Consider the following 55426-nt stretch of genomic DNA (forward strand, 5'->3'; position numbering starts at 1 on the left):
AAAAACGCCTGCATCTGCGTGTCGGAAACGAAGCCGCGGTTGCGCACCATCTGCACGGTGAAGGTCCGCAGCGCTTCGAGTTTGGGCGTCGGCAGGGCCGTTTCATTGCGCAGCGCGTCACTGATCTCGTCCGAGACCTTCATCATCTTGGCGATGCCGGTGTGGGCGGGCACGCAGTAATGGCACTCGTTCTCGACGTTGATCGACTGCCAAACAACGGTCAGCTCTTCGGCGTCGAACTCGGTCTCGGTGAAGAGCTTGTGCAGCACCTGATAGCCTTCATAGGCCTGCGGGCTTTCGGCCAGCACCTTGTGCAGACCCGGCAGGCGGCCAAAGGCCTTTTGCGATTCTTCCAGCAGCGGCTTGGAGGCTTCGGGCGCGGTGTTTTGGTCGTGGGACGGGAATGTCATGGTTTCTACCTTTGTAAATCGTCGATATCCGTCATTTAGGCTTTCTTGAGCGATCACTCAAGTATATATTTGAGTGATCGTTCAACATATGGTGATCAAATGCCCCGCAAACCGAACCACGACCGAGCCGAGTTGATCGACCGCGCCCGCGATCTGTTCTGGCGTCAGGGCTGGGCGGGCACGTCGCTGAAAGACCTCGAAGCGGTGCTGAAGATGAAGCCCGGCAGTTTCTACGCGGCCTTCGGGTCAAAAGAGGCGCTGTTTGAAATCGCTTTGGACAAATATGCCGAGGATGGGGCCGGGCGCTTGGCCGAATTGGTCGCGGAACATGGTCCGATGGCGGCGCTGAAACGCTATCCCGAATTGGCGATCTGCCGCGAGGAGGCTCCGGCCAAAGCCTGCATGCTGTCCAAAACCTTGCTGGAGCTACAGGCCCATGGCCACCCGCTGGCCAAACGGGCCAGCGCGCATCTTATGGGAATGGAAGAGCAATTCGCGGCGCTTTTCGCGCAGATGCAGCGAGACGGGGAAATCGGCGCCACGCATGATCCAAAGGCGCTAGCCCGGCGTTATCAGAGCGATCTTTTGGGCCTGCGCGTCTCGGCCGAGCGGGAGGGGATCGACGCCCATGCCATCGCCCGCGAAATCGCCGAAGGGCTGGAGCGGCTGTAGCGCCAGCGGGCGCTATTCGATCTGCTCTTCCAGCATCGTGGTGATCTTGCGCCGTTGAAAGACATTGCGGATCTGATGCGCCATGATCCGTTCCGGCACGAAATAGGGTTTGCCGTCTTTCCATTCCGCCCGGAACTCATGGCGCGCGGCGATCAGCCTTGTGGTATGCCCATCCGCGGCAGCGACCGTGAGGTCCATCTGCCGGACCTTGTCAAAAAGCCCCTCGGTCCCGATCCGCGTCTCGGCCCGGCGCAACAGGTCGAGGAAACTGCCGATGTCGATGAAATCGCCGCTTTTGATCGGCCCTTGATTGGTGCGGGTCAGGGGGTTTTCCACATCGTTCAGTGCTACCTCTTCGCGTTCGGTGACCTTGACGTGGTAGGTTTTGTCATCCGTCACCACCCGTGCCATGACCTCCAGCAGGTAAATCGGCTCGGCCCCCATATTGGTCACGAAACAATGGGCATTCTCATCCCGCGCGATGGAGCGGTTGATCAAGATCACCGGCTGTCGCTGCCGCCTGAAGTTGAGCCATAGGATATGCAGATAGGCCAGCCAGACCACTGCCGTAAAAAGGCTCACCGCCACTTGCAACGTGCCGGAGTTCTCTGCGATCCAATCGAGCATCCTATCTCTTCCTTACCAAGCCTGCGGGGGTCGCGAAATTAACGCGCAGGGCGGCGCTTCGTTGCACAGAGATTGGCGGGGCGGGGTTGACCGGGCGAGTTTATATCAATAGTTCTCGATATATGGATAATGACAACGCTCTCCAAGCCTTCGCCGCCTTAGGTCAGCCGACCCGGCTGGATGTCTTTCGCCTGCTAATCAAAGCGGGCGGTAAAGGCATGTCAGCGGGCGAGATCGGCACCGCGCTTGATGTGCGGCAAAATACGATGTCGGCCAACCTCTCGGTGCTGGCCCGCGCGGGGCTGATCCGCAGCAAGCGCGAAGGGCGCAGCATCCGATATTTCGCCGATATGAACGGGCTGCGCGCGCTGCTGGGCTTTCTCTTGGAAGACTGCTGCGGCGGCCAGCCTGAACTGTGCCAACCGCTGCTGGATGAGTTGACCTGCTGCTAACCCCATAGGAACAAACGAAAGACCGTCATGACCGATACCGCTGATCCCGCAACCGCTGGCCTTGGGGCTTTTGAACGCTGGCTCTCGCTCTGGGTGGCGCTGGCCATCGGGGCGGGGCTTTTGCTGGGCAATCTCTTTCCCGACCTCTTTGGCGCGCTGGCGGCGCTCGAAGTCGCCTCGGTCAACCTGCCGGTGGCGGTGCTGATCTGGGCCATGGTCTTTCCAATGATGGTCGGCGTCGATTTCGGCGCGTTGCGGCAGGTGGGGGACAAGCCCAAAGGGCTGGTGGTGACGCTGGTGGTCAACTGGCTGATCAAACCCTTCACCATGGCTGCGCTTGGGGTGCTGTTCTTCAATCATGTCTTTGCCGGGCTGATCCCACCCGATGATGCGCAGGCCTATCTGGCGGGGGTGATCCTCTTGGGGGCCGCGCCCTGTACCGCTATGGTCTTTGTTTGGTCCAACCTCACCCGCGGCGATGCCACCTATACGCTGGTGCAGGTAAGCGTGAACGATGTGATCATGGTCTTCGCCTTCGCGCCGATCGTGGCATTCCTCTTGGGCGTGACCGACATCACCGTGCCTTGGGACACGCTGCTGATCTCGGTCGGCCTCTACGTCATGCTGCCGCTACTGGCGGGCTACCTCACCCGCGGGCGGTTGGTGGCCAAGGGCGGTGAGGCGGCGGTCGACGCTTTCAAGGCTCGGGTGCAGCCCTTTGCCATCATGGGGCTTCTGCTGACGGTCGTGCTGCTCTTTGGCTTTCAGGGCGAGGTGATCCTCGACCGTCCGCTTGTGATCGCGCTGATTGCCGTGCCGCTGTTGCTGCAATCCTACGGCATCTTCTTCATCGCCTATGGCGCCGCGCGGGCCTGGGGCATTCCCTTCAACGTGGCCGCCCCCTGCGCCTTGATCGGCACGTCGAACTTCTTTGAACTGGCCGTCGCCGTGGCGATCAGCCTCTTCGGGCTGGGGTCGGGCGCGGCCTTGGCCACCGTCGTGGGTGTCTTGGTCGAAGTGCCGGTCATGCTCTCTCTCGTGGGCTTTGCCAACCGCACGCAGCATTGGTTCCCCGCCGCCAAATGAACCACGCCCGATAACCCTTTGACGCTTAAGGAAATTCCCGTGACCGATACGCCGAACATCGAAGAAGATCACTTTAACCCCATCGACGAGAGCCGCCTCCTGTCGCCTCAGCGTGCCACCCACCGCCCACGCATCCTGCTGCTCTACGGCTCGCTTCGCCCGCGGTCCTTCAGCCGCCTGATGACCGAAGAGGCCGCCCGCATCCTCACCCGCCTCGGGGCCGAGACGCGGACTTTCAACCCCACGGGCCTGCCGCTGCCCGACGATGCCGCGCCTGAGCATCCCAAGGTGCAGGAACTGCGCGATCTGGTGTCATGGTCCGAAGGCATGGTCTGGTGTTCGCCCGAACGCCACGGCGCGATGACGGGGATCATGAAAACCCAGATCGACTGGATCCCCCTGTCGCTCGGCGGAGTGCGTCCGACCCAAGGCAAGACCTTGGCCGTGATGCAGGTCAGCGGCGGGTCGCAAAGTTTCAACGCGGTGAACCAACTCCGCATTTTGGGCCGCTGGATGCGGCTGCTGACCATCCCCAACCAATCCTCGACCCCCAAGGCTTTCTTGGAGTTTGACGAGGATGACCGGATGAAACCCTCACCCTTCTATGACCGCGTGGTCGATGTGATGGAGGAGTTGGTGAAATTCACCCTGCTGACCCGCGACAATAAGGATTATCTGCTCGACCGTTATAGCGAGCGGAAGGAAAGCGCCGAGGAACTGTCGAAGCGGGTCAATCAAAAGGCGATCTGACCGCCAAAACGCAAACAGCAGGGCCAATCTTGGCCCTGCCGCATTGCGAGACTGAAGAGCGATCAGTCGTTGGACCAGCCGGACACCGCTTTGACTTCGCAGAAATCCTCGATCCCCCAAACGCCGCCTTCGCGCCCGTTGCCCGAACGTTTCATGCCGCCGAAGGGCGCACCTGCGCCACGGCTTTCGCCGTTCATCTCAACCATGCCGGAACGCAGCTTTGTCGCCAGACGGTTGCGGCGGGTGCCATCGCTGGATTGAACATAGTTGGTCAGGCCATAGACCGTGTCATTGGCCATCTCGACGGCCTGTTCTTCGCTCTCGAACTTCATGATCGACAGCACGGGGCCAAAGATCTCTTCGCGGGCGATGGTCATATCGGGCGTCACATCGGCGAAAACGGTGGGTTTGACATAAAAACCCCGGTTCAGATGCTCGGGCCGACCGGTGCCACCGGCCACCAGCCGCGCGCCTTCGTCAATGCCTTTCTGGATCAGGTCTTGGATCTTGCCCCATTGCGCTTCGTTCACGACCGGGCCGATGTGGCGGCCCTCTTCGCTGGCGGGGCCGACTTCGACCTTATTGGCCACTTCGGCTGCCGTCTCGACCGCTTGGTCATAGACGCTGGCCTCGACCATCATCCGGCTGGGGGCGTTACAGCTTTGGCCGGTGTTGTTCATCATATGCAGCACGCCGCGTTTGACGGCCTTGTCATCGGCATCGGCGAAGACAAGGTTCGCGCCCTTGCCGCCAAGCTCCAGATGGACCTTCTTCAGCGTATCCGCCGCGTTCTTGGAAATCGCGATGCCGGCGCGGGTAGAGCCGGTGAAACTCACCATATCCACATCCTCATGGCCGGTCAGGGCGGTGCCCACGGTCGCGCCGTCGCCGTTCACAAGGTTGAAGACACCGGCGGGGAAGCCTGCCTCATCCATCATCTCGGCAAAGATCACCGCGCTCAGCGGGCTTTCCTCAGACGGTTTCAGCACCATGGTGCAGCCCGCGGCAACAGCCGCGCCGACTTTCAGCATCACTTGGTTCATCGGCCAGTTCCACGGCGTGATCATCGCCACAACGCCAACCGCCTCGTGAATGATCCGGTCGTTCGGCGCGTGATCCCCCAAGGGCTTTACGAATTTGAAATCTTTCGCCGCTTTGATGAAGTTCTTCAGGTGGCTGTAACCTGCCCCCCATTGGGAGCTGCGCGCCATCTCGATGGGCGCGCCCATCTCGGTGCTGATCGCTTGGGCCATATCCTCGGTCCGGGATTTATAGACCTCGGCCAGTTTCTCCATCAGCGCGATGCGCTCTTCGGGGGCGGTGGCCATCCACGCGGGCAGGGCGGCCTTGGCCGCGGCCACGGCGGCGTCCACGTCCTTTGGCCCGCCGAGCGAGATCACGGTGCAGGGTTCTTCGGTCGACGGGTTGATGACCTTATGTTCACTGCCCTCAAGCGGGGCGACCCATTTGCCGTCGATATAGAAATCACGTTTTTCGATCATGCTCTGTCTCCGTTATTGGCCAGGCGGGCGATGTTTTTGCCGCCTAGAAGTGTCCGGGAATCGCCGGCTCCCGATATGCCTAGGACAATTTTACGGGGCGGAAAAGTTCAGAGGTGGCTTTTGATCAAAAAGACGGGCGCGGCGGCCCGAAACCCGTGGGCGGGCAGGGCGCGCGCTCAGCCCTGCGCCGGGAAGCTGATTTCGACACAAAGCCCGTCTTGGCCTTCGACCTTCAACGTCGCTTCGTGCTGGAAGGTCAGCGTGCGGATCATGCGCCAGCCCAGCGAATCCGACCTCTCGGGCCGTTTGGCGTCCTCGGGCAGGCCGACGCCATCGTCATAGACCTTAAGCGTAAGCCCTTCGTCATCCTCTTGCGTGACTTCGATGGTGATCACCCCTTTGTCGCGCCCCTTGAAGGCGTGTTTATAGGCGTTGGTGATCAACTCCCCCACGATCAGCCCGATGTCGACCGCCAGTTTGTTGTCCATCTTGAGGCTGGGGCAAATTAGCTTGATCGCGATGCTCTGGCGATCCCCGGTAAAGGCGCGTTCGGCGTTTTTCGCGACTTCATCCAGCATATCCGCCAGATCAAGGTCGGTGCTGTCGGTCGAGCGTTGCATCAGCTCATGCGCCTTGGAGAGCGAACCCACGCGGGTCTCCAACTCGCGCAACACTTGGCGGGTCTCATCCTCTTTGGCTTGGGTCTTGCTCATCCGGATCAGCGCCACGATCAGGGCAAGGTTGTTGCCCGTCCGGTGGTGGAGTTCCTGCATCAAGAGATCGCGGTCGGCTATGCCTTCGCTGAGTTCGCGGTTCTGTTCGGTCAATGCCGCGGTCGGGTCTTTGGCGTTATAGGCCTCCAAAGCCGCCATGGCGTCGGCCTTGATCTGTTCGACGGCGGATTGGGGTTCGGGCAGCAGGAATTCCGCATGAATCCGCGTGCCTTCTTGCCCGGTGTCCACATCGAAACGCGCCGCGATCCGCTGCACGCCCCGCAGGCCCAGCCCCATGCCCGTCTCCGACACGATGGCGCGGTTGGGGTCGAGCTTATCTTCTTCGATCCCACGGCCCTGATCAATCACCGTCAGCCCAAGGGCGGGCTTGCCGTTGACGTCGGTCAGCGAAAAGCGCGCGCGGCCCTTCTGCCCGTGCTCAATGGCATTGCGGCCCAGCTCCACGGCGGCGGTGACGGTGCGCGTCCGCTCGAATGAGGTAAAGCGCATGGCTTCGGTCAGGGTCAGGGCGATCTGGCGCAGGGCCGCGATATCGCCGCCTTTTTCAAGGTTCACCGAGGTGAGGTTGGTTGCTTTCATCAGTCCGCGTCCCGTGCAATGCGTATGACCACGATGGAGGCGTCGTCACGCCCGCGAAATGCCCGGTCGAGCAGGTAGCCAGCGATCAAAAGCGGAGACTTCCACAATAGACCCTGTGGAAGATAGCTGTCGCGCAAGGTTTTCAAGCCGTCGCTGTGCAGGATCATCAGATCCCCCGGCTGAAGGTCAAAGCTTTCTTCATAGCCCCGCGTGGCGCGGGCGCCGATCCGCCCGTCGCGCACCGGCAGGCGTTTGACCTCACCGTCGCGGACCCGCAGTGTGGCGATATTGCCCAAAGCGGCATAGCGCAGCACCATCTGCGGCTGCGCGATATGCACAAGCGCTGCCACCGCGCCGCGTTTGCCGATCAATTGCTCGGTCACCTCATGCATCACCGCGCCCGGCTCGCTGTTGAAACTGCGCGTGGCTTTGACGGCGTCAGTCACCTCAAGCGATGCGGCTGCGGCCTCGGGGCCGTGGCCCAGACCATCGCAGAGCAGGATATCGGTGGCTTTGGGCGTCTTGCGCAGCAGGTAATCGTCGCCGCATTCCGTTTCGTTCGGGTGACAGATCCGCAGGCCCACAGCCTCGACCCCATGGGTCGGGCAGGGGGTGCTGTTTTTGACAAAGGTGCAAACGATGGTGGTGCCCACCTCTGGCCCGCTAAAAATGTCGAAATCATTCGACAGGCGGCGGATCGCACCAAGTCCCAGCCCGGCAGAGCCGCCGCTGCTCATACCGTCTTGAAACATGTGATCCATATCGCTGATGCCGGGGCCGCGGTCGGTGAAGATCAGCACGATCCTATCGCCCTTGCCCTCCGGCGGGGCGGTGATCAGGGCGCGGCCTTTTTCGGCGTAGCGCAGGATGTTGGTCGTGGCCTCGGTGGCGACGATGGCCAATTCATCGGTCCGGTGTTTGGGCCAGCCGTGTTCCGCCGCCAGACGGCGGGCGGCGCGGCGCACCACGGCGATGGCGCTTTGGTCCTGCACTTCGACCCATTGTATCATAGGTTCACACTCATCAACACGCTGGTGCCCCCGCCAACGGCGGTGCGAATTTCAAACTTCTGGGCCAGCCGCTGCGCGCCGCCCAAGCCCCGGCCAAGCCCGCCGCCCGAGGTATAGCCGTCCGTGAGGGCCAGTGCCACGTCCTCGATCCCCGGTCCCTTGTCCCAACAGACCACGCTCAGCCGCTTGGCCCTTGGATCGACATAGATGGAAAATTCGCCGCCGCCAGCGTGAACGATCGCATTGCGGGCGATTTCACTGACGGCGGTGGCGAAGCGTGTGACATTCAGCGCCGAAGCGCCGTGTTCTTTCATGTAGCGCGCCACGGCTTGGCGGACCGTTACCGCGTCGCCGCTGGTCTTCAACTTGAACTGAGAGAGAAGAACCTGCGCCCCAAGGTCCTTTTCATCAAAGGCGACGTAGCTGGGTGAGGGCATGGGTCAGGCTCAAGGCGGTGCGAATTTCCGGCAGATACATGCCAAGCTCGACCAGCGTGACGGCGACCGTAGGGCGCATGCCGACGACATAGGTATCCGCGGCCAGCAGTCGCGAGATCCCGGCCAATTGCGCGATCACACGGCCGACGAAAGTGTCCACGATCTCAAGCGCCGAGATATCGAGGATCACCCCGTCGATGCGGTTTTCGGATATCTTGTTCGACAGCCGATCCTGAAGCTCCAAAATCTCCGTGTCCGTGATGTCATCCTGTATCGAAACGAGGAGCGCATGTTCGACCAGATTAATCGACGTGACACCGGCCACCTTATTGGCCCTCGGTCTTCTTGATCACATAGCCGACGGTCATCAGCGCATCCGACAGGGCGGTGCGGATGCTGGACCGGGTAGAGACGGTGCCCACGTCGATGCCAAGCTGTACCATGGTCTGGGCGATCATCGGGCTGATGCCGCTGATGATACATTCGGCCCCCATCAGGCGCACGGCGGCGGCGGCGCGCAGCAGGTGTTGCGCGACCTGCGTATCGACGGTGCCAACCCCGGTGATGTCCATGATGACCACTTCGGCCTGACGCTCCAGAATGGTTTGCAGCAGGTTCTCCATCACCTCTTGGGCGCGGGCGGAATCCAGTGTGCCGATCAGCGGCAGGGTCAAAACGCGGTCCCAAAGTTCGACGACCGGCGTTGAAAGCTCCAACATCTCTTGGCGCTGGCGGTCTATGATCTGCTCGCGCTCGAGAATGAAAATCTCATTCGTGTAGATGGCAAAGGCATCGACCAGACGGGTGACCAGCATCACGTCGCGGATCAGCATCCCATGGTCGCTGTCCAGCATGGTTTCAAGCCGTTTGAACAGCGGCGTCTTCAACGCCAGCACGAAGGTCGCCATCTCTGTCGGGGTCACGCCCCGGTTGACCCGCTCGCGGCTGACATCGGTCAGGACAGCGCGCAGATCGTCCCATTGGGTGTCGTCAAAGTCGAAATCCTCACCGGTGACGCCATCGCGCACACCTTTGGAGAAGGCTTTGAGCAATTCGCTATTCTGCTTCCGGCTTTCCGCATCAGAGAACAGGTCAGAACGTTTCACGCCCTCTTTGACCTGCGTGCCCAGCCACTCTTCGATGATGCCTTTGAAATCGGTGTCGAGAACAGTCAGAATATTGGCCGTAGCAGATTGCGGCATCTTAAACCCCAGTATTAATTTCACCCCCTCATAGGCCAATCGTGGGGGTGAGTGTCAATAGGACGCAAGGATTTTGATCGGCGGCAAAGCGCCGTTTTACATAATGAAACGCCGTGTAAGTCGCTGTTTTGTGATGGGTTTTGCGGCGAAAATGCGCGGATCGCTTGCAAATAGGGCAGCATCGGCGCTGTGACCGGATGCTGCCCTTCTTGTTGCCCACGGCGTGGGTGCCGCGACGTTATTCTGCCGCTTTGCCGGGATGGCGCGGCACCAGTGCCCGCACCAGATCGCGCATGTGCAGCACGCCGACCTGTTTGCCCGCCCGCATGACGCGGTAGTTGTTGGTGGTGTCCCCGCCGGAGACCGCGATGATGCTTTCCAGCGTGTCGTCGAAATCAACCTCACCGGCCACATCCGTGGGCGGCACATCGGTCTTTTCCATGACCGAACGCACGCGCAGCACGCGGGCACGGTTAATGTCGCTGACGAAGGCTTCGATATAGGGATCGTTGGGGTTCAGCAGGATATGCTGCGGCTCGCCCTGTTGGACGATGAACCCGTCTTTGAGGATCACCAGATGGTCCGCCAGTTTCAGCGCCTCGTCCAGATCGTGGGTGATGAAGATCACCGTTTTATGCAGTTCTTCCTGCAATTCGATCAGCAGGTCCTGCATGTCGGTGCGGATCAACGGGTCGAGCGCGGAGAAGGCTTCGTCCATCAGCATCACATCGGAGTTCGAGGTCAGCGCCCGGGCGATGCCCACACGTTGCTGCATCCCGCCCGAAAGCTGCGCGGGATACTGCTCTCCTTGGCCTTCCAGCCCGACGCGGTTCAGCCATTTGGTGGCCTCATCCGCGTATTTGCTGCGGCTTTTGCCTTCGATCTCCCAGCTTAGCCCGGTGTTTTCCAGCACCGTGCGGTGGGGCAGCAGGGCGAACTTCTGGAACACCATCGACATGTCGTGCTTGCGCAACTGGCGCAGGCGACGCTCGTTATAGTTGAGGATGTTCTCGCCGTTCACGATGACCTCGCCCGCCGTGGGGTCGATCAGCCGGTTGAGGTGGCGGATCAGCGTCGATTTGCCCGAGCCCGACAGGCCCATGATCACCGTGGTCTTGCCTGCGGGCATGTCCACGTTGATGTCATTGAGGCCCAGCACATGGCCGGTCTCGGCCTGAAGCTCGGCCTTGGACATGCCACCGCGGACTTTCTCCAGCGCCATTTTGGGGTCGTCGCCGAAGATCTTATAGAGGTTGCGGACGGAAATCTTGATGTCGTCTGTCATGTCTGGCCTCACTTCTGCGCCGCGTTGATCCGCGCAAGCGCGGCTTTGGTGACCCGGTCGAGGATGATCGCAAGAAGCACGATCCCCAGACCCGACAGGAGGCCCACGCCCAACTCAAGGCTGCGAATGCCGCGCAGCACCAGCACGCCAAGACCCGGCGCCGAGACCAGCGAGGCGATCACGACCATGGCAAGGCTCATCATGATGGTCTGGTTCACACCGGCCATGATGTTGGGCAGCGCCAGCGGGATCTGCACCTTGTAGAGCTTCTGGCGGTTGGTCATGCCAAAAGCATCGGCGGCCTCGATCACGTCCTTGTCGACAAGACGGATGCCAAGATCCGTCAGGCGCACCACCGGGACGATGGCATAAAGGATGATGGCGATGCCGTAGAGCTTGGGCTCGGTGACCGAAAAGAGGAAGATCAGCGGAATGAGGTAGACGAAGGGCGGCAGGGTCTGGAGCATGTCCAGCACCGGGATCATCGTGCGTTGCACCCTGTCACTGCGCGACATGGCGATGCCGATGGGCACGCCCAAAAGCACGCAGATGAAGGCGCAGACAAAGATGATCGCCAGCGTCTGCATGGTGTGCTCATAAAAGTCGATGAAGGCGAGGAAACCAAAGACCAACGCCACCAGACCCACCAGCTTGAGCGAACGGCCCACGGCATAGGTGATTGCCATCAAGAGCGGGATCATCACGAACCACGGCACCGACTGCATGAGCCACAGCGCATTCTCCAACGCCCAGCTCAGCGGTTGGGTGAGGGGGTCGACAACAACTTTGAGACTGTCCTTAATGGCAAGGAAGCCTTGCTCCAGCCCTTGGGTCAGGTCGCGCGATTGTGGGATGGCTTCGCAGCTGTCGTGCAGCGCATCCAGAGAGGGGAAGGGCATGTCCCAAAGCGTGGTATCGGTATCACCGCCCGCTTGGCCCATGAGGTCGGCCATGGAGCTGAGCCCGCCGCCTTGATCGTCGCCGCACCAGTCCCGCAGACCGAGCGAGTCAAAGAGATTGTCGTAGGTTGCCATCTGTCGCTTTCCCGGCCTGCATCAGACCGTTTGCTTTGGGGAAGGGGGCCGGTGCGCCGCGCAGGCCGCGCGGCGTCGGCTGCCCCATGCAGTGGCGGCAATCCAAACCTATGTCCTTACAAAGGAACTGCGCATCGGGCCAAAGGGGCCAAGGCGCAGTCGGTATGAAAAGACGTAAGTCTAGCCGCCGGTCATCGAAACGAACGGGCGGGAAACCCTGATGAGTTCCCCGCCCGTCGTTTTGGTCAGTCTGTCTTACTGCTCAAGCAGCTTGGACAGGTTGCCACGGGCGTCATCGCTCAGCCATTCGGCCCAGACGTCCTTGTTGTTTTGCAGGAAATACACCGCCGCTTCCTCGTTGGAGGCGTTGTTTTCACCCTGCCATGCCAGCAGCTTGCTCATCTCGTCGGTCTTGAAGGTCACATTGCCGATGAACTCCGCGATCTCGGGGTTCTCGTCGTGGAAATCCTTGGTCATGACGGTCAGCACCGGCGCGGTCGGGAAGGCCGAAGGCTTGGGGTCCGGCGTGTCGGCGTTCTGGTTGGCGTTATGCGCGGCTTCGTCATATTCGCCCAGATCGACGCTGGTCATGTCGTATTTGCCCAGCGGGGTGGTCGGCGCCCAGTAGTAGCCGAACCAAGGCTCTTGGCTCTCGTAGGCCGACGCCATCGAGGTCACCATCGTCTCACCCGAGCCGTGGTTGAAGACTTCGATGCCGTTGCCTTCGAGGTCATAGGCCCGCGCGAGGTTGTCGCTCACCACGCGGCAGCCCCAGCCATCGGGGCAGTTGTTGAACATGCCGCCGACCAGTTCGGGGTTTTCCAAGATGCCTTCGATGGTTTTCAGCTCGGGGTGCTCTTCTGCCAGATAGGTCGGGATCCACCAGCCTTCGACGCCACCGGGATCGAGCACGGAAGTCAGCTCAACAATCTTGCCGTCCGCTTTCAGCTTTTTGTAAGCGTCACCGGCGGAGTTCGGCCACAGTTCGGGCACGATGTCCGGCTCGTTGTTCTCGGACAGGGAAGTCACGGCGGGGGTGGTGTCCGAAGGCACCACGGTCACGTCGCAGGAATAGCCCTGCGTCAGCAGGAATTCGGTGACGGCGGTGACGATCTGCGCCGAAGCCCAGTTCATTTCCGCGATCGAGACTTCGCCGCAGTCCTGTGCGGCGGCGGCCATCGGGGTTGCAACGGCAAAGGCCGTGCCAAGCAAATAGCGTTTCATAGTGATATCTCCTCTATTGTATCCGCAGTGTCGCGCAGCCGCGCACCGCTGATTTTTGCCCCTTTCCATCAAGAAGGAGCCGGTCGCGCGATAGGCGCGGCAGCTTTCGATGGGCGGGTTTGCTGGAGATATGAAAACAAATCATGCACCCCTGTGCAACACGATTGCCGGGCGCAAGACGCAAGAACGGGCACCGCGCCGGGCCTGACGCGATGCCGCTATATGCGGCGTTCCCATGCAGAACGCCATATTTTTAAGGGTCGGCACGGCCCCTCACGCGGGGCACGGGCCAGAGCATTCAGCGGCGGGAAAAACTTTCCATGTCGCGGATGTGCTGGGGAATGTCTTTGCGGTTCAGGCCGATATCCTGAAGCAGACGGTCGTCCATCGCGTTCAAGGTCGACAGCGTGCGGTTACGCTCCCAACGGCGCGCGGTGTCGCGCAGCGCACGGCGCAGCATGGCGACAAGGGCCAGGCCCTCGGCATTGGCGACTTGACCGATGCTGCCGTTAAAGGCGGTTCCGGGCATCCCGGCGATCTGGTTGGTGTTTTTCAGCAGGCGGAAATGCATGGCATGCTCCATATCAAAAAGGTCGAAGTGGGAAGGATCCGCAAGAGACGACGGTCAGTGCCAGAAGGCCGGGCCGGGTCGGTTGTGTGGGTCTCATCCCGAGTGTGATCCGGAAAGTCAGTTGGAACCCCGATGGTCTAAACAGGCGGATCGGCCTGTCCGACCGGGGTTACCGGCGGTTCAGCAGCGTGCCCGGTTTGCGCGGGCGCCTCTTATGAACAGCATACATCAACATGCCGCGCATTTGGTCCACCCGAGCGGGCTTTGCAATAGGGCGAAATAGGGGTGCGACACCCTGCCGCATGTGCGGGGCGCAGAGCCCACTATGGCTGAGGTTTCCGCCCGCCCGGCGCGGTGTCGTTTGCAGCATCTGAAATGTCGTTTTGAGGGTCGGATTTGGCGCATTTTGGCGCGGTCGATCGAACGGAAAGGGGCGGTTGTTTGGGTGGCCTTCGCGGGTGGCTTTCGCATTTTCCCCGCGGTCAATCTCGGCGCGGGGTGAGGGGCGGAGCGCTCACCATGACTCGCCCGTAACGCGCGCGGCTTTCGCCGCCGCGGGCGCTCAATGCCGTGAGGAATCGATTCGGCGGGAATAAGGCGGGTCGCCCGTGGTTTCGTCACCAGTTCCGCAGGTTTGCGGGCGATTGGTTCCAGCCGGTGAACAAGCAATCGAAAAGAATGTCGAAAACAAGGCGGCGCAGATGCGGCTGATTTGCGGCGGCATTGTCGCGCAATGCGAAACAGTCTTGACCGAGGGATTGATGCAACCTCTCCGCGCAGGCGTTAATTTACCTTAATCCTATGGCGATTCGCGTTTCCGACGCGGAGTGCCCCGGAAACAATCGCGCCCAAAAGTCGCGCTAAACCACCTAAATTGCGGCAAAACTTCATTTGGTTCCGGCAATTTTCAAACATTTTTTGCTTTGTCCATTCGTATAGGAGGGCTATTCCTATAGGTGCCCAACTGGGGGGCATAGAAGTCTGTAGGTCACGGGGGCGGCCGCATTAAGCGCATCAGGGATGCGGGAAATGTGGATACGCCGCAAGTTTGCGACCGTAAGCACAACATACCGAAGCGCGCTGCGCCTCGGCTGTGGGCCATGTTCCGGCTCTTCCCCTTCGTTGCGCAGGATGCGTGCCGCTCGATCTGGATTTCTGCCAGCGGGGCGCGTGTGAACGGAGGGAGAGACGAGATGATACACAAGCGACAGGCCCTGCCACTGGCCTTCTGCGGGGCAAGAAATGCCCGGTTCGACCGCTCTGCCGTTCGGCGCTCCATTCCTCAGATTGAAACAGCATCCACTTCCAAGACGGCCGCGTTGCGCGCCGCGTGCAACACCGCTCAGGAGATTTCACAATGATTAGAACACTTGATTTCAATGCGTTCAGCGCAGGCACCATCATTGACGACGAATATGCGGATCTGGGCGTTACGGTTTCGGCCAGCGGCGGCTCCGGCGATGCGATGATCTTTGACAGCAGCAACCCCACGGGCGGCGACAGCGATCTGGCCTCCGACACGCTTGAGGGGCTGTTGATCGTCTCCGAAGACGGCGACCAGAGCGACCCGGACGACAACGCCGGCGGCGGCAGCCTGTTCTTTGACTTTGATGACATGGTGCTAATGAAGGGCGTGACCTTCAAAGACATCGAAGAGACCGGCGGGGAAGGCACCCGTGTCATCTTTTACGATGACAATGGCGATGTGATCCAAAACCACTATGTGCAGCCCACCGGCGATGGCGGTGAGCGTTTTGTGCAGTTCAACATCGATGGCGTGTCGCGTTTCGAAGTGCGTTTCGAAGGCTCAGGCGCGATCGACAATCTGGTTTTCGACGATGGCCAACCGCAGGGCGGCGGCAATGACGCGCCCGTGGCCGAAGACGATGTGCTTGAGATCGACGAAGACACCTCTGGCACCGTCGACGTACTGGGCAATGACAGCGACAGCGATGGCGACACGCTAACCGTCACTATGGCAACCTGCCCGGCGGGCCCGGTCGTCATCAATGACGATGGCACGCTGACCTTCACGCCCGACGCGGATTTCAACGGCGACACCACGATCACCTATACCGTGGATGACGGCAATGGCGGCACCGACACCGGCACCGTGAATGTCACTGTGAACCCGGTGAATGACGCCCCCGTCGCCAATGACGACACCGCCGACACCACCGGCACCGATCCGGTCGTAATCCCGGTTCTGGACAATGACACCGATGTGGACGGCGACACCCTGAGCGTGACAGATGCGTCGAGCGATGATGGCACCGTGACCATCAACGACGATGGCACCATCACCTTTGTCGCCAATGACGATTTCACCGGTGACGCGACGATCACCTATACCGTGGCAGACCCCGACGGGCTGACCGACGAAGGCTCGGTGACCGTCACCGTGGAGGACGGCGGCACACCGCCCCCGCCGCCGCCAACAGACCGCGATGGCTATGTCGATGGCACGGATGGCGACGACCTGATCGACACCGCCTATACCGGCGACCCCGATGGCGACATGATCGACAATGACGACGCGATCCTGCCCGATGCGGAAGGCGACGACGACTATGTTCGCGCGGGCGACGGTGACGACACCATTCTGGCGGGCGACGGCGATGATATCGTCGAGGCTGGCGCAGGCTCCGACGTGGTCGAGGGCGGTGAGGGTGATGACATGATCACCACCGGCAACGATGACCTCGCCCCCGATCTGGGCTACCCGGAAAGCGACAGCGACGATCTGGGCTTTGACCCCGACGCCGACCCCGAGAATGACCGCGACTCCGTCGATGGCGGGGCGGGCAATGACACGATCAGCACAGGCGATGACCGCGACACCATCACCGGCGGCACCGGCGATGACGTGATCAACGCAGGCATCGACGACGATATCGTCGACGGCGGTGACGGCGACGACCGGATCGTCGGCGGCGAGGGCAACGACAGCCTGCTCGGCGGCGCTGGCAACGACACGATCTATGCGGGCAACGACCCCGATCTGGGTCTCGACGTGCTCGACATCCCCGACGAAGAGGATGCCTCCAACCCCTTCACCCCCGACCGCAACCCGACCAACGGGATGGACACGGTCGACGGTGGCGCGGGCAATGACGTGATCTATGGCGCCGACGATGCGGATATGCTGCGCGGCGGCTCGGGCGATGACTATATCGACGGCCAGATCGACGATGACGTCATCTCGGGCAACACCGGCGACGACACGCTGCTGGGCGGTCAGGGCGACGACAGCCTCTCGGGCGGTCAGGGCAATGACGAGCTTGACGGCGGCACCGGCGACGACACCCTGCGCGGCAACCGGGACGACGACCTGCTGGTCGGCGGTGAAGGCAATGACCTTCTCGACGGCGGCGGTGAGAATGACACGCTGATGGGCGGCGACGGCGACGACGAACTGCAAGGCGGTCGGGGCGACGATCTGCTCGACGGTGGCGCAGGCGTCGACGTGATGACCGGTGGTGCCGATCAAGACAGCTTCGTCAACGTCAACGCAGGCGATGATGTCGACGGTGGCAGCGCGGGCGTGGATTACGACACGCTCGACCTGCGCGGCTCTGCCCCCGAGGGTGGCCGTCTGGAGATCACCTATACCTCCGATGACCGCGAAGACGGTTTCGTTGACTACTTCAACCAAGATGGCAGCGATGCCGGGCGTTTGAACTTCGTCGAGATCGAGAATGTGATCCCCTGTTTCACACCGGGGACCAAGATCGCCACACCGCGCGGTGAGGTGCCGGTCGAGGCGCTTCAGGTCGGTGACCGGGTCATCACCCGCGACAACGGCATCCAGACGATCCGCTGGGTCGGCGCGCGTGAGATGACCGGGGCCGAGTTCGAAATGGCCGCCCATCTCAAGCCGGTGCTGATCCGCAAAGGTGCGCTTGGCAACGATCTGCCTGAGCGTGACATGATGGTCAGCCCCAACCACCGCGTCTTGGTCGCCAACGAGAAGACCGCGCTTTATTTCGAAGAGCGTGAGGTGCTCGTCGCGGCGAAACATCTGACCGGGATGGAAGGCATCGACGTGGTCGAGGTTTCGGGCACCAGCTACATCCATGTGATGTTCGACCGTCACGAGGTGATCCTCTCCGACGGGACATGGACCGAGAGCTTCCAGCCCGGTGACATGTCGCTGGCCGGTATAGGTGAAGAGCAGCGTCAGGAAATCTTTGAACTGTTCCCCGAACTGGCGACAAAGGACGGGATCGAAGGCTACACCGCCGCGCGTCGTTCGCTGAAAAAGCACGAGGCCAGCCTGCTGGTGAAGTGATCCGGCAAGAGCCGAGCGTGACACAGTTTGAAAACGGGGCGGGCGACCGCCCCGTTTTTTCATCTGCGGGCTATTCCTGCTCTGCGCGCCACGCCGCCCAGTCCTCGGGCGTGTCGAGGTCGCGGCGCGCGCGCTGGCCGGGCAGGGGCACAAGCTGCATCCGGTCTGCGGCAGCGCGCACAACCGCGCGGCCCCCGTCATCGCCGCGCAGCTGTTTCAACTGATCGAAAAGCGCGGCGGCAAAGACGATGGGGTGCCCGGGCTTGCCGTCCTCCGTGGTCGCGCGCCAGATCAGGGTTTCGCCCGTCAGGTCCACCGCAGCCGCGAGGCGGGCAAGATCGCGGGCCTCAAGCGCGGGCATATCGGCCAGCAGCACCATGGCGGCGGGCGTGTCCAACGGCAGGGCGGCAAAGGCGCGGCGTAGGCTGGCGCCCATGCCCTCTGCGGCGTCGGGGATGGGGAGCGGCGTGATGTCCAACCCGCTAAGCGCCGTGTAGCGCGGGTGCGGCGCGGGCGGCAGGGCGACGGTGACGGGGCCAATGCCCCGCGCCAGCCGTGCCTGACGGCGCAGCAAGGGCTCACCGCCGATATCTTCCATCAATTTGTCACGCCCCCGCATCCGAGTTGAGGCACCGGCGGCGAGGAGGATCACGGGCAAAGGGGCTATCGTCATGCCGCCCAACCTACCGGGCGCGGGGGGCGAGGATAAGGGCTTTCTTGCCCCCGCGCCGCGGCGCGGCGTTCCACGTCGGGCAAGACTGCAAATTCCGCTAAACCGACGTTGGCAGGGCGCTTTTTCGTGCTACCCTTTCCCCATGAATATCAAGGACCTGATCCCGCACACGCTGTTTCGCAAAGCCCGCGAATATTCTCGCAAACTTTGGGTGCGGGTGGTCTTCATGGGGCTGCTGGCCTTTGTCGCCCTCGGGCTGACCCAGCTTTTTGAGCCCTTGGTGCCCAAGGAAGTCGCCACGAGGTTGACCGGCGAAGCGGCGGATCGTCTGTTGCAGATCATCGCGGATGCGATGCTGGCGGTCACCATTTTTTCGATCACGATCATGGTCACGGTCTACCGGGCCTCCTCGGCGCAATTCACGCCACGGGCGCATCGGCTGATCATTCAGGACCGCACCACCCAGAACACGCTGGCTGTCTTTATCGGCGCCTATGTCTATGCGCTGGTGGCGATCATCATGCGCGAGTTGGGCATCTATATCGACGAACGCTCTTTCGTGCTGTTCCTAACCACGGTCTTGGTGCTGGCGATCATCGTGATCTTCCTGATCCGCTGGGTGCTGCATCTGCAAAGCTTCGGCAGCCTGATCGACACCACCCGCCAGATCGAGACGGTGACCACCTCATTGTTCAAGGAACGGCTGAAGACGCCCTGCATGGGCGGCCATCCCCTGACCGGTCCGGTGCCCGATGACGCCCGCCCGATTTTTGCCCCCGAAAGCGGCTATATCCAACATATCTACCCCGAAGCGCTGGACCAGCAGGCGCGGGACCATGGGGTGGCGATCTATCTGCCGCGGCGCATCGGTGATTTCGTCTTTGTTGGGGAGCCTCTGGTGATGGTCACCCGGCGGGGCAGCCCGCAGGACGCGGAACATGATTGGGACAGTCTAGAGCAAAAGGTTTTGGAGACCGTGCAACTGGGCGATCTGCGCACCTTTGACCAAGACCCGCGTTTTGGCTTGCGGGTGCTGGGCGAGGTTGCCTCCAAGGCGCTGTCGCCGGGGATCAACGATGGCGGCACGGCGATTGACGTGATCACTCGTATCGGGCGCGTGCTGTCCTATTATTCGGATGAGGCCAAGCCGGGCGGCAAGGTCGCGCTGCCAAACCTGCATATCCCGCCGATCCCGGCGGATGCGCTGATCGAAGACGGGTTTGGTGCGCTGGCGCGGGATGGCGCCTCGGTCGTCGATGTGCAGATGGTCTTGCAGGAGGTGCTGACAGGGCTGATGCAGCACCCCGATCCCGGCCTATCGGCCGCTGCCCGTGACGCGGCAGAAGATCACCTGCGCCGGGCTTTTGAAGAGGTGCCCTTCGGCCCCGACCGGGCGCGCATCTGGTCCGCCGCCTGCAAGGATGTGCAGGCAGCGGTGGACACCCCGGCCTGAGCCGGATCAGAGGGGGCGGATCTTGAGCAGGGTGATCCGGTTGCCGTCCCGCTCGATCACCTCAAAGCGGAAGTTGTGGAAGGAGAAGACCTGCCCCACGGTGGGGATCATCTGCGCCTCATGGATCACCAGCCCGGCCACGGTATTGGCCTCGTCATCGGGCAGGGACCAATCGGTCGCGCGGTTGAGGTCACGGATCGTCATCGCGCCTTCGACCATCAGATGCCCGTCGTCCGACTGTTTCAGCGGGTGATCCGCATCGGGGTCAAACTCATCCGTGATCTCGCCCACGATCTCTTCGAGGATGTCTTCGAGCGTGATGAGCCCTTGGAGCGAGCCATACTCGTCCACCACCAGCGCAAAATGCGTGCGACGGCGCAGGAACTGGCGCATCTGCTCGTCGAGGGTCGAGGTTTCGGGCACGAAATAGGGTTTCATCACCACATCGGCCACGTTGAACCCGTTGAGCGCTGCGGCATCGCCGTTGGGGCCGCCGATCAGCTTGTACATGGCGCGCAACAGGTCCTTGGCATGGATCACGCCGATGATGTTTTCCGGGTCATCGCGAAAGACCGGCAGGCGGGTGTGGTTCGATTGCAGGCATTTCTCCATGATGTCGGTCGGGTCTGAATCCGCGTCGATCATCTCGATCCCCGAACGGTGCAGCATGACCTCTTCGACCGCGCGTTCGCGCAGGTCGAGCGCGCCCAGAATACGGTCGCGGTCTTCCTTTTCGACCACGCCTTCGGAATGGCCCAATTGCAGCGCCCCGGCGATTTCTTCGCGCACCGCCAGAATGTTGCTGTCGGGGTCGATCTGCACGCCGAACAGCCGCAGCACCCCGCGCACGAAATACCGCACCGCCGTCACCACGGGCGAGAAGATAAGCACCACGATGCTAATCGGGCGCGAGACCAGCGCCGCCGCCGTTTCGGCATTGGTGATGGCATAGGTCTTGGGCAGCACCTCGGCAAAGACGAGCACCAGAAGCGTCATGACCAGCGTTGCCAGCGCCACGCCGCTTTCACCGAAGAGCCGGGTGAAGAGTGCCGTCGCCATGGAGGCGGCAAGGATGTTGACCAAGTTGTTGCCCAAAAGGACCGAGCCGATCAGCCGCTCGTTATCCTCGGTGATCTTGAGGGCGCGGATCGCGCCGCTTGCGCCCTTGTCGGCCTGCGCGCGCAGCTTGCCGCGCGAGGCGGCGGTCAGGGCGGTCTCGGAGCCTGAGAAGAAGCCCGAGAGGACAAGGAGGAACAGGATAATTCCGGTGCTGATCCAGAAAGCGGTGTCAAAAAGGGCGGGGCCCGTTTCCATGAGGTCTAAATCCATCCATTATGTGTTGCGAATGTTATGGGCGCAGGGGCTGCGTCATTCAAGGGTTGCAACGGGGCAGGGTGGTGCGATGCAGGCGAAAATCAGCTGCGCGGAGCTTGGGGTTTTGGACGGGCCGTTGCTGCTTTTTGGCGGGCCCTATTCCAACCTTCAGGCGGTCGAGGCGCTGGCGGCTTTCGCCGCGGCGCGCGGCATCGACGGGGGGCAGATGATCTGCACCGGCGACATTGTTGCTTATTGCGGCGCGCCGCGCGAATGCGTGGCAGCAATCCGGGCGCTTGGCTGTGCCGTGGTGGCGGGCAATTGCGAAGTGCAACTGGCCAGCGGGGCCGAAGATTGCGGCTGCGGCTTCGCGCCGGGCAGCAGTTGCGACATGCTCTCGGGCGCGTGGTACGCCCATGCGGCAGGCCAGTTGGACGCGGATGCGAAAGACTGGATGGGTCGCCTGCCGGATGTGGCGGTGTTCCGCCATCAGGGCCAGCGCTATGGCGTGATCCACGGCGGGGTGCGCGATGTGGCGCGGTTCATCTGGTCCGAGACTGCGGCGGCGGTGTTTGACGAAGAGTGGCAGGCGCTGGAAGACATCGCAGGTCCCGTCGATTACATCATCGCGGGCCACTCCGGTCTGCCCTTCATCCGCGAGACAGCGCGCGGGCGTTGGATCAACGCAGGCGTGATCGGCATGCCGCCCCACGACGGCGGCCAGCAGACGCGGGTGGCGCTGCTTGACGGGGGCGAGGTGGGCTTTCACCGGCTGAGTTACGATGTGGCCGGGGCCGTAGCCGATATGGCCAAGGCAGGCTTGCCGCGCGCCTATGCAGAGGCGCTACAAAGCGGTTACTGGCCTTCGGAAGACGTGTTGCCGCCGGGATTGCGGGTGCCGTCCTTGGCGAGGGGGTGACGCTCCAGCACGAGGTCCGAGAGGCGCTCTTCCAAGACATGGGTGTAGATCTCGGTCGTGGCGACATCGGCGTGGCCCAGCATGGTCTGGATCGCCCGCAGGTCGGCGCCATTGGCCAGCAGATGCGTGGCAAAGGCATGGCGCAGGGTGTGGGGCGTGACTTTCTCGGGCGGCACGCCGCCGGTGACGGCGAATTCCTTGATCAGCAGATAGAACCGATGCCGCGTCAAATGCCCTGTCGCCCCGCGGGAGGGGAAGAGGTGCCGCGCGGGCGGTTTGCCCTTGGCTTGCGCCGCCTCATCCGCCTTGTCGCGCACCACCAGCCATGCCGCCAGCGCGTCGCGCGCGGGCTCTGACAGGGGCACCAGCCGCTCGCGGCCCCCTTTACCTGCGATCAGCAGCAGACGCGGATCGCCCCGCGCGGCGCTGACCGGCAGGCTGACCAATTCACTGACCCGCATGCCGGTGGCATAGAGCAGCTCCATCAGGCAGGTGTTGCGCAGTTGATCGGCCAGCGACCGGCCAGAGTTGCGCGCGGCATCGAGCAGCCGGTCGACCTCTTCCTCGGACAGGATCTTGGGCAGGCGTTTGTCCTGCCCCGGCCCGGCGATTTGCACCGCTGGGTTGTCTTCGCGCAGCCCTTCCTCAAAGGCGAAACGGTAAAGCTGTTTGATCGCCGAGAGCCGCCGTGCGCGGGTGGATTTCGCCAGCCCCTGCGCGTCGCAATAAACAAGGTAATCTTCGACCTCGCCGCGGCTGGCGGTCAGGAAATCATGGTTACGCTGCGCGAGAAAGGAATCGAAATCCTTCAGGTCGCGGCCATAGGCCAACTGCGTGTTGGTGGCAGCACCCTGTTCGGCGGCGGCGGCCTCCAGAAAGCTGGAGATCCAATGGAAGGTCGGGGTCTGGGACATCATCATTGCTGGAGCAATACAATCTGCAAGGCGGCACGTCGGGCGGTGTCTTCCAATCCGAGGGCGCGCAGGGTGGCTAGGGCGTCGCGAAGCGCCGATGTGTCACCACTCGCCCCGTCATGCAAGAGCGACAATAGGCGCAAAATTGCCATGCCCAATTCCTTGTCCCGCGCCAGCGCCATCAGATCGGCGCGGGGGCTGGGGTTGGCGAAAGCGTCATGCACCGCAGCGGCCAATGGCGCATCGGGCGCGGGGCCTTTGGGCGCGTCGCCCAGGGCCACGGCGCGCAGCAATTCGTCCTCGGGGGACTTGCCGATCACCCGCGCCGCGGCGGCCTCATACTCAGGCGACAGCAGCGCCACATCCCGCGCCAGACGCGCAGCATGGCCCGCCAGCGGAATGGTCGAAAGCGGTTCGGCAAAGAGCGCGGCAAAGGCCACTTCGAGAGAGGCTTCGCGCATCGCCTCCCAAGCGGGCGGCAGGGTCTTGGCCACCGCCTCGGCGCTGCCGGTGCGCAGGGCCGTTTCAAACCTTTGCAGCGCCGCGACCCGGTCCCAGACCCCGCCAGAGGCGGCGGGCTGACGATCAGTATAAAGCCCCAGCAGCAGGTTATCGGGCAGGGCGCCCGCGCGGGTCAGCCGCTCGGCGGCCTCAAGCTGGGCCTTCCATCCGGCGATGTCGCGCAGATCCGCCACCGCATAGGGGCGAGGCAGGATGTTAGAGGGCAAGGGCTCGCCAATGGTTTCAAACAGGCGGAAGGTCATTGGGTCCATCTGGCGCGGCACGCGCAGCGGTTCGGCCCCTTCGTAGAAATCCGGGTTCAGGAAACGGTCAAAGAGTTCGAGCTGCGCCTCGGGCAGCAGACCAAGCGCTTGGGCCGAGCCAAAGGTCAGGGCCGCGTTTTCCCAATTGCCGGCGCGGGCGTTGCAGAAAATCCGGGTGCCATAGTCGCGGGTCAGATGCGGCGATTTCACCAATCGCTCACAGACGCGATGCTCGGTCCCGGTGAGCAGGGAAAGTTGCATCCACAGGTCGAAATGCGCGGTCGAGGTGGTCACCCCAGCCTGTTCGATCAGCGATAGCGCCGGGTCGAGGGCGCCAAGCTCCATCAGCTTTTCGCCCGCGCCAGCGCCAAAAGATCGCCGTTGCGCGCCTCGCCTGCGGGGCCTGTGCCTCGGCCAGAAGCACGGTGTAGAGCAGCGCCTGCGCGGCGGGCAGATGCAGGTCCGGCAAATCGCGGATGCGGTCGATCAGAGCGGTCGTGTCACTGCCAAGCCAGATGTCCCCGCGCAGCCCGGTGACAGAGCCGGGCACCAGCCCGATGCGGCGCGGCGCGCCATCGCCCAAGGGCGTGACCTGCACGGGCGGCGGCAGCGCGCTGTCGGCCACGGGCGGTTCCGGCACCCGGCCCGGGTTGGGCGGGCGTTTGGGCCGGTTTTCGGGCGGCGATTGCGCGCCCAGCCAGTCGATCACCGAAAGCGGCTGATCATTGGCCGCGGGGGGCTGTTCTTGCTGCTGAGCCGCCTGTCGCGATTCGCGGCCCAGATTGCGGTCTTCTTCGGATTCGGCCAGCAGGGCTGTGGCGCTGACCGAGCAGATCAATGCAGCACAAAGGGCCCGTTTGCCTTTGGACAGGGCGTTTGCCACGCCGCTCAATCCGCTGTCAGCGTGACAGGCTGGCGCGTCTCAATCTGTTCGGGCGAAAAATCCACGCCAAAGAATGGCCCGACATAGGCATAGCCCACAAGACCGATGAAGCCGACAATCAATAGAAATATCAAAAGCTTAAAAAGTTTACCCATGATTTATGCCTGCCCGGAATTCTGCTATTTTGCCAAACTATATATGGCCTTTTCGGCAAGATCACGTCATTCAGAGAAAAATGAGCGGAATTAAGCACAGCATCACCGATGGCGAAGAAACGCCGCCCCGCTACCGTCTGAACAAGACGGTGGCGCTGGTTGGCATGATGGGCGCGGGCAAGACGGCGGTGGGGCGTGCGGTCTCGGCCAAACTGGGCGCGCCTTTTCTGGACAGCGATGCGGAGATCGAAGCGGCGGCCAATCTCAGCGTGCCTGAGATTTTCACCCGCGACGGGGAGCCGTTCTTTCGCAAGCGGGAGACCGAGGTGATCGCGCGGCTTTTGGCCGAGGAGCGCTGCATCCTGTCGACTGGCGGTGGTGCTTTTCTGGCCGAGGTGAACCGCGACAATATCGCGGCTTACGGTGTGGCGCTTTGGCTGGATGCGGATTTGGATCTGCTGTGGAACCGGGTGCGCTACAAGGACAGCCGTCCGCTGCTGCGCACAGCTGATCCCAAGGCCACGCTGGCCGCGCTTTATCGCGACCGGGTGCCGCTGTACCGGCTGGCGGACCTTTCAGTGCGCTGCGATCCGCGCCTGTCGATTGACGCCATGGCCAACCGGGTGATCGACAAGCTGCTGACAAGACCGGATGTTTTGGAGAGATTGGATGCGTGAGACGGTTTCCGTCGCCCTGCCGGGGCGGGAGTATGACGTGGTTATCGGGGCGAGCTTGCTGGGGGATGCGGGCGCGCTGATCGCGCCGCTGCTGCGCCGCAAGCGGGTGGCCGTCATCACCGAAAGCCGCGTCGCTGCATTGCATCTGCAATCCCTGCGGGAGGGGTTGGCGGCCGAGGGCATCGCGATGTCTGCACTGAAACTCGCCCCCGGAGAGGGGACCAAGGACTGGGCCAATCTTCAGCGCTGCGTGGACTGGCTGCTTGATGAGCAGGTGGAGCGCGGCGATATCGTCGTGGCCTTTGGCGGTGGGGTGATCGGTGATCTGGTGGGGTTCGCCGCCGCCGTGCTGCGGCGCGGGGTGCGTTTCGTGCAGATCCCCACCTCTCTTTTGGCGCAGGTCGACAGTTCGGTGGGCGGCAAGACCGGGATCAACGCGCGCCAAGGCAAGAACCTGATCGGGGCCTTCCACCAGCCCAGCCTCGTGCTGGCGGATACCGAGGTGTTGGGCACCATGCCCAAGCGGGATTTCCTTGCCGGTTATGGCGAGGTGGTGAAATACGGGCTGCTTGGTGATGCGGCGTTCTTTGATTGGCTGGAGGCGCAAGGCCCGGCCCTTGCGGCAGGCGATATGGCCGCCCGCATCGAAGCGGTGCGCCGGTCGGTTCAGATGAAAGCCGATATTGTGGAGCGGGACGAGACTGAGCAGGGCGACCGTGCGCTGTTGAACCTTGGCCATACTTTCGGCCATGCGCTCGAGGCGGCGACGGGCTATTCCGACCGGCTGCTGCACGGCGAGGGCGTGGCGATTGGCTGTGCGCTGGCCTTTGAGCTTTCCGCCCGGCTGGGGCTTTGCCCGCAAGAAGACCCGAGCCGTCTGCGCGCCCATTTGGTTCAGATGGGCATGAAGACCGACCTGCGCGACATTCCCGGCGATCTGCCCGAGGCCGAAGAACTGCTTCGGCTGATGGGACAGGACAAAAAGGTCGTCGATGGCCGTTTGCGCTTCGTTTTGGCACGCGGCATCGGGCAGGCCTTTGCGGGGGCCGAGGTGGAGAACGAGCGGGTGCTGGCGCTGTTGCGGGATGCGCTCGGCTGAAGCCCCACGGCTACGGCTTCGCGTAAAGGGCCATCGCCTGCAGTTAAAATTCGGGCTAGGTAATTTTCGGATCAGTTGGCCTGAGACGTGTCTCTGCGCGAGGCTGCTGTCTAGCCGAGGGCCATCGCCTGCCCGTGGGTCGGCGATCCAACCTCGCTTCGTGCCACTTTATGCCTCAACCGTGATGTGCGCTCGCAAAGTCGCGGCTAACCTCACCAAATCGCCTACCCGGTGGGGCGGGCAGGCGATGGCCCGGCGCCTTCGGCTTGATTCCGGGCTGGGTGGTAATCTTGAGCCGTCGCTCAAGGCGGGCAGGGCGCTCCAGCGCCCCACCCAATAGTCTAAATCAGAACGGGATCTCGTCGTCCAGATCACGGCTGCCGCCGCCGCCACCGCCGCCCGAAGAGGACGGGCCGCTGTCATAGCCGCCGCCGTAGTCATTGCCGCCACCGCCGTAGCCGCCACCGCCGCCACCACCGTAGCCGCCGCCACCACCGCCGCCGCCGGAGCCGCCGCCGGGACCGTCGAGCATGGTCAGCGTGCCGCCGAAGCCTTGCAGCACGACTTCGGTGCTATAGCGGTCTGCGCCCGATTGGTCCTGCCATTTGCGGGTCTGCAACTGGCCTTCGATATACACTTTGGAGCCCTTCTTGAGGTATTGCTCGGCCACGCGGACGAGCCCTTCTTGAAAGATCGCCACCGAATGCCATTCGGTCTTCTCGCGGCGCTCACCGGTGTTGCGGTCTTTCCATGTCTCCGAGGTGGCAATGCGCAGGTTGCACACTTTGCCGCCGTTCTGGAACGACCGCACCTCGGGGTCGCGCCCGAGGTTGCCGATAAGGATCACTTTGTTCACTGAGCCGGCCATCTTGCCCCCTCGTTTATCATTGCTGTGTCATTGCGTCGGGCGCGAATCCGAGCGCGCCCAATTCGGCTGTTTATATCGTGCTTGTTCGCCGGATGACACCGGCTTTCCATCCCGCCGCCCATCGCCACGGCCCGCGAAATGGCCGGGATTTCGGGGGCTGGTAGAAGGGGCGCATTTAAGTATACTGTGCGCAATGCAACGGCAGGGGGCAGATATGCGAAAGACGGGACTTTTGGCCGGTCTGGCCGCGGTGAGTTTGACGGCAGCCGGGATCATCGCGATGGGGGCGGCACCAGCGGCTGCCGATATGTTCGCCAGCAAGAACCGCGCGGGGCTCTTTGCCTCGCAGAAAAGCATCCTGGATAATCGGGCATCCAAACAATATTCCGCCTCCGTGCGGCTGCAGCCGCCCAAGGTCGTCACCCCGACGAAATGGGACGTTCCGAAATACAACGGTTCGTATAAAGGAGCCTTTCTCACCCCTGCCCGCGCCGCGGCCACGCGCCACGGTATCCCGGTCGATCTGTTTTTGCGGCTGGTGCAGCAGGAAAGCGGGTGGAACCCCAAGGCGCTCTCGCACAAGGGGGCGATGGGGCTGGCGCAGTTGATGCCGCAGACCGCGCGGGCGCTGCGTGTCGATCCCGCCGATCCGGTGCAAAACCTCGAAGGCGGGGCGCGTTACCTCAAGATGCAATACCGCGCTTTCGGCAGTTGGGAGCTGGCGCTGGCCGCCTATAACGCGGGGCCGGGGGCAGTGAAGAAATACGGGGGCATCCCGCCCTACAAGGAAACCCGCAATTACGTTAAAGTGATCACGGGCAGCTAAGTTGTTGATATTTATGAGCTGGGCGCTGCGCTTGGGCGTTTGTCCGCCTATTTGCACCCCCGCAACCCCCTTTGGCATCGGCCCCCTTGGGAACCGTCGGGGCGATAGTGGTGTTCTCTGATCAGAAACTTTGCAGCGGGGCATTCCCGCCGCAGAGAGGAAAGATCAAAGGAGAACGACATGCTGACGAATATGAAAAACATCGCCCTTGCCGCTGGTGTAAGCGTTATCGCGCTGAGCGGCTCTGCCTTCGCTGATGACAAGATCATGGTCTCGAAAATCGACGTCGAATCCTCTGTCGCCGCCGCGGCTGACAGCAATGCCATGGATTTCTATCCTGATCTGGAAGAAGACCTGCGCGCCGAAGTGGCAGAGCGCGTGCCGATGAGCAGCGATGGCTCCGATCCGCAGATCAAGATCGACATCCGCAAAATCTCTCTGAACGGCGCGACAATGCTGCCCGAAAGCAAGGAATTCAACGAGTTGGAAGGCGTTGTTGATATCACAAGCCCCACCGGCGACAACGCGGGCCTGAGCTTCCCGGTCATGATTTCGGCCTATAGCGGCGATGAGATCGCGCCCGAAGGCTATGTCAACGTGCAGCCGTCCGAGACTGAGTTCTACGTGGCGCTCGTCTCGACCTTCGCTGACGTTGTCGCCGAAGGTTTGGCCAATGTGAACACTGCCGGTTCGCCTGTTGATCCCTAAATCCGGGTTTGATTTGGCCGTGTTGGCCGGATCGCCATAACCTCAGGCCGTTCCCCCTTAGATAGCCTGAGGCATGAGGCGTGGTTCTTCGGAACCGCGCCTTTTTTCATTCCGCCGCCGTGCCTGTCTCAATCACCGGCTCCATCTCGGCGAATTGCTGGGCGGTGAGGTGGCATTTGATCTGATGGCCATCGGCCATGGTCACCATCGGCGGCACCTCGCGTTCGCAAAGATCACCCGGCACCTGCGACTTCCACCGGCAGCGCGTCTGGAAGGGGCAGCCCGGAGGCGGGTTCATTGCCGAGGGCACGTCGCCTTCGAGTACGATGTGTTTCTTTTTCACCTTGGTATCGGCAATCGGCACCGCGCTCAGCAGCGCTTCGGTATAGGGGTGATAGGGCGGGGCGAAGACCTGATCGGTGTCGCCCAGTTCGACCACATGGCCCAGATACATCACCATCACCCGGTCCGAGAGATAGCGCACGATCGAAAGGTCGTGGGAGATGAACAAAAGCGTCGTCTTCTGCTCGCGCTGGATTTCCATCAGCAGGTCGGTGACGGCGGCCTGCACGCTCACATCAAGGGCCGAGACCGGCTCATCCGCCACCACGATCCGCGCATCCCCGGCAAAGGCGCGGGCGATGCCGACGCGTTGTTTTTGCCCGCCCGAGAGTTGGCGCGGCATCCGGCCTGCGAATTCGCGGGGGAGTTTCACCAGATCGAGCAGTTCCAGCATACGCTGGCGGCGCTCTTTCTCATTCTTGCCGATGCGGAAAATCTCCAAGGCGCGGATGATCTGCCGCCCCACGGTCATCGAAGGGTTGAGCGTGTCGAAGGGGTTTTGAAACACCATCTGCACATCGGCCACGTTCTTGGTCGTGCGGTCATCAATCGGCACGCCGCCGATGTCCTGCCCGTCGAGGTAGATATGCCCCTCGGTCGCTGTCTCTAGCCCCATCAGCACCTTGGCGAATGTGGACTTGCCGCAGCCCGACTCGCCCACGATGGCGAGGGTTTCGCTTTCATGGGCCTCGAAGCTGAGGGTTTCATTGGCTTTGACCACTTTGGTATTGCCGCCGCCGAACATGGCATTGGCCGCGACTTGGTAGTATTTCTTGAGCTTGTCCATCTTGAGGACGACCTCGCCGACATCGCTCTTTTCCTTGACCTCGGCCAGCTCCAAGGGCGCTTGCCAGTCGATCTCTTGAAACCGAATGCAGCGGGTCTCATGCCGGTCGTTGCCGGGCACGCTCTCCATCGGGATCGGCGCGGCGTCGCAGCGGCCGGGGACGAAATAGTCGCAGCGCGGGCCGAAGTTACAGCCCGGCGGGCGTTCGTGGGGCAGGGGGAAATTGCCCGGGATGGCCTTCAGGGGCCGCGCGTTCTTGTCCGCCCCCGGCAGCGGGATTGAGCGGAACAGCGCCTGCGTATAGGGATGCTGCATCTCGTCAAAGACATCCTCGATCGAGCCCTTCTCGACCGCCTCGCCCGAGTACATCACGCAAATACGGTCGCAGGTTTCCAGCACCAGCCCGAGGTTGTGCGAGATGAACAGCATCGAAGTGCCGTATTTCTTGCCCAAATCCTTCACCAGTTCCACCACCGCCGCCTCGACGGTCACGTCGAGCGCGGTTGTTGGCTCGTCGAGGATCAAGAGCGAGGGTTCTGACATCAGCGCCATGGCGATGACGATACGCTGCTGCTGCCCGCCCGAAAGCTGGTGCGGATAGGCCTTCAGGATGCGTTCGGGGTCCGGCAGCTTCACGTCCGTGACCACTTGAAGCGCCCGGGCATAGGCTTCCTTCTCGGACATGCCGGCATGGATCATCGGCACTTCCATCAGCTGTTTGCCGATCCGCATGGCGGGGTTCAGGCTGGCCATCGGTTCTTGGTAGATCATCGCGATCTCGCTGCCGCGAATGTCGCGCAGTTCCTCTGTGCTCATCTCGCTCAGGTTGCGGCCTTTGAATTTGATGGAGCCGCCTACGATCCGGCCATTGCGACCCAGATCCTGCATCACGCCCAGCGCCACGGTAGATTTGCCGCAGCCACTTTCGCCCACCAGCCCCACGGCCTCCCCCGGTTGGACGTTGACGGAGAAATCCATCACGGCGGGAATCTCTCGCAGGCGGGTGAAGAAGGAGATCGACAGGTTGTTGATCTCAAGAATGGGACCGTCGTAATCAGTCTTTGGCATTTGGCTCTCCCAGTCGGGGGATCAAAAGGGGCCGGGAGGGCTGGCCCCCCGGAGGATGTTTCTTAGTCGCGCAGAGATTCTTCGCGCAGGCCATCGGCCAAGAGGTTCAGACCCAGCACGAGGCTCAGCAGCGCCAGCGCAGGCGCAATAGCGGCATGCGGGTAGAGCGACAGCAGGCGGCGGCCCGCGTTGATCGTGCTGCCCCAATCGGGGCTCTCGCTCTCCAGCCCGAGGCCAAAGAAGCCCAGCGTGCCCAGAAGGATCGTGGTATAGCCGATGCGCAGGCAGAAATCGACGATTAGCGGCCCGCGCGCATTGGGCAGGATTTCCCATAGCATGATATACCACGGGCCTTCGCCACGGGTCTGGGCGGCGGCCACATAGTCGCGGGTTTTGATGTCGAGCGCCAAGCCGCGCACGATGCGGAACACCGTGGGCGAGTTCACGAAGACCACCGAGACAAAGACCACCAGCACGCCGGGGTCGATGTCGAAGAGATCGATCATGCCGGGCAGGCCGGGGATACGGTAGCTGTCCGTCGCCACGATTGCCCCGTCGGTGGAGACCAGCGACAGGTAGAGCCAGCCGACTACCCCCAGCACCACGATCAGAAGCGGCGTGCGGAACGAAGGTTGCGTGTAGTAGCGCGCGTTCAACAGCACGGCGAGGAAGATCAGCGGGAAGATGAATAGGAACACCGCCATGTAGTTCGGGATGCCGGTCAGCACGATCTCGGGCGTGACCAGCAGGTAGAAGAGCAGGATCACCGGGAAGGCGAGGATCAGGTTTGCCAGAAAGCTCAGCACCGTATCCAACCGCCCGCCATAGTATCCCGCAGGCAGGCCCAGCGTGATCCCCACCATAAAGGCGAAAAGCGTTGCCATCGGCGCGATCTGCACCACGACCCAAGACCCTTTAATCAGCCGGGAAAAGACATCGCGGGCTAGGTTGTCACCGCCCAAAAGGAACCAAGGGTATTCGCCTTCATCCGGGCTGCGCAGGGGCGTGCCGGGCAGTTTGTTCTTCATCCCCGAAGTCTGGCTGAGGCTATCGTGCGTCACCAACAGGTCGAACAGCCCGCCGAAGATGCCGGTGTAGACCCAGAACATGACGATGGCGAAACCGATCATGCCGACGGTGCTGTCGAAAAGCTTACCGTAAAGGCCGAGCCGCCGCTTGAAGTGGATAGAAAGCGCAAAGGTCAGGATCAGCGCGATCCACACGGGCAGCATCTGCTGCGACATGCCGCCGATGATGCCCGCCTGCGGCCCCATGAAGGCGCCTGCGATGATATAGATCAGCAGCACGAGGATCAGCAGCGCAAAAAGCAGGATCACCGCACGGTTCACCCCGCCCGCCAGCCCGCCTTGCCGGGCGACGGTGCCGTCCGGGTTGATCTGGCGTGCCTCACTGGCGGGAAAGAAGGAAACGACGATCTGCACCGCCACGGCCAAGGCCAGAAGCACCGCGAGCCCGAGGAAGATGATGTTGAGCCCCGCAAGTGAGCCGGTCCATGTCAAAGGTTCCATGTCCAAGCTCCCTTAAGAAATGCGAATGCGCGGGTTGAGGAAGACATAGCCGATGTCCGAGATCAGCTGCGTCACGAGGACGACGATCACAGACACGACCGACACCGCCAGCAGCAGTTCGATGTCGTTATTGGCCGCGGCCTGCACCAGCAGCCAGCCGAAGCCCTTGTAGTTGAACAGGGTCTCGACGATCACCACGCCATTCAAGAGCCACGGGATTTGCAGCATGATCACGGTGAAGGGCGCAATGAGCGCGTTGCGCAGCGCGTGTTTCAGCACGATCTCTGAGAATTTCACGCCCTTGAGCCGCGCGGTGCGGATATATTGCGCGGTCATCACCTCGGTCATCGAGGCCCGCGTCATTCGCGCGATATAGCCCATGCCGTAGAGCGAGATGGTCAGCACCGGGAGGAAGAAGTTCCAGAAGTTCGCATCCTTCATGGCAGAGGTGGCCGAGCCCAGAAACAGTGTCTTGCTGTCGATCCAGCCCCATTCGGCCAGCAGCGGCGATAGGCCAAAGCGCGAGGAGGCGAGCACCGCAATGAAGATCACCCCCGAGACATATTCCGGCGTCGCCGTGGTGGCGATGGAGAAGGTGGAGAGCGAGCGGTCGAGCTTGGAGCCTTCGCGCATCCCCGCCAGCACGCCCACGATCAGCGCCGAGGGGACCATCAGCACCAGCACCCAGAACATCAGCTTGCCGGTAAGTGCCAGACGGGTGAGCACGGTCTCGCCCACAGGTTCTTTGAAGACGGTCGAGAATCCCCAATCGCCTTGCAGGATGCCGCAGCGGGTGGGGCGGTCCTCCACCGGGGTGCCGGGGGCGAAACAGCGGCCAAAGGTTTCCTCGGGCGTCTCGCCTTCGGTGACCCAGCCGGGCAGCACGCCCAGCCATTCGCCGAATTTGTCGACCGTGGGCTGCAGGTAGCCGCGGTCTTCGAGGTAGCTGGCCACGGCTTCGTCCGACATGCGGAAGTTGCCTTGGGTCTTGGCGAGTTTTTCAAGGTTCGGATAGAGATTGGTCAGCCAGAACACGATGAACGTCAGGCAAAGCGCCGTCAGCAACATCACACCCAGCCGGCGCAAAATGAATAGTCCCATGTGGTCCCCTGTAGCAGGGTCGGGCGGTGACTTGGCCCGACGATGCGGCCTTTTGGCCTTTTTAATTCGTGCGGCGCCTTGGGGGCGCCGGTTCTGTGCGTGGCAGGTTTTCTCTGCCTTGTGGCGCCGGGTGCCGAAGACCTTTTGGCGGTCTTTCTGGCAGCCTGCGCTTTTTCATTGCCCCGCCCCTTTGCGGAGCGGTTCAGCCATGAGGCACGGAAATTGGTCGCGCGTCAACATTCGGCTGAGGAGTTTGGTTGAGTTTTTGCGACATGCTGAGGGTCTGAAAGCGACATTTCGGCCCGGCTCTCAGCGCAGTTTGCTGGGGGGTAGGCCGCTGTGCTGTTGCATGAAACGGGTGAAATAGGCGGCAGAGCCGAAGCCCAAGGTGGCGGCGATCTCGGCAGCGGTGTGATCGGTCTCGGCCAGCAGGCGACGGGCGGCATGGCAACTGCGTTCGGTCAGAAGGTCAGCGGCGGATTTGCCGGTGGCCGCCTTCACGGCGCGGGTCAGATGGGTTGGGGTCACGCCGAGAGCTGCGGCGTGTTCGGCCATGCTGGTGCCCTTGGGGGCGCCTTGAGTGACCAAGGCGCAGAAGCGCGCGCTCAGCCTGTCGCCTGCCTTGGGCCGGGGGGCGGTATGGGCCTCTGCCATGATCTGGCGGCGCAGCCAGACCGACATCAGCGCCACCTGCGCTTTGAGCGCATCTTGGTGCAGGGGGCGGGCCTGTTGGACCTCCCGCTGGGTCTGTTCGATGAGGGTTGCGATCTCCGATTGCGCGGCCCCATCGCGGATGCGCAATTGGCGCGGGGTCTCGGGCAGGCTTTCGTCACTGTCTTTGGGGATCAGCACCGCATGGCCCAGACATTGATAGCCCAGCTCCAGCGCGAAGAGCGACCGCGCCGGTATCCAAAGCGCATTATGCGGGCTGATGCCGCGGCGTTGGCCGTCGAGCAGCAGCCGCCCTTGGCCCCGGGTGATCCAGATCAAAAGATGGTGGTCGCGGTCATGGGCGAGGGTCAGCCGCCAGTCTTGCCCCGCTGAAAGCTGGGCCAAGGACTGGGTCTGAACTTCTGTCTCGGGCACACGGCGCTTTCGTTGAGAAATGGAAACCTTACATGGGCAATCTCCAACGTCAGGCTAGCGGAGGGTTGGGATAACGCAAGAGATTCCGCCCGCTCGGCGGCTATTCTGGCGTCACCCGCTGCCAATCTGCCATCTTACTGCGCATCCAAGTGCGCTGCCGCTTGGCGAAACGGCGGGTGGCGACCACAGCAGCCTCGCGGGCGCGGTGCAGCGGCCAGTCGCCGTCGAGGTGGCGGATCAGTTCCGGCACGCCGATGGCGCGATGGGCGGGCAGGGATGGGTCATAGCGCGGGCGAAGGGCGGCGACCTCTTCCAAGGCGCCTTGCTCGAGCATCAGGTCAAAGCGTCGTGCGATGCGGGCGTTCAGCCAATCCCGTTCGACATCGAAGACGATTGGCAGACAATCCGCCAGCGGCAAAAGCGGCGCGCCGGTGTCGCGCTGCCAGTCCGACAGGCCGCGCCCGGTGGCCTGCCACACTTCCCAAGCGCGCTGCACCCGCGCGCGGTTGCGTTGGTCGAGGCCTGCGGCGGTCTCGGCATCCAGCCCGGCCAACAGGTCTTCGAGTGCCATCTCGTCGCCTTGGGCGCGCACCTCTACCGGGGTGGCCGGAATCTCGGCCAGCCCCTGCGTCAGGGCAGAGAAGTAAAGCCCGGTGCCCCCGGTGATGATCACCCGCTGATCGCCGCCCAGCAGCGGAGCCACTTCGCGCAGCCAATGGCCGGTGGAATAGGGCGCGTCTTCGGCCAGATGACCATAGAGCAGATGCGGCGCGCGGGCCTCTTCCTCGGGCGAGGGGCGGGCGCTGATGATGCGCAGGGGGGCGTAGACTTGACTGGCATCGGCGTTGACGATCACACCGCCCTGCGCCTCGGCAATGGCGAGGGCAAGGGCGGATTTGCCACTGGCGGTCGGCCCGGCGATCAACACCGGCCGTTCGGGCGGCAAGCCTTGCAACAGGGCGTCCATCTGGGCCTTGGGAATATCCGGCATTTCTTTGCGTCTTCCTTACGTCCCGCATTGAACCTTGGGCGTATTTGCGACATTTTGGCGCGAAATGAAAACCCTTCACCGCCGCAAGGTTTAAATCTCCCCCCCCCGGTTGGTGAAATAGTAAGGTGTGCCCGATGTCCCAAGACACCCCCCAAGTCTCCTTTAACCGCGTGATGCTAAAGATTTCCGGGGAGGCGCTGATGGGTGACCTCGGCTATGGTCTGCATCCGCCAACCGTCGAACGCATCGCCCGTGAGGTGCAATCGGTGCACAGCCTCGGCGTTGAGATCTGCATGGTGATCGGCGGCGGCAACATCTTCCGCGGGCTGCAAGGCTCGGCGCAGGGGATGGAGCGGACCACGGCGGACTACATGGGGATGCTCGCCACCGTGATGAACGCGCTGGCGATGCAATCGGCGCTCGAAGGTTTGGGCATCCACACCCGCGTGATCAGCGCGATCACCATGAACGAAGTGGCCGAGCCCTATATTCGCCGCCGCGCCGTGCGCCACCTTGAGAAGAAGCGGGTCTGCATCTTTGCCGCGGGCACCGGCAACCCCTATTTCACCACCGACACCGCCGCGACCCTGCGCGCCAATGAGATGTCCTGCGAGGCGATCTTCAAGGGCACCAAGGTCGACGGTGTTTATGACAAAGACCCGGCCAAGTTCGACGATGCGAAACGCTATGATCTGGTGAGCTATGACGACGTGCTGCAAAAGCGGCTCGGCGTGATGGACGCCTCTGCCATCGCGTTGGCGCGAGACAACAACCTGCCGATCATCGTCTTCTCGCTGGATGAGCCGGGCGGCTTCCAAGGTATCTTGGCGGGGCAGGGCACCTATACCCGCGTCGGATAAATCCGGCCCGCATTCCAAGGCATCGCCCCACGGCGGGGCGATTGACCTGATGCTGCCCGCGTCTCTCACAACAGGGGCGCGGGGCGCGTATGGTGGCGCAACAATGGGCAGTTGTGAAAGCGCCGCGCCACCGTTAGAAAGCCGTAACGCAAGGAAACAACAAGCAGGCTCGCCATGTCAGACGAATTTATGCTCGATACCGATGATCTTGAACGGCGGATGAACGGCGCGATTGCGTCGCTTCGGACCGAGTTCGCATCGCTGCGCACGGGGCGTGGCTCGGCCTCTATGCTGGAGCCGGTGATGGTCGAGGCTTATGGCCAGATGACCCCGGTGAACCAAGTCGGCACCGTCAACGTGCCAGAGCCGCGTATGGTCACGATCAACGTCTGGGACAAGGGGCTCGTCGGCAAGGTTGAGAAGGCCATTCGCGAAAGCGGTCTGGGCATCAATCCGCAGCTCAATGGCACCATCATCATGCTGCCGATCCCCGAACTGAACGAAGAGCGCCGGACTCAGTTGACCAAGGTCGCGGGCCAATATGCCGAACACGCGCGCGTCTCGATCCGCAACATCCGCCGCGACGGGATGGACCAGATCAAGAAAGCCAAGAACGACGGCGCCATGTCCGAGGACGACCAGAAAATCTGGGAAGGCGAAGTGCAGGATCTGACCAACCGTTTCATCACGCTCATCGATGAACAGCTTGAGACGAAACAGGCCGAAATCATGCAAGTCTGACCCCGCCAAGACGCAGGGAAACAGAACTTGAAAGAAAAAGGTCGAGACATGAGCACCGCCGAAATTCAGCCCCAAACGATACCCGGCGGGCCACGCCATGTGGCGATCATCATGGACGGCAATGGCCGTTGGGCCACCCAACGCGGGCGGCCCCGGCTTTTTGGGCATCACGCCGGGGCCAAACGCGTGCGCGAGATCGTCGAATGCTGCCCCGACGTGGGGGTGGAGTATCTGACGATCTTTGCCTTCTCGACCGAGAATTGGAAGCGTACGCAGGTCGAAGTGGCGGGGCTTATGTCCTTGTTCCGGCGCTATATTTCCAAAGAAATGCGCAGCCTCAGCGACTATGGCGCGCGGGTGCGGTTCATTGGGGATCGCGACCGGCTGGATGACAAGCTGATCAAGCTCATGGGAGAGCTTGAGGCCCATACCGCCCATAACACCCGCATCAATCTGACGATCGCGCTCAATTATGGCGGCCGCGATGAGGTGGCTCGCGCCACGCATCGCTTGGCCCAAGATGTCGCCAGCGGCAAGCTCGACCCCGACAGCGTGGACGAAGAGACCCTGCCGCGCTACCTCGATACCCATGTGCTGCCCGACCCCGATTTGGTGATCCGCACCAGCGGCGAGGCGCGGATTTCGAACTTTCTGCTGTGGCAATCGGCCTATGCGGAATATGAGTTCATCGACACGCTGTGGCCGGATTTCACCCGCGAGGAATTCGCCCGGCTCTGCGCCGCCTATGGCGGGCGCGACAGGCGGTTCGGTGCGGTCAAGACCTGAGGAGAGCTGCGATGAAATCACCTGAACAATGGTCCGACCTACGCGCCCGCATGCTGTCGGCCAGCGCGATGATCCTGATCGGTCTTTTGGGTATCTGGCTGGGCGGCACCGTATTTCATCTGCTGGTGGCGCTGATCTGCGGCATGATGGTCTGGGAATTGGTCGGCATGCTGCGCGGGCAGGGGCAAGCGGCGGCTTGGCAATTGGGGCTGGTGACCGCAGCGGCGGTGCTGGCCTCGGTCTATCTGCCGGTGGGCTTTGGCCTGCCGCTTTTGCTGGCTCCGGCGCTGGCGGGCTTCGCACTATTGAGCGCCAATCGCACGCTTTACATGAGTTTTACCGCGCTGATCCTGCTGGCGGGCTTTGGCCTGATCCAGCTGCGCGATGACATGGGCTTTGGCTGGCTAATGTGGCTGGTGCTGGTGGTCGTGGTGACCGATGTGGTGGGCTATTTCGCAGGCCGCGCCATCGGCGGGCCCAAATTCTGGCCCAAGGTCAGCCCCAAGAAAACATGGTCTGGCACCGCCTCGGGCTGGGTCGGGGCGGCTGTTGTCGGGCTGATTTTCTCGTTCAACACGGGCTTTGGCCTGCAACTCGTTGGCATCTCGGTGGCGCTGTCGATGGCCTCTCAGATGGGCGATATGGCAGAGTCGGGCATGAAGCGGAAGATGGGCGTCAAAGACAGCTCGGCGCTGATCCCCGGCCATGGCGGTCTGTTGGACCGTTTTGACGGGATGCTCGGCGCTGCCGTTTTCTTGCTGATCGTCGGGCCGCTGATCGGTTTCCCGCCGGGTGTGAACTGACCCGCTATGCCGCGCAAGATTTCGATACTGGGGGCGACCGGGTCCATCGGTCAGAACACGATTGACCTGATCCGCCGCGCGCCCGACGCCTATGAGGTCGTGGCCCTGACCGGCGCGGGCAATATCGCGCAATTGGCCAAGGATGCCATTGCGCTCAAGGCCGATGTGGCCGTCACCGCCCGCGAAGACCTGCTAGATGATCTGCGCGACGCGCTCAGCGGCAGCGGTGTCGAAGCCGCTGCGGGGGCCGAGGCGATCACCGAGGCCGCATCGCGCCCGGCGGATTGGACCATGTCGGCGATCATCGGGGCGGCGGGGCTGGCACCGGGGCTGGCGGCGCTGTGCCAAGGTGGCACGCTGGCCCTGGCCAACAAGGAATCGCTGGTCTGCGCCGGGGCGCTGATCATGGGAGAGGCCGCGCGCCACGGTGCCACGATCCTGCCCGTCGACAGTGAACATTCCGCCGTATTTCAGGCGCTGGTCGGCGAAGACATGGCCGCGGTTGAGCGTGTCATCATCACCGCCAGCGGCGGCGCGTTTCGCGATTGGCCGCTCGAAGACCTGCCCCATGCGACGCTCGACCAAGCCTCAAGCCATCCTAATTGGGACATGGGGCAGCGCATCACCATCGACTCGGCTTCGATGTTTAACAAGGCGATGGAAGTCATTGAAACGCGTGAGTTTTTCGGCGTCTCGCCCGAGGCGATCGAGGTGCTGGTGCATCCGCAGTCGATGATCCATGCGCTGGTAGGTTTCTGCGACGGTGGCTTGATGGCCCATGTCGGCCCCGCGGATATGCGCCATGCCATCGGCTATGCGCTGCACCACCCCGCGCGCGGGCATCTCCCGGTCGAGCGGTTGGACCTGACCAAGATCGGGCGTTTCGATTTCACCGCCCCCGATGACGCCCGCTGGCCTGCGCTACGGCTGGCGCGGGACGTCATGGCGGCGGGCGGTCTGATGGGCGCGGTTTTTAACGCGGCCAAGGAAGTGGCGCTTGATGGTTTCATCGACGGGCGGCTGCGCTTCACGCAGATGGCCGAGATCGTCGAAGAGGTGCTGGAGCGCCGCGCCGAAGAGGCCGCGCAGGGCCGCGACGACATGACACTTGAACTGGTGGCGCAGGCAGACCATCTCGCACGCAAGGCGGCAGAGGCCGCAATTCAGAAAAAGGCAGGGTAGCACGTTGGACATCATGGGATTTTTGCCGGAGTTCGGCGGGCTGATCTGGACGATACTGGCCTTTGTCGTGGCGCTGTCGGTGATCGTGGCGATCCACGAATACGGCCATTACATCGTTGGCCGTTGGACCGGGATCAAGGCGGATGTCTTCAGTCTCGGCTTTGGCCCGGTGCTTTTCTCCCGCGTCGACAAACGCGGCACGCGCTGGCAGTTCGCGCTGCTGCCCTTTGGCGGCTATGTGAAATTCGCAGGCGACTCCAACGCGGCCTCAGGCAAGGATGAGACCGCGATGGAAGCGCTCGCCGACGACCCCGAGGCGCTGCGCCACACGATGCACGGCGCGCCGCTCTATGCCCGCGCGCTGACCGTGGCGGCGGGGCCGGTGTTCAACTTTGCCCTGTCGATTATCATCTTCTTCGCCGTGGCGATGACGGCGGGCACCGCCCGTGATCCGCTGACCGTGGGCGAGCTGCGCGCGCTGCCGAGTGATGCCTATGAGTTGGCTCCGGGCGATATTCTGCGCGCGGTCGAAGGCACCCCGGTGCCCTCGCTCTCTGCCGGGGAAGGCTATGGCGATTTCCTGACCAACCTGCCGCAGGAAGCGGTTCTGAGCTATGACATCACCCGCGATGGCGAAGAGCTGACCGTGCCCGGCCCCTATCTGATGCCTCCGCTGGTCAGCAATGTCGCCCCGCAATCGGCGGCGCAAGAGGCCGGTCTGCGCAGCGGCGATGTGATCACCGCGGTGAATGGGCAAGAGATCGTGGCCTTTGGGGAATTGAAAGAGGTGGTCGAAGCCTCCAAAGGGGCCCCGCAGGAGTTGACCGTCTGGCGCGATGGCGAGAGCTTGCCTTTCACTCTTGTCCCCAAAGCCACGGATGAGCCGCAGCCCGATGGCAGTTTCAAACAGAACCTGCGCATCGGCATCGTCGGCGGCATGGCCTTCGTGCCTGCGACCGATACCCCCGGCGTGGGTGAGGCGCTTGGTACAGGCCTAGACAACACTTGGCGCATCATCACCGGCTCGATCTCGGGCCTGCGTGAGATGATCGTCGGCAATATCAGCACCTGCAACCTCAGCGGCCCGGTGGGCATCGCCCAGACCTCGGGCGCGATGGCGAGCCAAGGGGCGCAGTCCTTCATCTATTTCATCGCGGTGCTGAGCACGGCGGTCGGCCTGCTGAACCTCTTCCCGATCCCGGCTTTGGACGGTGGGCATCTGGTGTTCTACGCCTATGAGGCGGTGACCGGCAAACCGCCCAGCGACGGCGCGCTGCGCTTTTTGATGAGCATTGGCATCGCCTTGGTGCTGACCCTGATGCTCTTTGCGCTCGGCAACGATCTGTTCTGCCCCTAAGCGGCGCAACGATAGCGAAAGACAGTCCTGCCTTGCCCCTCGGGGCAGGGCGCAATGCCTTCAAATGGCCACAATTGAACAAAATCGTGCCGCAATCCTTGGCTATGGTTCCCCGTCATCAAGAAGGAACCGAAGATGCACGTCTTGCAAGGAACATACCGCGGCCTGAGCCTGCTTTTGGACCTGAACTGGGACCGTGCGTTCTTTGGTGCGGCCATTGCCGCGGCGCTTTCCGCCGGGGCTTTTGTCGCCTCTCTCTGACAGCCGCCCCGCACCCCGAACGGGCGCATTTGCACGTTATCGGCTCATGATGTCATTCCGGCCCAAGCTGCCGCATGATATGGACTATTTTTCACGCCGTTGCTTTTGACAAACCCCGTTAACCTGCGTAGTCAGGTTGACAACAATGTCGTAAAAAAAACGGGTCGGTGTAATGGGACTGAGGAACGAGGGCAGAATGCCCGTCGAATGGGCGCAGCGCAGCAATGTCGGCAAGACCCTTCGGGGGGCATCGCTTTGTGTCATGTTGTCCGTCGCGTGGCTCGTGCCCGGCAGCCAAGCGCAGGCACAGCAATATCAGTTCAACACGGTTGTCATCGACGGCAATGAGCGGATTGGCGATAGCGCCATCCTGCGCCGCGCGGGCATCGGACGTGGGCAGGCGGTGACGGGCGGTCAGTTGAACGACGCCTATCAGAACCTGCAAAACTCGGGTCTGTTCGAATCCGTCTCACTTGAGCCGCAGGGCGGCACGCTGGTGATCACGGTGGTCGAACTGCCGACGCTGAACCGCGTCAGCTTTGAGGGCAACCGCCGCATCAAGGATGAGATGCTGGCCGAACTCATCGGCTCGACCGAACGGCGGGTGTTCAACCCCAGCCAAGCCGAGCAAGACGCCGCCGCCATTGCCGAGGCTTATAGCAACGAGGGGCGCCTGTCGGCCCGCGTGCAGCCGCGCATCATCCGCCGCGACCAGAACCGCGTCGATCTGGTGTTCGAGATTTTCGAAGGCGACAATGTCGAGATCGAGCGTCTGAGCTTTGTCGGCAACCGCGTCTATTCCGACCGTCGCCTGCGCCGCGTTCTGGGCACCAAACAGGCCGGTCTGTTCCGCCGTTTGGTCAAGCGCGACACCTATGTCGAAGGCCGCGTCGAGGCTGACAAACAGTTGCTGCGGGATTTCTACCTGTCGCGCGGCTATGTCGACATGCGCACCGAGGCGGTGAATGCCGAGTTGACCGAAGAGCGTGATGGCGTCTTTGTGGCCTATAACATCACCGAGGGGCAGCAGTTCCGTTTCGGCGAGGTGAAGCTGGAATCCGAAGTGCCCGGCCTGAATGCGGCGGCCTATCGCGACCTGCTCAAGATCCGCCGCGGCGTGATCTATTCCCCGACCTTGATTGAGAATGACATTGCCCGGATCGAGCGCCAAGCGATCCGCGATGGCGTCGATTTTCTGCGCGTCGAGCCGGTGATCGACCGCAATGACCGCGACCTGTCGCTCAACGTGACCTACAAACTCTCCCGTGGGGAGCGCATCTTTGTTGAGCGGATCGACATCGAAGGCAACACCACCACGCTCGACCGTGTGATCCGGCGCGAGTTCGACAGCGTGGAGGGTGACCCCTTCAACCCACGCGAAATCCGCCAAGCAGCAGAACGCATCCGCGCGTTGCAGTATTTCGAGACCGCAGAGGTCAACGCCCGCCAAGGTTCCAGCCCCGAACAGGTCGTGATCGACGTGGATGTGGAAGAGAAGCCCACAGGCTCGCTGAACTTCGGCGGTTCCTTCTCGAACAACGACGGTTTCGGTGTGGCGGTCAGCTTCCAAGAGGAAAACTTCCTCGGGCGCGGGCAGCGGCTAAACCTGTCGATCTCCACCGCCGAGGATGCCACCCGCTATGGCGTGACCTTTGTCGAGCCGCGCTTCCTTGGCCGCGACGTGGCGCTTGGCCTCAAGCTGGACTATGCCGAGACCAATTCCTCCTACACCAGCTATGACACCGAACGTCTGGTGTTCCAGCCCAGCCTGACCTTCCCGGTCAGCGAGAATGGCCGTCTGTCGACGCGCTATACTCTCGAAGGGATCGAGATGCTGGAGCGGGATGACGAAGACAACAGCGCCACCATCGCGAGTGAAATCGCAGAGGGCGCGCTTTTCTCCTCCTCCATCGGGTACACCTATACCTATGACACCCGTCGCAGCGGGCTGGACCCGACGCAGGGCGTTCTGTTCGAGTTCGGGCAGGATTTCGCCGGGCTGGGCGGGGACAACGAATATATCAAGACCACGGCCAAGATCGCGGGCGAAAAGCGCATCTTTAACGAGGAAGTCACCCTGCGTGCCACGCTCGAAGGTGGTGCGCTGTCTTGGAACAGCGGCACCAACCGCGCGGTGGACCGGTTCATCCTTGGCCCATCCATCATCGTTCGCGGCTTTGAGCCCGGCGGCATCGGGCCGCGCGACCAGAGCAACGGGGTGGACGACGCGCTTGGCGGCAACCTATTTGCCGTGGCCCGTTTCGAGGCGGAGTTCCCACTGGGTCTGCCTGAGGAATATGGCATCACCGGCGGCGTCTTCTATGACGTGGGCAACCTGTGGGACCTGAGCGATGTCGACACCAGCGGCGGCACCATCGTCGGCGAAAGCGGTTCGTTCCGCCATGTGATCGGCCTCTCGGTCTTCTGGGACACGCCGCTTGGCCCGCTTCAGTTCAACGTCTCCGACGCGCTGAAGAAAGAGAGCTTTGACAAAGAGCAGAGCTTTGAGGTCACCCTGCGGACCACGTTCTAAGCCCATGCGCCGCGCCTTCATCCCCTTGGTGATGATGCTGGCCGGGGCCGCCCCCGGCCTTGCGCAGCAGGGGCCCTTGGCAGACCCTCAGACAAACACGCCCGCCCCGGCGCGGGGCGGCGTGATCAGCCCGGTGCTGACCATCGATTCCGAACGCCTGTTCCGCGACAGTGCCTTTGGCCAGCGCGTCAGCCGCGAGATCGAAGCCCAGAGCGAGGAACTTGCCGCCGAGAACCGCGAGATTGAAGCGGCGCTTGAGGCGGAGGAACGCGAACTCACCGAAAAGCGCTCTCAGCTGAAACCGGCGCAGTTCCGGCTTTTGGCCGATGCTTTTGACGAAAAGGTGCAGCGCACAAGGGCAGAGCAGGCGGCGAAGAACCGGGCGCTGAGCGAGGCGCTGGACCTTGAGCGCGAGCGGTTTCTGGCCGCTGCGGCCCCGGTGCTTGAGCAGTTGATGCGCAATTCCGACGCAGCGGTCATTCTGGAGCGGCGGCGGGTCTTTGTCTCGTCCTCCGCGATTGAGGTTACGGATGAGGCGATTGCGCTTTTGGACGAGACGATCGGCAGCGGGCTGACGGACGCCGAGTAAGCGGCGCAGCTGCCGGGATGCTTGCCCCCAGCCGCCCGAATTGGTAGCCCTTCAGCAACCTTCTGAGACAAAGGACAGTCCATGACCGAAGAGCTGCTGCGCGCCGATATCCAAATGATCCAGCGCATCCTGCCGCACCGCTATCCCTTTTTGCTGGTCGACAAGGTCGAAGAGATCGCGGGCACCGAGAGTGCTGTCGGCTATAAGAACGTCACCATGAACGAGCCGCATTTTCAGGGCCATTTCCCCGGCACGCCGATCATGCCGGGCGTGACGATTGTGGAGGCAATGGCCCAGACTGCGGGTGTGATGGTGGGCACGGCCCTTGGCATGCAGGACCGCGACATGCTGATCTATTTCATGTCCATCGATAAATGTAAGTTCCGCCGCAAGGTTGGCCCCGGCGATGTGCTGCGGATGGACCTCAAGACCCTGCGCGGCAAGCCGGGTGCGAAGATCTGGAAATTCGGCGGCGTGGCCACTGTTGAGGGTGAAATGGCCGCCGAGGCCGAGTTCATGGCGATGTTGGATCTCCCGCAGGACGCGGCATGAGCAATATCCACCCCAGTGCCGTGATCGAAGAGGGCGCGCAGATCGACCCTTCGGCGCGCGTCGGCCCCTTCTGCGTGGTCGGGCCCGAGGTCGTGCTGAAGGCGGATGTGGAGCTGAAATCCCATGTCGTCGTCACCGGCCGGACCGAGGTCGGCGCGGGCACGGTGATCTTCTCTTTCGCGGTGATCGGTGAGATTCCGCAGGATCTGAAGTTCAAGGGCGAAGCCAGCCGTTTGGTCATCGGGGAGCGGAACCGTATCCGCGAACATGTCACCATGAACTGCGGCACCGAAGGTGGCGGCGGGGTGACCCGCGTGGGCGATGACGGGCTCTTCATGGCCGGCTGCCACATCGCTCATGACGCCGTGGTCGGCAATCGGGTCATCGTGGTGAACAACGCCGCCGTCGCCGGGCATTGCGTGCTTGAAGATGATGTGATCATCGGCGGGCTGTCTGGCATTCATCAATGGGTGCGGATCGGGCAGGGTGCGATCATCGGCGCGGTGACCATGGTGACGAATGACGTGATCCCCTACGGCCTTGTGCAAGCGCCGCGCGGTGATCTCGACGGGCTGAACCTCGTTGGGCTGAAACGCGCGGGCGTGGCGCGCAGCGATATCACGGCGCTTAGGGCCGCGTTCCAGATGCTGGCGCAGGGCGAGGGGACATTCTCCGACCGGGCGCGGCGTTTGGGGGACGAGACCCAAAGCGATTACGTCCGCCAGATCGTCGATTTCGTCATGGCCGACACGGGCCGCCATTTCCTGACGCCGAAATGAGCCTTGCGCTGATCGCCGGGCGCGGCGACCTGCCCGCGCGGGTGGCGGCGGCGCAGGACGTGCCGCCTTTGGTCTGCGCCTATGAGGGCTGCGCGCCCGATGGGCTGAAGGCCGATCTGACCTTCCGGTTGGAAACTTTGGGCAGCTTGCTTGCGCATCTTCTGGGCCTTGGCATCCGTGAGGTGTGCCTCTGCGGAGCGATCGACCGGCCGACGCTCGATCCTGCCAAGCTCGACATGCGCACGGCGCCCTTGGTGCCGCAGTTCAAGGCCGCCCTTGCGGCGGGCGACAATGGCGCGCTTGAGGTGATCAAGACGATTTTCGAAGATCACGGCCTGCGGGTGGTTGGGGCCGATGAACTGGTCCCGGACCTGCTGGCCGACAGCGGTGTACTGTCCCGCGAGCGGCCCGACGATCAGATGCGCCGGGATGCGGCGCGCGGCGCGGCGGTGCTTGATGGGTTGGCAAGCTTGGACATCGGGCAGGCCTGCGTGATCGGGCGCGAACAGGTTTACGGGGTTGAGGCCATTGGGGGCACGGATCACCTGTTGGCGACCCTGCCAGAAGCGGTACAGGGCGCGCGCGCAGTGCTCTGCAAAGGCCCGAAAACTGGCCAAATCCGTGAGATCGACCTGCCGACCATCGGCCCCGACACGCTGCGCGCCGCCCATGCGGCGGGGCTGGCGGGCGTGGTGGTCAACGCCGGTGGTGTGATGCTGCTGGAGCGGGACATTTGCGTGGCGCTGGCCGATGAATTGGGATTGGTGCTTTGGGTCCGAGAGGGGGACGCGGGATGAAGGTGTTCATTCTGGCAGGCGAGCCTTCGGGCGACCGGTTGGGCGGCGCGCTCATGGCCGGGTTGAAAGAACTCTGCCCCGAGGTGACATTCGACGGCATCGGCGGCCCGCAGATGATGGCTGAGGGGCTGGAAAGCCGCTTTGACATGGACGAGCTCAGCGTCATGGGGCTGGCGGAGATCCTGCCCAAATACCGCGCGCTGATGGCCCGGATCAATGAGACGGCACAGGCGGTGATTGAAACCAAGCCAGATGTGCTCATTACCATCGACAGCCCCGATTTCTCACTGCGCGTGGCGCGCAAGGTGAAAGAGAAATCCGACATCAGAACAGTGCATTACGTGGCCCCAACCGTCTGGGCTTGGCGCCCCGGTCGGGCCGAGAAAATGGCCCGTTCCGTCGATCACGTCCTCGCCCTGTTCCCCTTCGAGCCGCCCTATATGGAAGCGGCGGGCATGGCTTGTGATTTCGTCGGCCACCCGGTGGTGGCCGAGCCCGTGGCCGATGACGCCGCCGCCGCGTCGTTCCGTGCCGAACACCTCCTCGCCGATGCGCCCTTGCTGCTTGCCTTGCCCGGTTCGCGCCGGGGGGAGGTCTCGCGGCTGGCCCCGGTGTTCCAGCAGGTCGTCGCGCGATTGGTCGAGGCCGAGCCGTCCTTGCGCGTCGTCGTCCCTGCGGCGGCCCCTGTCGCCGCCTTGGTCAAACAGGTCACGCGCAACTGGGCGGGCAATCCGCTGGTGCTGGACCCGCGCGACCAAAGCGTCGAGGCTTTCACCGCCAGCAAACGCGCCGCCTTCCGCGCAGCGGATGTGGCGCTTGCGGCCTCGGGCACCGTATCGCTGGAGCTCGCCGCGGTGAACACGCCGATGGTCATCGCCTATGACATGAATTGGATCAGCCGCCAGATCATCGGCCGGATGCTGCGGGTGGATACGGTGACGCTGGTCAACCTCGTCTCGGAAACCCGCGTGGTGCCGGAATTCATCGGCGCGAACTGCCGCCCCGGCCCGATTGCCGAAGGTGTCTTGCAAGTGCTGCGCGCGCCCGGCGCCCAGAAGGACGCCATGGCGCTGACGATGGCGCGTTTGGGGCAGGGGGGGGGAGGCTCCCGGCCTGCGGGCCGCGCGGGCGGTGCTGGCGCGGCTTTAAGGGCTGTCAGCCCCGGTGGATCCAGCCGCCGCCGAAAATCCGGGTGCTTTCAGGATCATAGAAAACACAGGCCTGCCCGGGAGAGACGCCTTCCTCGGCGGTGAGTAGCTCGACCTCGGCCTCCGTTTCGCTGATCGGGCGCAGGATCGCATCGCGCGGCGGACGGGTGGAGCGCACGCGCACGGCGATGTTCCATTCCGCCTGTGAGGTCAGGGGCGCATCGCCCAGCCAGTTGATCTCGCGCACCGGGATTTTGCGGGTGGCGAGCATGGATTTCGGACCGACGACCACCTCTTTCCGCTCAGGGTCGAGCTTCACGACATAAAGCGGATCGGCAAGACCGCCGATGCCGAGGCCCCGGCGCTGGCCGATCGTGTAATGGATCACGCCCTCGTGGCTGCCCAGCACATTGCCCTCGGTGTCGACGATATTGCCCGGATCAGCGGCCTCGGGGCGTAGTTTGCGGATCACCGCAGCGTAGTCGCCGTTCGGGACAAAGCAGATGTCTTGGCTGTCGGGCTTGTCGGCAACCTCCAGCCCGTATTTCGCGGCGAGCTTGCGGGTGTCGTCCTTGCTCGGCAGATGGCCCAGCGGGAAGCGCAGGTAGGAAAGCTGCTCTTCGGTGGTGGAGAAGAGGAAGTAGCTCTGGTCGCGGTTGCCATCGGCGGCGGCATGCAGCTCCGGCCCGTTCTCGCCCATCTTGCGCTGGATATAGTGACCGGTGGCCATGCAGTCGGCTTCCAGATCCTTGGCGGTTTCCAGCAGATCCTTGAACTTTACCCGTTCGTTGCAGCGGATGCAGGGCACCGGCGTGGCGCCGCCGAGGTAGCTGTCGGCAAACTCGTCAATCACGGCGTCCTTGAAGACGTTCTCATAGTCCAAGACGTAATGCGGGAAGCCCATCTCTTCGGCCACGCGGCGAGCATCTTGAATGTCGACCCCCGCGCAGCAGGCGCCTTTCTTGGCCAGCGCCGCGCCGTGATCGTAAAGCTGTAGGGTGACGCCCACAACGTCATAGCCCTCGTCCTTGAGCATGGCCGCGACGACAGAACTGTCCACGCCGCCCGACATCGCCACGACGACGCGCGTATCGGCAGGCGCTTTGGCAAAGCCAAGCGAATTGAGCGGCGGGGTCTGATCAAGGGCCATGGGTCTCTCCGGAGTTTGTGCGCGAATATAGGAAAATCCTACCTAGTCACAAGGGCGGGCTTCACGCCGCGTTAAGGCAGGTGGGGGTTATTGGACGCCAAAACAATGGCGGATGATGCGATGTACCTGAAAAAAGTCGATGGGCCACGGTCTGTTACCCTCGCTGACGGGAGCGTTATGTCCCGCGCCGATTTGCCAAGCGCCGATACCCGCAGATGGGTCGCCTCGCGCAAGGCGGCGGTGGTGCGGGGGGTGGTCTATGGGCTGATCACCCAATCCGAAGCGCTGGAGCGTTACGGTATCAGTGATGAGGAATTTATGGAGTGGTTACATGCGGTTACCGAACATGGGGAAGCGGCGCTGAAAGCCACGGCCTTGAAAAAGTATAGACAACTTTAAGTTGTTAATCTATCCTATCGAGTATCGGTAACGGGTAGTTAACCTTTTTTGCTCAGGGTGAGCCCATCGTCCAAGATGAGCCGGAGTAACCGAAATGCGTGTATTGTTAGTTGAAGACGACCCAACGACCTCTCGCAGTATCGAACTGATGCTGACCCATGCGAATCTCAACGTCTACGCCACCGACCTGGGCGAAGAGGGAATCGATCTGGCCAAGCTTTACGATTATGATTTGATCCTGCTCGACCTCGATCTGCCGGATATGAACGGCCATGACGTGCTGCGCCAGTTACGGCTCGCCCGGATCGAGACGCCGATCCTGATCCTCTCAGGCTCCGACGATACGGAAAATAAGCTGAGGGGCTTCGGCTTCGGCGCCGACGATTATTTGACCAAACCCTTTCATCGGGAGGAATTGGTGGCCCGGATTCATGCCATCATTCGGCGGTCCAAGGGGCATTCGCAATCCATCATCAAGACGGGCCAAGTGGCGGTGAACCTTGATGCCAAGACCGTCAGCGTGAACGATACCCCCGTGCATCTGACCGGCAAGGAATACCAGATGCTCGAACTGCTGAGTCTGCGGAAGGGCACCACCCTGACCAAGGAAATGTTTCTTAACCACCTCTATGGCGGCATGGATGAGCCTGAGTTGAAGATCATCGATGTCTTCATCTGCAAACTTCGCAAGAAGCTGAGCCAAGCCACCGGCGGGGAGAGCTATATCGAGACGGTCTGGGGTCGCGGCTATGTGCTGCGCGATCCTGACCCGGTCGAGATGGATTTGGCCGCCAGCGCCTGATCCCGCTCGGCTCGGGCTTGAAATCATTCGCCCTGAAATCGCTAGACCTGCCCCTGATCGCCACCTATCTAAGCGACAGATGAAAATATCGGGGGCAGATCGTGACATCCCAGATCGAGGTTGAAGCGCTGACCAAAGCGCAGGCAGAGACGGAATTGGCCCGGCTGGCCGAGGTGTTGCGCGCAGCCAACACAGCCTATCATACGGAAGATGCACCGGAAATCTCCGATGCGGAATATGACGCGCTCAAGCGCCGCAATGCCGAGATCGAAGCGCGTTTCCCGAACCTTAAGCGCGCCGATAGCCCCTCGGAACAGGTCGGCGCGCCGGTCGCCGAAGGTTTTGGGAAGATACGCCATGCGGTGCCGATGCTCTCGCTCGCCAATGCTTTCGACGCCGAGGAAGTCACCGAATTCGACGCGCGGATCCGCAAATACCTCGGCCTCGGCGCCGATGCGCCGCTGGCCTATACGGCCGAGCCCAAGATCGACGGGCTGTCACTTTCTCTGCGCTACGAAAACGGCGTGCTGGTCCAGGCCGCCACCCGCGGCGATGGCGCTGTGGGTGAGAATGTCAGCGCGAACGCCCGCACGATCCAAGACATCCCGCAAGAGCTCAAGAACGCGCCCGATCTGCTGGAGGTGCGCGGCGAGGTCTATATGAGCCACGCCGATTTCGCGGCCCTGAACGCGCGGCAGGCGGAAAGGGGCGGCAAGACTTTCGCCAACCCGCGCAATGCCGCCGCCGGGTCGTTGCGCCAATTGGACCCCGAAATCACCCGCGCGCGGCCCCTGCGGTTCTTCGCCTATGCTTGGGGCGCGCTTTCGGCGCCCTTGGGTGACACCCAAAAGGGCGCCATCGACCGTTTGGCGGAACTGGGGTTCTCGACCAACCCTTTGACCGCGCTTTGCGCGGGGCCGGGCGATATGGTCGCCCATTATGAGACGATCGAGGCGCAGCGCGCGACCCTTGGCTATGACATCGACGGCGTGGTCTACAAGGTCGATGACCTCGCCCTGCAGGACCGGCTCGGCTTTCGCTCGACCACCCCGCGTTGGGCCGTGGCCCATAAATTCGCCGCCGAACTGGCATGGACCCGGCTTGAGAGCATCGACATTCAGGTCGGCCGCACCGGCGCATTATCCCCCGTGGCGCGGTTGCAGCCGGTGACGGTGGGCGGTGTCGTCGTCTCCAACGCCACGCTGCACAATGAGGACTACATCAAAGGGCTCGACAGCAAGGGTGCCGAAATCCGCGGTGGCAAGGATGTGCGCGTCGGTGACTGGGTGCAGATTTACCGCGCGGGCGATGTGATCCCCAAAGTGGCCGATGTGGATCTGTCGAAACGCCCCGAGGATGCGGCGCCTTTCGTCTTTCCGACCACCTGCCCGGAATGCGGGTCGGATGCGATTCGCGAGCCGGGCGATGCGGTGCGCCGCTGCACCGGCGGGCTGATCTGCCCGGCCCAAGCCGTTGAAAAGCTGATCCATTTTGTCAGCCGCAAAGCCTTTGACATCGACGGTCTGGGGGCAAAACAGGTCGAACAGTTCTACCACGACGGCTGGATTGCAGAGCCTGCGGATATTTTCACCCTGAAAGAGCGTTATGGCAGCGGCGTGCAGCAGTTGAAGAACCGCGAAGGCTGGGGGCCGAAATCGGCCGAAAACCTATTCCAAGCCATTGAAGATCGGCGCGAAATTCCCATGGCGCGGCTGATCTTTGCCCTCGGCATTCGCCATGTGGGCGAGGCGGCGTCGAACCTGATTGCGTTGCACTACGGCGATTGGCAGAGTTTCGAGGCCGCCATGGCCGAGGCCCGCGGGCTGGACGGCCCGGCGTGGGACGATCTGATCGGCGTCGATGGGGTGGGCAGCGTCATGGCAGGCTCGCTCGTCTCGGCCTTCGCGCAAGAGGCGGAGCGCGCCTCCATCGACCGGTTGGTGGCGCATCTGACCGTGATTCCTGCCGAGCGGCCCGACACCGAAGGCAGCCCGGTGGCGGGCAAGACGGTCGTCTTCACTGGCACCTTGGAGAAGATGAGCCGTGCCGAGGCCAAGGCCCGCGCGGAGCGTTTGGGGGCCAAGGTCTCAGGCTCGGTCAGCGGCAAGACCGACATTCTGGTCGCCGGGCCGGGGGCGGGGTCCAAGGCCAAGAAGGCCGCGGAACTGGGGATCGAGACCTTGGATGAAGACGGCTGGCTGGCCCTGATCGACGGCCAATGAGCGGCAGACCGGAACAGCTCTTCCCGCTTTTCGCCGGGCTGGAAACACTCGAAGGGGTGGGGCCTAAGACCGCGCAATTGCTGGGGCAATTGGGCATACAAGCGCCGCGCGACCTGATCTTTACCCTGCCGCATTCCGGCATCGACCGCCGTCTGCGCGACAGTGTGAAGGACGCGCATCTGCCCGCGACATTGACCGTCGCGGTCACCATTGGCGCGCATCGCCCCGCCCGCAACAAGGGCGGCGCCTATCGCATCATGGTCGAGGACGCGCAGACCAGTTTTCAACTGGTCTATTTCCACGCGCGGGGCGATTATTGGCAGCGCCAATTGCCCGAAGGCAGCCGCCGCATCGTCTCGGGCCGGGTGGAGTTTTTCGACGGGATGGCGCAGATGGTCCACCCCGATTTCGCGGTGCCGGAGGATCAGGCCAGCAGCATTCCCGATTTTGAGCCGGTTTATCCGCTGACCTCCGGACTGACACAAAAGCTGATGTACAAGGCCACCCGCGGCGCGTTGAAACGGCTGCCCGTGGTGGCCGAATGGGCCGATCCGGGGCAGGTGGCGCAGGCCGGCTGGCCCGATTTTGCCGCCGCCGCAGAGGCCGCCCATGATCCGCAGAAGGCCGAAGACCTCACCGCCACCGCGCCTGCGCGCGAGCGGTTGGCCTATGACGAGCTTTTCGCCCATCAGGTGACCTTGGCGTTGGCGCGACAGAATGAGCGGCGCAAGATGGGGCGGGCAAACCGGGGCGACGGGCGCCTGCAACAAAGGGTGCTGTCGTCCTTGCCCTATCGCCCCACCGGCGCGCAGCAGCGCGCGATCGAAGAGATCACCGCCGACATGGGCCGCGAGACCCGGATGAACCGGCTGTTGCAGGGCGATGTAGGGGCGGGCAAGACGCTGGTGGCTTTCATGGCGCTCTTGCGCGCGGTCGAAGCGGGCGGCCAAGCGGTGCTGATGGCGCCGACGGAAATCCTTGCCCGTCAGCACCTTATGGGGCTTCAACCGCTGGCGGAACAGGCGGGCGTGGTGCTGGAACTGCTCACCGGGCGCGACAAGGGGGGCGAGCGTCGGGCCAAGCTCGCGGCGCTGGAACGCGGCGATATCCAGATCCTCGTCGGCACCCACGCGGTCTTTCAGGCCGATGTTAGCTTTGCCGATCTGCGCCTCGCTGTGGTTGACGAACAGCACCGTTTCGGGGTGCGGCAGCGGCTGGAACTGGGCCGCAAGGGGAAGCTCGCCGATGTGCTCGTGATGACCGCCACGCCGATCCCGCGCAGTCTGGCGCTGGCGCAATACGGCGATATGGATGTCTCGATTCTGGATGAAAAGCCCCCCGGGCGGCAGCCCATTCGCACGGCGCTCGTCTCGACCGCACGGATCGATGAGGTCATCGACCGGATGCGCCATGCGATCAGCGAGGGGCGGCAGTGCTACTGGGTGTGTCCGCTGGTTGAGGAAAGCGAGGTCAGCGATCTCACGGCGGCGGAGGACCGGTTCAAACGTCTGCGCGCCGCTCTGGGCGAGGGCGTTGTCGGGCTGGTCCACGGCCAAATGCCGCCCGCCGAGAAGGACGCCGCCATGCGCGCCTTCCAAGCGGGGAAGACCAAGGTGCTGGTGGCTACCACGGTGATCGAAGTGGGCGTCGACGTGCCCAATGCGACGATCATGGTGGTCGAACGGGCCGAAATTTTCGGCCTCGCGCAGCTGCACCAGTTGCGGGGTCGCGTCGGGCGGGGCTCAGGCGCCTCGACCTGCCTTTTGATGTATCAAGCGCCGCTGAGTGAGACGGGCCGCCAGCGGCTTGAGGTGCTGCGCGAATCCGAGGACGGGTTTGTCATCGCCGAAACCGACCTGAAGATGCGCGGCACGGGGGATCTGATTGGCACGGCGCAGTCCGGCGTGCCGCGTTTCCGCGTGGCGGATTTGGAGCGTCAGGCGGGCCTGATGGCGGTGGCGCAATCGGATGCCCGCAAGCTTCTGCTCGATGACCCCAGCCTCGAAGGGCCGCGCGGCAAGGCTGTGAGACTGCTTTTGTGGCTCATGCGCCAGGATGAGGCGATCCGTTTGATAACAGTGGGTTAGTAGTCAAAACCTCATTATGTTCGCGAATGTTCTCAAAAAGTTCTTTACTTGCGGGCGAAGAAATGAGAACAAAGAAGCAACACAGATAAGGAGGTATTGATGATGACTTACACTGCCCTGAAATCTATCGCCGTCAGATCACAGGCCACATTGTTGCAAGATGCAGCAGGGGCCGCCGCTTTGATCGTGATGCTGGTGGTGGGTCTGCATCTGCCCGCCTTTATCTGAGTTCTGCCAAGGCTCTCATGCCGTTTTGCCGCTGCATCCGTCCCAATTTGATGCTCCGACTTGCCTGTCCGCGTCGGTTTTCGGCAAAGTGGGTCCCACATGAGGCACGCCGACTGACGCCGCCATC

General features: G+C 62.7%; 52 protein-coding genes and 1 pseudogene. 29 read left to right on the top strand and 24 right to left on the bottom strand.

Features of this window, described 5'->3' with window-relative positions; all coding sequences use genetic code 11:
* Positions 1-410 (bottom strand): carboxymuconolactone decarboxylase family protein (locus FCK22_RS06560; protein ID WP_136720349.1); only part of this gene is annotated, 410 nt, incomplete at its 3' end.
* Between the two features lie 99 nt (positions 411-509).
* On the opposite strand from FCK22_RS06560, the gene FCK22_RS06565 reads away from it, so the two are divergent.
* The gene (locus FCK22_RS06565; protein WP_067268343.1) at positions 510-1082 is read left to right on the top strand and encodes a TetR/AcrR family transcriptional regulator; all 573 of its coding nucleotides are present in this window, start codon (positions 510-512) and stop codon (positions 1080-1082) included.
* A 12-nt stretch (positions 1083-1094) separates the two neighbouring features.
* Here FCK22_RS06565 and FCK22_RS06570 read toward each other — a convergent pair whose 3' ends face one another.
* Positions 1095-1709 carry a hypothetical protein gene (locus FCK22_RS06570; RefSeq protein ID WP_067268345.1) on the bottom strand — a complete coding sequence of 205 codons (615 nt, stop codon included), beginning with the start codon at positions 1707-1709 and terminating at the stop codon, positions 1095-1097.
* A 122-nt stretch (positions 1710-1831) separates the two neighbouring features.
* On the opposite strand from FCK22_RS06570, the gene FCK22_RS06575 reads away from it, so the two are divergent.
* From FCK22_RS06575 to arsH, 3 genes are read left to right on the top strand one after another with little or no spacing between them, the layout of a single operon-like run.
* Entirely contained in the window at positions 1832-2161 is a 330-nt protein-coding gene (locus FCK22_RS06575) for a helix-turn-helix transcriptional regulator (RefSeq protein ID WP_067268347.1), read from the top strand.
* A gap of 27 nt (positions 2162-2188) precedes the next feature.
* Entirely contained in the window at positions 2189-3247 is a 1059-nt protein-coding gene (gene arsB / locus FCK22_RS06580) for an ACR3 family arsenite efflux transporter (protein ID WP_067268349.1), read from the top strand.
* A 39-nt stretch (positions 3248-3286) separates the two neighbouring features.
* Complete coding sequence (gene arsH / locus FCK22_RS06585; protein WP_067268351.1) at positions 3287-3997, top strand: arsenical resistance protein ArsH; 711 nt, start codon at positions 3287-3289, stop codon at positions 3995-3997.
* A gap of 62 nt (positions 3998-4059) precedes the next feature.
* Here the strand turns inward: arsH and FCK22_RS06590 are convergent, their stop codons facing one another.
* From FCK22_RS06590 to FCK22_RS06635, 10 genes are all read right to left on the bottom strand, one after another.
* Positions 4060-5499: an aldehyde dehydrogenase family protein gene (locus FCK22_RS06590; protein ID WP_067268353.1), complete on the bottom strand. Its 1440-nt coding sequence runs from the start codon at positions 5497-5499 to the stop codon at positions 4060-4062.
* 176 nt (positions 5500-5675) lie between these two features.
* Positions 5676-6812 carry an ATP-binding protein gene (locus FCK22_RS06595; RefSeq protein WP_082852173.1) on the bottom strand — a complete coding sequence of 379 codons (1137 nt, stop codon included), beginning with the start codon at positions 6810-6812 and terminating at the stop codon, positions 5676-5678.
* Complete coding sequence (locus FCK22_RS06600; protein ID WP_067268355.1) at positions 6812-7822, bottom strand: SpoIIE family protein phosphatase; 1011 nt, start codon at positions 7820-7822, stop codon at positions 6812-6814. The genes FCK22_RS06595 and FCK22_RS06600 overlap by 1 nt, the downstream gene beginning before the upstream one ends.
* Complete coding sequence (locus tag FCK22_RS06605; RefSeq protein ID WP_082852174.1) at positions 7819-8259, bottom strand: ATP-binding protein; 441 nt, start codon at positions 8257-8259, stop codon at positions 7819-7821. Before FCK22_RS06605 ends, FCK22_RS06600 begins: the two co-directional genes overlap by 4 nt.
* Positions 8231-8584 carry an STAS domain-containing protein gene (locus FCK22_RS06610; RefSeq protein ID WP_067268357.1) on the bottom strand — a complete coding sequence of 118 codons (354 nt, stop codon included), beginning with the start codon at positions 8582-8584 and terminating at the stop codon, positions 8231-8233. Before FCK22_RS06610 ends, FCK22_RS06605 begins: the two co-directional genes overlap by 29 nt.
* Before the next feature lies 1 nt (position 8585).
* Positions 8586-9461: an STAS domain-containing protein gene (locus tag FCK22_RS06615; protein WP_067268359.1), complete on the bottom strand. Its 876-nt coding sequence runs from the start codon at positions 9459-9461 to the stop codon at positions 8586-8588.
* Positions 9462-9699: 238 nt separating this feature from the next.
* On the bottom strand, positions 9700-10746 hold the full coding sequence (locus FCK22_RS06620; protein ID WP_136720299.1) for an ATP-binding cassette domain-containing protein: 1047 nt from the start codon (positions 10744-10746) through the stop codon (positions 9700-9702).
* A gap of 8 nt (positions 10747-10754) precedes the next feature.
* The gene (locus tag FCK22_RS06625; protein ID WP_067268363.1) at positions 10755-11780 is read right to left on the bottom strand and encodes an ABC transporter permease subunit; all 1026 of its coding nucleotides are present in this window, start codon (positions 11778-11780) and stop codon (positions 10755-10757) included.
* 255 nt (positions 11781-12035) lie between these two features.
* Positions 12036-13004: an ABC transporter substrate-binding protein gene (locus tag FCK22_RS06630; protein WP_067268365.1), complete on the bottom strand. Its 969-nt coding sequence runs from the start codon at positions 13002-13004 to the stop codon at positions 12036-12038.
* Between the two features lie 298 nt (positions 13005-13302).
* On the bottom strand, positions 13303-13575 hold the full coding sequence (locus FCK22_RS06635; protein ID WP_169306066.1) for a DUF1127 domain-containing protein: 273 nt from the start codon (positions 13573-13575) through the stop codon (positions 13303-13305).
* A gap of 1357 nt (positions 13576-14932) precedes the next feature.
* On the opposite strand from FCK22_RS06635, the gene FCK22_RS06640 reads away from it, so the two are divergent.
* The gene (locus tag FCK22_RS06640) at positions 14933-17866 is read left to right on the top strand and encodes a Hint domain-containing protein (RefSeq protein WP_067267436.1); all 2934 of its coding nucleotides are present in this window, start codon (positions 14933-14935) and stop codon (positions 17864-17866) included.
* A 70-nt stretch (positions 17867-17936) separates the two neighbouring features.
* Here FCK22_RS06640 and FCK22_RS06645 read toward each other — a convergent pair whose 3' ends face one another.
* Positions 17937-18539: a nucleotidyltransferase family protein gene (locus FCK22_RS06645; RefSeq protein WP_136720300.1), complete on the bottom strand. Its 603-nt coding sequence runs from the start codon at positions 18537-18539 to the stop codon at positions 17937-17939.
* Positions 18540-18681: 142 nt separating this feature from the next.
* On the opposite strand from FCK22_RS06645, the gene FCK22_RS06650 reads away from it, so the two are divergent.
* On the top strand, positions 18682-19992 hold the full coding sequence (locus tag FCK22_RS06650; protein ID WP_067266980.1) for a DUF2254 domain-containing protein: 1311 nt from the start codon (positions 18682-18684) through the stop codon (positions 19990-19992).
* Between the two features lie 6 nt (positions 19993-19998).
* Here the strand turns inward: FCK22_RS06650 and FCK22_RS06655 are convergent, their stop codons facing one another.
* Entirely contained in the window at positions 19999-21306 is a 1308-nt protein-coding gene (locus FCK22_RS06655) for an HlyC/CorC family transporter (protein WP_067266982.1), read from the bottom strand.
* An 88-nt stretch (positions 21307-21394) separates the two neighbouring features.
* Here FCK22_RS06655 and FCK22_RS06660 point away from each other — a divergent pair, with 88 nt between their 5' ends.
* Positions 21395-22225, top strand: a complete 831-nt coding sequence (locus FCK22_RS06660; protein ID WP_067266984.1) for a metallophosphoesterase family protein — start codon at positions 21395-21397, stop codon at positions 22223-22225.
* Here FCK22_RS06660 and FCK22_RS06665 read toward each other — a convergent pair.
* The 3 genes from FCK22_RS06665 to FCK22_RS18865 all read right to left on the bottom strand — a co-directional run bounded on the left by FCK22_RS06665 (position 22162) and on the right by FCK22_RS18865 (position 24941).
* Positions 22162-23145: a site-specific tyrosine recombinase XerD gene (locus FCK22_RS06665; RefSeq protein WP_136720301.1), complete on the bottom strand. Its 984-nt coding sequence runs from the start codon at positions 23143-23145 to the stop codon at positions 22162-22164. The two genes, FCK22_RS06660 and FCK22_RS06665, sit on opposite strands and share 64 nt — an antisense overlap.
* Positions 23142-24248: a hypothetical protein gene (locus FCK22_RS06670; RefSeq protein WP_248646446.1), complete on the bottom strand. Its 1107-nt coding sequence runs from the start codon at positions 24246-24248 to the stop codon at positions 23142-23144. The genes FCK22_RS06665 and FCK22_RS06670 overlap by 4 nt, the downstream gene beginning before the upstream one ends.
* A 543-nt stretch (positions 24249-24791) precedes the next feature.
* Entirely contained in the window at positions 24792-24941 is a 150-nt protein-coding gene (locus FCK22_RS18865) for a hypothetical protein (protein WP_007120408.1), read from the bottom strand.
* A gap of 80 nt (positions 24942-25021) precedes the next feature.
* On the opposite strand from FCK22_RS18865, the gene FCK22_RS06675 reads away from it, so the two are divergent.
* A complete protein-coding gene (locus FCK22_RS06675; protein WP_067266987.1) occupies positions 25022-25618 on the top strand; it encodes a shikimate kinase in 597 nt (198 codons plus the stop codon).
* Positions 25611-26717: a 3-dehydroquinate synthase gene (gene aroB / locus FCK22_RS06680; RefSeq protein ID WP_136720302.1), complete on the top strand. Its 1107-nt coding sequence runs from the start codon at positions 25611-25613 to the stop codon at positions 26715-26717. The genes FCK22_RS06675 and aroB overlap by 8 nt, the downstream gene beginning before the upstream one ends.
* A 346-nt stretch (positions 26718-27063) precedes the next feature.
* Here aroB and FCK22_RS06685 read toward each other — a convergent pair whose 3' ends face one another.
* Positions 27064-27585, bottom strand: coding sequence for a single-stranded DNA-binding protein (locus FCK22_RS06685; protein WP_067261546.1), 522 nt, complete (start codon positions 27583-27585; stop codon positions 27064-27066).
* A gap of 280 nt (positions 27586-27865) precedes the next feature.
* Here FCK22_RS06685 and FCK22_RS06690 point away from each other — a divergent pair, with 280 nt between their 5' ends.
* Positions 27866-28411, top strand: a complete 546-nt coding sequence (locus FCK22_RS06690; protein WP_067261570.1) for a lytic transglycosylase domain-containing protein — start codon at positions 27866-27868, stop codon at positions 28409-28411.
* Positions 28412-28591: 180 nt separating this feature from the next.
* Positions 28592-29119, top strand: a complete 528-nt coding sequence (locus FCK22_RS06695) for a hypothetical protein (RefSeq protein WP_067261547.1) — start codon at positions 28592-28594, stop codon at positions 29117-29119.
* A gap of 106 nt (positions 29120-29225) precedes the next feature.
* On the opposite strand, the gene FCK22_RS06700 is transcribed toward FCK22_RS06695, so the two are convergent.
* The 5 genes from FCK22_RS06700 to miaA form a co-directional block, all read right to left on the bottom strand.
* Positions 29226-31316 carry an ABC transporter ATP-binding protein gene (locus FCK22_RS06700; RefSeq protein WP_067261549.1) on the bottom strand — a complete coding sequence of 697 codons (2091 nt, stop codon included), beginning with the start codon at positions 31314-31316 and terminating at the stop codon, positions 29226-29228.
* A gap of 62 nt (positions 31317-31378) precedes the next feature.
* Complete coding sequence (locus tag FCK22_RS06705) at positions 31379-32845, bottom strand: ABC transporter permease (protein WP_067261550.1); 1467 nt, start codon at positions 32843-32845, stop codon at positions 31379-31381.
* A 12-nt stretch (positions 32846-32857) separates the two neighbouring features.
* Complete coding sequence (locus FCK22_RS06710) at positions 32858-33946, bottom strand: ABC transporter permease (protein ID WP_067261552.1); 1089 nt, start codon at positions 33944-33946, stop codon at positions 32858-32860.
* A gap of 309 nt (positions 33947-34255) precedes the next feature.
* Positions 34256-35032, bottom strand: a complete 777-nt coding sequence (locus FCK22_RS06715) for a helix-turn-helix domain-containing protein (protein ID WP_067261556.1) — start codon at positions 35030-35032, stop codon at positions 34256-34258.
* 100 nt (positions 35033-35132) lie between these two features.
* Complete coding sequence (gene miaA, locus FCK22_RS06720; protein WP_067261558.1) at positions 35133-36023, bottom strand: tRNA (adenosine(37)-N6)-dimethylallyltransferase MiaA; 891 nt, start codon at positions 36021-36023, stop codon at positions 35133-35135.
* A 134-nt stretch (positions 36024-36157) separates the two neighbouring features.
* Here miaA and pyrH point away from each other — a divergent pair, with 134 nt between their 5' ends.
* The 13 genes and pseudogenes from pyrH to lpxB all read left to right on the top strand — a co-directional run bounded on the left by pyrH (position 36158) and on the right by lpxB (position 48412).
* Entirely contained in the window at positions 36158-36883 is a 726-nt protein-coding gene (gene pyrH, locus FCK22_RS06725) for a UMP kinase (RefSeq protein ID WP_067261559.1), read from the top strand.
* A gap of 174 nt (positions 36884-37057) precedes the next feature.
* The gene (gene frr / locus FCK22_RS06730) at positions 37058-37624 is read left to right on the top strand and encodes a ribosome recycling factor (RefSeq protein WP_067261561.1); all 567 of its coding nucleotides are present in this window, start codon (positions 37058-37060) and stop codon (positions 37622-37624) included.
* A 48-nt stretch (positions 37625-37672) separates the two neighbouring features.
* Entirely contained in the window at positions 37673-38410 is a 738-nt protein-coding gene (uppS, locus tag FCK22_RS06735) for a polyprenyl diphosphate synthase (protein WP_067261562.1), read from the top strand.
* Positions 38411-38421: 11 nt separating this feature from the next.
* The gene (locus FCK22_RS06740) at positions 38422-39213 is read left to right on the top strand and encodes a phosphatidate cytidylyltransferase (RefSeq protein ID WP_067261564.1); all 792 of its coding nucleotides are present in this window, start codon (positions 38422-38424) and stop codon (positions 39211-39213) included.
* Positions 39214-39219: 6 nt separating this feature from the next.
* The gene (gene dxr / locus FCK22_RS06745; RefSeq protein ID WP_067261565.1) at positions 39220-40395 is read left to right on the top strand and encodes a 1-deoxy-D-xylulose-5-phosphate reductoisomerase; all 1176 of its coding nucleotides are present in this window, start codon (positions 39220-39222) and stop codon (positions 40393-40395) included.
* A gap of 4 nt (positions 40396-40399) precedes the next feature.
* On the top strand, positions 40400-41752 hold the full coding sequence (gene rseP / locus FCK22_RS06750) for an RIP metalloprotease RseP (protein WP_136720303.1): 1353 nt from the start codon (positions 40400-40402) through the stop codon (positions 41750-41752).
* Between the two features lie 135 nt (positions 41753-41887).
* Entirely contained in the window at positions 41888-42013 is a 126-nt protein-coding gene (locus FCK22_RS19540) for a hypothetical protein (RefSeq protein ID WP_269451576.1), read from the top strand.
* 196 nt (positions 42014-42209) lie between these two features.
* Positions 42210-44546 (top strand): outer membrane protein assembly factor BamA, encoded by a 2337-nt coding sequence (bamA, locus tag FCK22_RS06755; protein ID WP_136720304.1) that lies wholly within the window; start codon positions 42210-42212, stop codon positions 44544-44546.
* A 4-nt stretch (positions 44547-44550) separates the two neighbouring features.
* Positions 44551-45135, top strand: coding sequence for an OmpH family outer membrane protein (locus FCK22_RS06760; protein ID WP_136720305.1), 585 nt, complete (start codon positions 44551-44553; stop codon positions 45133-45135).
* A gap of 81 nt (positions 45136-45216) precedes the next feature.
* Positions 45217-45687: a 3-hydroxyacyl-ACP dehydratase FabZ gene (gene fabZ, locus FCK22_RS06765; RefSeq protein WP_067264885.1), complete on the top strand. Its 471-nt coding sequence runs from the start codon at positions 45217-45219 to the stop codon at positions 45685-45687.
* Positions 45684-46466, top strand: coding sequence for an acyl-ACP--UDP-N-acetylglucosamine O-acyltransferase (gene lpxA, locus FCK22_RS06770; protein ID WP_136720306.1), 783 nt, complete (start codon positions 45684-45686; stop codon positions 46464-46466). The genes fabZ and lpxA overlap by 4 nt, the downstream gene beginning before the upstream one ends.
* A complete protein-coding gene (gene lpxI, locus FCK22_RS06775; RefSeq protein ID WP_067266045.1) occupies positions 46463-47263 on the top strand; it encodes a UDP-2,3-diacylglucosamine diphosphatase LpxI in 801 nt (266 codons plus the stop codon). The genes lpxA and lpxI overlap by 4 nt, the downstream gene beginning before the upstream one ends.
* Positions 47260-48412: pseudogene (lpxB, locus tag FCK22_RS06780) on the top strand (lipid-A-disaccharide synthase). The gene lpxI and the pseudogene lpxB overlap by 4 nt, the downstream one beginning before the upstream one ends.
* 6 nt (positions 48413-48418) lie before the next feature.
* Here lpxB and mnmA read toward each other — a convergent pair.
* Positions 48419-49561, bottom strand: a complete 1143-nt coding sequence (mnmA, locus tag FCK22_RS06785) for a tRNA 2-thiouridine(34) synthase MnmA (protein ID WP_067266051.1) — start codon at positions 49559-49561, stop codon at positions 48419-48421.
* Positions 49562-49681: 120 nt separating this feature from the next.
* Here mnmA and FCK22_RS06790 point away from each other — a divergent pair, with 120 nt between their 5' ends.
* From FCK22_RS06790 to FCK22_RS19545, 5 genes are all read left to right on the top strand, one after another.
* Complete coding sequence (locus FCK22_RS06790) at positions 49682-49960, top strand: DUF1153 domain-containing protein (protein ID WP_067266163.1); 279 nt, start codon at positions 49682-49684, stop codon at positions 49958-49960.
* 94 nt (positions 49961-50054) lie between these two features.
* A complete protein-coding gene (gene ctrA, locus FCK22_RS06795; protein WP_136720308.1) occupies positions 50055-50762 on the top strand; it encodes a response regulator transcription factor CtrA in 708 nt (235 codons plus the stop codon).
* A gap of 101 nt (positions 50763-50863) precedes the next feature.
* Positions 50864-52984, top strand: a complete 2121-nt coding sequence (gene ligA, locus FCK22_RS06800; RefSeq protein WP_067266901.1) for an NAD-dependent DNA ligase LigA — start codon at positions 50864-50866, stop codon at positions 52982-52984.
* Positions 52981-55071 (top strand): ATP-dependent DNA helicase RecG, encoded by a 2091-nt coding sequence (recG, locus tag FCK22_RS06805; protein ID WP_067266899.1) that lies wholly within the window; start codon positions 52981-52983, stop codon positions 55069-55071. The genes ligA and recG overlap by 4 nt, the downstream gene beginning before the upstream one ends.
* A 99-nt stretch (positions 55072-55170) precedes the next feature.
* On the top strand, positions 55171-55299 hold the full coding sequence (locus FCK22_RS19545) for a hypothetical protein (protein ID WP_269451604.1): 129 nt from the start codon (positions 55171-55173) through the stop codon (positions 55297-55299).
* Positions 55300-55426 lie beyond the last annotated feature (127 nt).

Source organism: Sulfitobacter sp. 15WGC, from assembly GCF_005068605.1.
Lineage (GTDB): Bacteria > Pseudomonadota > Alphaproteobacteria > Rhodobacterales > Rhodobacteraceae > Sulfitobacter > Sulfitobacter faviae.

What these genes read in the sequence shown, in the direction of transcription:
- FCK22_RS06565 (WP_067268343.1), top strand. Translation starts at nt 510, where the DNA reads ATGCCCCGCAAACCGAACCACGACCGAGCCGAGTTGATCGACCGCGCC.
- FCK22_RS06570 (WP_067268345.1), bottom strand. Translation starts at nt 1,709, where the DNA reads ATGCTCGATTGGATCGCAGAGAACTCCGGCACGTTGCAAGTGGCGGTG.
- FCK22_RS06575 (WP_067268347.1), top strand. Translation starts at nt 1,832, where the DNA reads ATGGATAATGACAACGCTCTCCAAGCCTTCGCCGCCTTAGGTCAGCCG.
- arsB (WP_067268349.1), top strand. Translation starts at nt 2,189, where the DNA reads ATGACCGATACCGCTGATCCCGCAACCGCTGGCCTTGGGGCTTTTGAA.
- FCK22_RS06590 (WP_067268353.1), bottom strand. Translation starts at nt 5,499, where the DNA reads ATGATCGAAAAACGTGATTTCTATATCGACGGCAAATGGGTCGCCCCG.
- FCK22_RS06595 (WP_082852173.1), bottom strand. Translation starts at nt 6,812, where the DNA reads ATGAAAGCAACCAACCTCACCTCGGTGAACCTTGAAAAAGGCGGCGAT.
- FCK22_RS06600 (WP_067268355.1), bottom strand. Translation starts at nt 7,822, where the DNA reads ATGATACAATGGGTCGAAGTGCAGGACCAAAGCGCCATCGCCGTGGTG.
- FCK22_RS06605 (WP_082852174.1), bottom strand. Translation starts at nt 8,259, where the DNA reads ATGCCCTCACCCAGCTACGTCGCCTTTGATGAAAAGGACCTTGGGGCG.
- FCK22_RS06615 (WP_067268359.1), bottom strand. Translation starts at nt 9,461, where the DNA reads ATGCCGCAATCTGCTACGGCCAATATTCTGACTGTTCTCGACACCGAT.
- FCK22_RS06620 (WP_136720299.1), bottom strand. Translation starts at nt 10,746, where the DNA reads ATGACAGACGACATCAAGATTTCCGTCCGCAACCTCTATAAGATCTTC.
- FCK22_RS06625 (WP_067268363.1), bottom strand. Translation starts at nt 11,780, where the DNA reads ATGGCAACCTACGACAATCTCTTTGACTCGCTCGGTCTGCGGGACTGG.
- FCK22_RS06630 (WP_067268365.1), bottom strand. Translation starts at nt 13,004, where the DNA reads ATGAAACGCTATTTGCTTGGCACGGCCTTTGCCGTTGCAACCCCGATG.
- FCK22_RS06635 (WP_169306066.1), bottom strand. Translation starts at nt 13,575, where the DNA reads ATGCATTTCCGCCTGCTGAAAAACACCAACCAGATCGCCGGGATGCCC.
- FCK22_RS06640 (WP_067267436.1), top strand. Translation starts at nt 14,933, where the DNA reads ATGATTAGAACACTTGATTTCAATGCGTTCAGCGCAGGCACCATCATT.
- FCK22_RS06645 (WP_136720300.1), bottom strand. Translation starts at nt 18,539, where the DNA reads ATGACGATAGCCCCTTTGCCCGTGATCCTCCTCGCCGCCGGTGCCTCA.
- FCK22_RS06650 (WP_067266980.1), top strand. Translation starts at nt 18,682, where the DNA reads ATGAATATCAAGGACCTGATCCCGCACACGCTGTTTCGCAAAGCCCGC.
- FCK22_RS06655 (WP_067266982.1), bottom strand. Translation starts at nt 21,306, where the DNA reads ATGGAAACGGGCCCCGCCCTTTTTGACACCGCTTTCTGGATCAGCACC.
- FCK22_RS06660 (WP_067266984.1), top strand. Translation starts at nt 21,395, where the DNA reads ATGCAGGCGAAAATCAGCTGCGCGGAGCTTGGGGTTTTGGACGGGCCG.
- FCK22_RS06665 (WP_136720301.1), bottom strand. Translation starts at nt 23,145, where the DNA reads ATGATGATGTCCCAGACCCCGACCTTCCATTGGATCTCCAGCTTTCTG.
- FCK22_RS06670 (WP_248646446.1), bottom strand. Translation starts at nt 24,248, where the DNA reads ATGGAGCTTGGCGCCCTCGACCCGGCGCTATCGCTGATCGAACAGGCT.
- FCK22_RS18865 (WP_007120408.1), bottom strand. Translation starts at nt 24,941, where the DNA reads ATGGGTAAACTTTTTAAGCTTTTGATATTTCTATTGATTGTCGGCTTC.
- FCK22_RS06675 (WP_067266987.1), top strand. Translation starts at nt 25,022, where the DNA reads ATGAGCGGAATTAAGCACAGCATCACCGATGGCGAAGAAACGCCGCCC.
- aroB (WP_136720302.1), top strand. Translation starts at nt 25,611, where the DNA reads ATGCGTGAGACGGTTTCCGTCGCCCTGCCGGGGCGGGAGTATGACGTG.
- FCK22_RS06685 (WP_067261546.1), bottom strand. Translation starts at nt 27,585, where the DNA reads ATGGCCGGCTCAGTGAACAAAGTGATCCTTATCGGCAACCTCGGGCGC.
- FCK22_RS06690 (WP_067261570.1), top strand. Translation starts at nt 27,866, where the DNA reads ATGGGGGCGGCACCAGCGGCTGCCGATATGTTCGCCAGCAAGAACCGC.
- FCK22_RS06695 (WP_067261547.1), top strand. Translation starts at nt 28,592, where the DNA reads ATGCTGACGAATATGAAAAACATCGCCCTTGCCGCTGGTGTAAGCGTT.
- FCK22_RS06700 (WP_067261549.1), bottom strand. Translation starts at nt 31,316, where the DNA reads ATGCCAAAGACTGATTACGACGGTCCCATTCTTGAGATCAACAACCTG.
- FCK22_RS06705 (WP_067261550.1), bottom strand. Translation starts at nt 32,845, where the DNA reads ATGGAACCTTTGACATGGACCGGCTCACTTGCGGGGCTCAACATCATC.
- FCK22_RS06710 (WP_067261552.1), bottom strand. Translation starts at nt 33,946, where the DNA reads ATGGGACTATTCATTTTGCGCCGGCTGGGTGTGATGTTGCTGACGGCG.
- miaA (WP_067261558.1), bottom strand. Translation starts at nt 36,023, where the DNA reads ATGCCGGATATTCCCAAGGCCCAGATGGACGCCCTGTTGCAAGGCTTG.
- pyrH (WP_067261559.1), top strand. Translation starts at nt 36,158, where the DNA reads ATGTCCCAAGACACCCCCCAAGTCTCCTTTAACCGCGTGATGCTAAAG.
- frr (WP_067261561.1), top strand. Translation starts at nt 37,058, where the DNA reads ATGTCAGACGAATTTATGCTCGATACCGATGATCTTGAACGGCGGATG.
- uppS (WP_067261562.1), top strand. Translation starts at nt 37,673, where the DNA reads ATGAGCACCGCCGAAATTCAGCCCCAAACGATACCCGGCGGGCCACGC.
- FCK22_RS06740 (WP_067261564.1), top strand. Translation starts at nt 38,422, where the DNA reads ATGAAATCACCTGAACAATGGTCCGACCTACGCGCCCGCATGCTGTCG.
- dxr (WP_067261565.1), top strand. Translation starts at nt 39,220, where the DNA reads ATGCCGCGCAAGATTTCGATACTGGGGGCGACCGGGTCCATCGGTCAG.
- FCK22_RS19540 (WP_269451576.1), top strand. Translation starts at nt 41,888, where the DNA reads ATGCACGTCTTGCAAGGAACATACCGCGGCCTGAGCCTGCTTTTGGAC.
- bamA (WP_136720304.1), top strand. Translation starts at nt 42,210, where the DNA reads ATGCCCGTCGAATGGGCGCAGCGCAGCAATGTCGGCAAGACCCTTCGG.
- FCK22_RS06760 (WP_136720305.1), top strand. Translation starts at nt 44,551, where the DNA reads ATGCGCCGCGCCTTCATCCCCTTGGTGATGATGCTGGCCGGGGCCGCC.
- fabZ (WP_067264885.1), top strand. Translation starts at nt 45,217, where the DNA reads ATGACCGAAGAGCTGCTGCGCGCCGATATCCAAATGATCCAGCGCATC.
- lpxA (WP_136720306.1), top strand. Translation starts at nt 45,684, where the DNA reads ATGAGCAATATCCACCCCAGTGCCGTGATCGAAGAGGGCGCGCAGATC.
- lpxI (WP_067266045.1), top strand. Translation starts at nt 46,463, where the DNA reads ATGAGCCTTGCGCTGATCGCCGGGCGCGGCGACCTGCCCGCGCGGGTG.
- mnmA (WP_067266051.1), bottom strand. Translation starts at nt 49,561, where the DNA reads ATGGCCCTTGATCAGACCCCGCCGCTCAATTCGCTTGGCTTTGCCAAA.
- FCK22_RS06790 (WP_067266163.1), top strand. Translation starts at nt 49,682, where the DNA reads ATGTACCTGAAAAAAGTCGATGGGCCACGGTCTGTTACCCTCGCTGAC.
- ctrA (WP_136720308.1), top strand. Translation starts at nt 50,055, where the DNA reads ATGCGTGTATTGTTAGTTGAAGACGACCCAACGACCTCTCGCAGTATC.
- recG (WP_067266899.1), top strand. Translation starts at nt 52,981, where the DNA reads ATGAGCGGCAGACCGGAACAGCTCTTCCCGCTTTTCGCCGGGCTGGAA.
- FCK22_RS19545 (WP_269451604.1), top strand. Translation starts at nt 55,171, where the DNA reads ATGATGACTTACACTGCCCTGAAATCTATCGCCGTCAGATCACAGGCC.